The sequence below is a fragment of the Sulfobacillus thermotolerans genome, assembly GCF_039623705.1.
GTDB lineage: Bacteria > Bacillota > Sulfobacillia > Sulfobacillales > Sulfobacillaceae > Sulfobacillus > Sulfobacillus thermotolerans.
The window spans coordinates 57,672-115,342 of record NZ_CP133983.1 but is presented as its reverse complement, the minus strand read 5'-3'; the positions used below and the strand labels follow the sequence as shown (position 1 = coordinate 115,342).

The 57,671-nt window shown below is 52.6% G+C and carries 42 protein-coding genes and 1 pseudogene (2 of these 43 cut by a window edge); 25 read left to right on the top strand and 18 right to left on the bottom strand.

Features of this window, described 5'->3' with window-relative positions:
- Positions 1–93: the beginning of an IS607 family transposase gene (locus ORD20_RS00460; protein ID WP_430626395.1), read on the bottom strand. 558 nt of this gene lie to the left of the window's left edge; the window shows 93 of its 651 coding nt (coding positions 1–93); it begins with the start codon at positions 91–93; its stop codon lies beyond the left edge, outside the window.
- 343 nt (positions 94–436) lie between these two features.
- Positions 437–2,659 carry a bifunctional diguanylate cyclase/phosphodiesterase gene (locus ORD20_RS00455; RefSeq protein ID WP_103374232.1) on the bottom strand — a complete coding sequence of 741 codons (2,223 nt, stop codon included), beginning with the start codon at positions 2,657–2,659 and terminating at the stop codon, positions 437–439.
- Positions 2,660–3,119: 460 nt separating this feature from the next.
- Here ORD20_RS00455 and ORD20_RS00450 point away from each other — a divergent pair, with 460 nt between their 5' ends.
- On the top strand, positions 3,120–5,600 hold the full coding sequence (locus ORD20_RS00450) for a sensor domain-containing protein (RefSeq protein WP_158246134.1): 2,481 nt from the start codon (positions 3,120–3,122) through the stop codon (positions 5,598–5,600).
- Between the two features lie 222 nt (positions 5,601–5,822).
- Here the strand turns inward: ORD20_RS00450 and ORD20_RS00445 are convergent, their stop codons facing one another.
- On the bottom strand, positions 5,823–6,731 hold the full coding sequence (locus ORD20_RS00445; RefSeq protein WP_158246135.1) for a LysR family transcriptional regulator: 909 nt from the start codon (positions 6,729–6,731) through the stop codon (positions 5,823–5,825).
- A 131-nt stretch (positions 6,732–6,862) separates the two neighbouring features.
- Between ORD20_RS00445 and ORD20_RS00440 the strand changes: the two genes are divergently transcribed.
- The 6 genes from ORD20_RS00440 (at position 6,863) to ORD20_RS00415 (ending at position 12,108) form a co-directional block, all read left to right on the top strand.
- Positions 6,863–8,137 (top strand): APC family permease, encoded by a 1,275-nt coding sequence (locus ORD20_RS00440; protein ID WP_103374235.1) that lies wholly within the window; start codon positions 6,863–6,865, stop codon positions 8,135–8,137.
- A gap of 210 nt (positions 8,138–8,347) precedes the next feature.
- Positions 8,348–8,698, top strand: a complete 351-nt coding sequence (locus ORD20_RS00435) for an ArsR/SmtB family transcription factor (RefSeq protein ID WP_158246136.1) — start codon at positions 8,348–8,350, stop codon at positions 8,696–8,698.
- Between the two features lie 46 nt (positions 8,699–8,744).
- The gene (locus tag ORD20_RS00430) at positions 8,745–9,062 is read left to right on the top strand and encodes a hypothetical protein (protein WP_146038956.1); all 318 of its coding nucleotides are present in this window, start codon (positions 8,745–8,747) and stop codon (positions 9,060–9,062) included.
- A 110-nt stretch (positions 9,063–9,172) separates the two neighbouring features.
- A complete protein-coding gene (locus tag ORD20_RS00425) occupies positions 9,173–10,441 on the top strand; it encodes an MFS transporter (protein ID WP_103374238.1) in 1,269 nt (422 codons plus the stop codon).
- 50 nt (positions 10,442–10,491) lie between these two features.
- Positions 10,492–11,277 carry a pseudouridine synthase gene (locus ORD20_RS00420; protein ID WP_146038957.1) on the top strand — a complete coding sequence of 262 codons (786 nt, stop codon included), beginning with the start codon at positions 10,492–10,494 and terminating at the stop codon, positions 11,275–11,277.
- Between the two features lie 201 nt (positions 11,278–11,478).
- The gene (locus tag ORD20_RS00415; protein ID WP_103374239.1) at positions 11,479–12,108 is read left to right on the top strand and encodes a class I SAM-dependent methyltransferase; all 630 of its coding nucleotides are present in this window, start codon (positions 11,479–11,481) and stop codon (positions 12,106–12,108) included.
- A gap of 348 nt (positions 12,109–12,456) precedes the next feature.
- Here ORD20_RS00415 and ORD20_RS00410 read toward each other — a convergent pair whose 3' ends face one another.
- The 8 genes and pseudogenes from ORD20_RS00410 to ORD20_RS00375 all read right to left on the bottom strand — a co-directional run bounded on the left by ORD20_RS00410 (position 12,457) and on the right by ORD20_RS00375 (position 22,860).
- Positions 12,457–12,831, bottom strand: a complete 375-nt coding sequence (locus ORD20_RS00410) for an enoyl-CoA hydratase-related protein (protein WP_430626394.1) — start codon at positions 12,829–12,831, stop codon at positions 12,457–12,459.
- Positions 12,832–13,407: 576 nt separating this feature from the next.
- Entirely contained in the window at positions 13,408–14,544 is a 1,137-nt protein-coding gene (locus tag ORD20_RS00405) for an RNA-guided endonuclease InsQ/TnpB family protein (RefSeq protein WP_242968248.1), read from the bottom strand.
- Positions 14,495–14,899 (bottom strand): IS200/IS605 family transposase, encoded by a 405-nt coding sequence (gene tnpA / locus ORD20_RS00400; RefSeq protein ID WP_103374242.1) that lies wholly within the window; start codon positions 14,897–14,899, stop codon positions 14,495–14,497. The genes ORD20_RS00405 and tnpA overlap by 50 nt, the downstream gene beginning before the upstream one ends.
- Positions 14,900–14,974: 75 nt before the next feature.
- Positions 14,975–15,457: pseudogene (locus ORD20_RS00395) on the bottom strand (LysE/ArgO family amino acid transporter); the annotation flags it as partial.
- Between the two features lie 590 nt (positions 15,458–16,047).
- Positions 16,048–18,123 (bottom strand): FUSC family protein, encoded by a 2,076-nt coding sequence (locus tag ORD20_RS00390; protein WP_158246137.1) that lies wholly within the window; start codon positions 18,121–18,123, stop codon positions 16,048–16,050.
- 584 nt (positions 18,124–18,707) lie between these two features.
- The gene (locus ORD20_RS00385; protein WP_103374244.1) at positions 18,708–19,925 is read right to left on the bottom strand and encodes an ABC transporter permease; all 1,218 of its coding nucleotides are present in this window, start codon (positions 19,923–19,925) and stop codon (positions 18,708–18,710) included.
- Positions 19,925–20,683: an ABC transporter ATP-binding protein gene (locus tag ORD20_RS00380; protein WP_103374245.1), complete on the bottom strand. Its 759-nt coding sequence runs from the start codon at positions 20,681–20,683 to the stop codon at positions 19,925–19,927. Before ORD20_RS00380 ends, ORD20_RS00385 begins: the two co-directional genes overlap by 1 nt.
- On the bottom strand, positions 20,680–22,860 hold the full coding sequence (locus ORD20_RS00375) for an HlyD family efflux transporter periplasmic adaptor subunit (RefSeq protein WP_103374246.1): 2,181 nt from the start codon (positions 22,858–22,860) through the stop codon (positions 20,680–20,682). The genes ORD20_RS00380 and ORD20_RS00375 overlap by 4 nt, the downstream gene beginning before the upstream one ends.
- Positions 22,861–23,275: 415 nt before the next feature.
- Here ORD20_RS00375 and ORD20_RS00370 point away from each other — a divergent pair, with 415 nt between their 5' ends.
- The 8 genes from ORD20_RS00370 (at position 23,276) to ORD20_RS00335 (ending at position 31,900) form a co-directional block, all read left to right on the top strand.
- Positions 23,276–24,208: an ABC transporter ATP-binding protein gene (locus ORD20_RS00370; RefSeq protein ID WP_103374247.1), complete on the top strand. Its 933-nt coding sequence runs from the start codon at positions 23,276–23,278 to the stop codon at positions 24,206–24,208.
- On the top strand, positions 24,189–24,899 hold the full coding sequence (locus tag ORD20_RS00365) for a hypothetical protein (RefSeq protein WP_103374248.1): 711 nt from the start codon (positions 24,189–24,191) through the stop codon (positions 24,897–24,899). The genes ORD20_RS00370 and ORD20_RS00365 overlap by 20 nt, the downstream gene beginning before the upstream one ends.
- Positions 24,896–26,869: a hypothetical protein gene (locus tag ORD20_RS00360; RefSeq protein ID WP_146038958.1), complete on the top strand. Its 1,974-nt coding sequence runs from the start codon at positions 24,896–24,898 to the stop codon at positions 26,867–26,869. Before ORD20_RS00365 ends, ORD20_RS00360 begins: the two co-directional genes overlap by 4 nt.
- A 20-nt stretch (positions 26,870–26,889) precedes the next feature.
- Positions 26,890–27,438 carry an RNA polymerase sigma factor gene (locus tag ORD20_RS00355; RefSeq protein ID WP_103374250.1) on the top strand — a complete coding sequence of 183 codons (549 nt, stop codon included), beginning with the start codon at positions 26,890–26,892 and terminating at the stop codon, positions 27,436–27,438.
- Positions 27,428–28,246: a hypothetical protein gene (locus ORD20_RS00350; RefSeq protein ID WP_103374251.1), complete on the top strand. Its 819-nt coding sequence runs from the start codon at positions 27,428–27,430 to the stop codon at positions 28,244–28,246. The genes ORD20_RS00355 and ORD20_RS00350 overlap by 11 nt, the downstream gene beginning before the upstream one ends.
- A complete protein-coding gene (locus ORD20_RS00345) occupies positions 28,227–28,865 on the top strand; it encodes an ATP-binding cassette domain-containing protein (protein WP_103374252.1) in 639 nt (212 codons plus the stop codon). The genes ORD20_RS00350 and ORD20_RS00345 overlap by 20 nt, the downstream gene beginning before the upstream one ends.
- Before the next feature lie 368 nt (positions 28,866–29,233).
- Positions 29,234–29,926 (top strand): hypothetical protein, encoded by a 693-nt coding sequence (locus ORD20_RS00340; protein ID WP_146038959.1) that lies wholly within the window; start codon positions 29,234–29,236, stop codon positions 29,924–29,926.
- 6 nt (positions 29,927–29,932) lie between these two features.
- Entirely contained in the window at positions 29,933–31,900 is a 1,968-nt protein-coding gene (locus tag ORD20_RS00335; RefSeq protein WP_103374254.1) for a glycosyltransferase, read from the top strand.
- Here the strand turns inward: ORD20_RS00335 and ORD20_RS00330 are convergent.
- Positions 31,863–33,971, bottom strand: coding sequence for a glycosyltransferase (locus tag ORD20_RS00330; RefSeq protein WP_103374255.1), 2,109 nt, complete (start codon positions 33,969–33,971; stop codon positions 31,863–31,865). The genes ORD20_RS00335 and ORD20_RS00330 overlap by 38 nt on opposite strands.
- A 186-nt stretch (positions 33,972–34,157) precedes the next feature.
- Between ORD20_RS00330 and ORD20_RS00325 the strand changes: the two genes are divergently transcribed.
- The 5 genes from ORD20_RS00325 to ORD20_RS00305 all read left to right on the top strand — a co-directional run bounded on the left by ORD20_RS00325 (position 34,158) and on the right by ORD20_RS00305 (position 41,905).
- On the top strand, positions 34,158–35,207 hold the full coding sequence (locus ORD20_RS00325; RefSeq protein WP_103374256.1) for a hypothetical protein: 1,050 nt from the start codon (positions 34,158–34,160) through the stop codon (positions 35,205–35,207).
- A gap of 254 nt (positions 35,208–35,461) precedes the next feature.
- Entirely contained in the window at positions 35,462–35,914 is a 453-nt protein-coding gene (locus ORD20_RS00320; RefSeq protein ID WP_103374258.1) for a hypothetical protein, read from the top strand.
- 483 nt (positions 35,915–36,397) lie between these two features.
- Positions 36,398–37,852 (top strand): YncE family protein, encoded by a 1,455-nt coding sequence (locus ORD20_RS00315; RefSeq protein WP_158246138.1) that lies wholly within the window; start codon positions 36,398–36,400, stop codon positions 37,850–37,852.
- A 7-nt stretch (positions 37,853–37,859) separates the two neighbouring features.
- Positions 37,860–40,430, top strand: coding sequence for an efflux RND transporter permease subunit (locus ORD20_RS00310; protein WP_430626739.1), 2,571 nt, complete (start codon positions 37,860–37,862; stop codon positions 40,428–40,430).
- A gap of 536 nt (positions 40,431–40,966) precedes the next feature.
- Positions 40,967–41,905: a nuclease-related domain-containing protein gene (locus ORD20_RS00305; protein ID WP_103374261.1), complete on the top strand. Its 939-nt coding sequence runs from the start codon at positions 40,967–40,969 to the stop codon at positions 41,903–41,905.
- A gap of 540 nt (positions 41,906–42,445) precedes the next feature.
- On the opposite strand, the gene ORD20_RS00300 is transcribed toward ORD20_RS00305, so the two are convergent.
- The 6 genes from ORD20_RS00300 to ORD20_RS00275 form a co-directional block, all read right to left on the bottom strand.
- Complete coding sequence (locus tag ORD20_RS00300) at positions 42,446–43,765, bottom strand: hypothetical protein (RefSeq protein WP_158246140.1); 1,320 nt, start codon at positions 43,763–43,765, stop codon at positions 42,446–42,448.
- Positions 43,766–44,503: 738 nt separating this feature from the next.
- Positions 44,504–45,985: a glycosyltransferase gene (locus ORD20_RS00295; RefSeq protein WP_103374263.1), complete on the bottom strand. Its 1,482-nt coding sequence runs from the start codon at positions 45,983–45,985 to the stop codon at positions 44,504–44,506.
- A 106-nt stretch (positions 45,986–46,091) separates the two neighbouring features.
- A complete protein-coding gene (locus ORD20_RS00290) occupies positions 46,092–49,142 on the bottom strand; it encodes a triple tyrosine motif-containing protein (RefSeq protein WP_103374264.1) in 3,051 nt (1,016 codons plus the stop codon).
- Positions 49,143–49,218: 76 nt separating this feature from the next.
- Entirely contained in the window at positions 49,219–49,428 is a 210-nt protein-coding gene (locus ORD20_RS00285) for a hypothetical protein (RefSeq protein ID WP_103374265.1), read from the bottom strand.
- 384 nt (positions 49,429–49,812) lie between these two features.
- Positions 49,813–51,750: a glycogen debranching N-terminal domain-containing protein gene (locus ORD20_RS00280; protein WP_430626738.1), complete on the bottom strand. Its 1,938-nt coding sequence runs from the start codon at positions 51,748–51,750 to the stop codon at positions 49,813–49,815.
- Positions 51,660–52,850 (bottom strand): LacI family DNA-binding transcriptional regulator, encoded by a 1,191-nt coding sequence (locus tag ORD20_RS00275; RefSeq protein WP_430626393.1) that lies wholly within the window; start codon positions 52,848–52,850, stop codon positions 51,660–51,662. Before ORD20_RS00275 ends, ORD20_RS00280 begins: the two co-directional genes overlap by 91 nt.
- Before the next feature lie 230 nt (positions 52,851–53,080).
- Here ORD20_RS00275 and ORD20_RS00270 point away from each other — a divergent pair, with 230 nt between their 5' ends.
- The 5 genes from ORD20_RS00270 to ORD20_RS00250 form a co-directional block, all read left to right on the top strand.
- Positions 53,081–54,352: an ABC transporter substrate-binding protein gene (locus ORD20_RS00270; protein ID WP_242968260.1), complete on the top strand. Its 1,272-nt coding sequence runs from the start codon at positions 53,081–53,083 to the stop codon at positions 54,350–54,352.
- Positions 54,342–55,001 carry a carbohydrate ABC transporter permease gene (locus ORD20_RS00265; protein ID WP_430626392.1) on the top strand — a complete coding sequence of 220 codons (660 nt, stop codon included), beginning with the start codon at positions 54,342–54,344 and terminating at the stop codon, positions 54,999–55,001. Before ORD20_RS00270 ends, ORD20_RS00265 begins: the two co-directional genes overlap by 11 nt.
- Before the next feature lie 10 nt (positions 55,002–55,011).
- Positions 55,012–55,326: an ABC transporter permease subunit gene (locus ORD20_RS00260; protein ID WP_430626391.1), complete on the top strand. Its 315-nt coding sequence runs from the start codon at positions 55,012–55,014 to the stop codon at positions 55,324–55,326.
- 71 nt (positions 55,327–55,397) lie between these two features.
- The gene (locus ORD20_RS00255) at positions 55,398–56,690 is read left to right on the top strand and encodes a glycoside hydrolase family 15 protein (RefSeq protein WP_430626390.1); all 1,293 of its coding nucleotides are present in this window, start codon (positions 55,398–55,400) and stop codon (positions 56,688–56,690) included.
- Between the two features lie 389 nt (positions 56,691–57,079).
- Positions 57,080–57,671, top strand: partial view of a hypothetical protein gene (locus ORD20_RS00250; RefSeq protein ID WP_146038960.1) — the 5' portion only. Its footprint extends 1,361 nt past the window's final position; only the first 592 of its 1,953 coding nucleotides appear in the window; the start codon lies at positions 57,080–57,082; the stop codon falls past the right edge of the window.

The following is a 57,671-nucleotide window of genomic DNA, read 5'->3' as shown; positions in this document are numbered from 1 at the left end:
CAGGCGCCCTTCGCGTTCCCACTTCCGGAGTCCGTCGATGCTCATGCCGAGCATCTTGGCCGCCTTGCCGATACTGACAAACTGCTCATCCATAATACAATCACCTAATAACATATTATCAGAGATCATCATAGATTGACAGCAAGCAGCTTAAACCTCCTTATATACCCACAGATGCCCACGGGATAATCACCGGTGCATTCTGGTCGTCAAAATTTGAAAGAAGCTTCACCATACACCGGCCTTTTACCGTCCGGGACGAAGTCATCTTGCGCAGCCCCTTATATTACAAAACGATAGGTCCCAAAAGTCTTGTTCATGACGACCAAAAAACCGTGCCTATGGCGAGGTTTTTCGCGTGCTATCCAAGGTAAAAATCATAAAAATTCTGCTGTTCCCACGGTTATACCGGCGTTGGACAACGGCTTAGCGTCTGCTATCCGGCTACATCTTTGGGACTCTCACCAGCTGTCATGAGGCGGGATACGGTCTGGGGCACATCCCAGCTAGGCCGGCCCCATAAATATCCTTGCGCCGCATCGACGCCGCAGTGCTGAAGTATAAGAGCTTGCTCACGAGTTTCGACCCCTTCGCCAATTGCATAACTATCCCTTTGATGCAGCCACGAGACCATCATCGCAATCAAATCCTGGAGCGCTGCATCAACAGGCAAGCGAGAGACCAAGGCACGATCAAACTTGAGCCATGCCGGGCGGCGCTGATGCATGCGCACAATATCCGCCTCTCCCACGCCAAAATCGTCCTGGGCAAACGCGATCCCTGCATATGATTTCGCCACACTAGCCCAATCGCGATCAGAGGATGTCGCATGCTCATAAACTTCTAACACAATTTGGCTTCGTGGCAGCACCGTCATGATTTGCTTAAGCACGAGTTCTACACGCTCAGATTGTTCAAGCGTCGCCTCTTGGATGTTAATAAATAATTGAGATCCTGCTGGCCAAAAGCCCATTTCTTGAATGCGCCGTGCAATAGCGGAAAGACAGGCCAAATCTGCCTCGAGACTTAAAGCGTTTTGCGCGCATTCCGAAAAAAACTGCAAAGGGCTCACCATCTCCCCTTGAAAGGACGGCCGAATCAACGCCTCATACCCAATAATGTGTTCATCTGCTAGGTGCACAATCGGCTGAAACGCCACCCGGTAACTAAACTGTTCGAGCCACGAAGACGCTACCGTAGGCGATTGAGCCCTTTGCTGGTCTTCGGAACATTCCTCGACCAAGGACCAATAACCGACTAAGCGTCCTCCCAAATGAATGGGCATAATCTCTTCGCAAGCCCACCAAAAGGTGCCGTTCGGTCGCTGATTTTTAAGACGCCCTTGCCATGGCTTTCCTTGCGTCAACTGCTGCCACATTTGTTGATAGACCGCTTTAGGCGTCGTTTTTGCACTGTTAATCGCAGGACTTTGTCCTACGAGTTCATCGGCACTCCGCCCCGTCATGCGTTCAAACGCCGGATTGACCGCCACGATACGGCCATCGACACTGGTCATAACCGTTCCCACCTGGCAATATTGCCACAAATTCAGCGCCGCATCGGCTAGCCATCCTAACTCATTACGGTAAATCGGCTCTGCATCGGCGTCCGTGATGGGGGTATCTGCACCTACCACGTAATTCTTGCCGTGGCGCTTGGCATAAAGCAGATGCACATCGGCATCTTCCAACAAACGATCGGTCAGCGGGCCCACGACGTAACCCATGGACACTCCTAATTGCACAAGCCCAGCCGCTGTCTCGTAAGAGCCGCCCGTCACCTCCGCATGCAATGTGGCCGTTACCTTTTTGGCTAATTCCGGGTCTGTGAGCTTTGACACCCAAGCAAATTCATCGCCGCCAAACCGCACCACGGCATCCTCGGGATGACATTGGCGTAACAAGCGAGCCGCGAATTGGGAGAGAATCTCATCGCCGACCATGTGGCCCCAAGTATCATTAATGGATTTAAAGTCATCAATATCAAACGCCACAAAGAGCCAATCCGTATCCGCTTGGCTTTGGGCCCGTTCTCGCCACCTTTGCCAACCATGACGCGTCAAGGCGCCCGTCAACGCATCATGTTCCGCCCGCTCTTTATCATCCGCCCACACTTTTTCCCGCCGCGCGCGTCCGGTAATGTATCCGGCCAACAACAAACCGGTCGTGACGGTGACAATAAAATCATGCATCCCATTGGGATTCATGATGACACTTGTTAAAGACACCGCCAACAATGCTAAGTAAATTAACACAGGATGGCGCCACGGCATAACGGTCAGAGCTGCCACAGCGCCGGTCATGACCACAATGTCCATCACCGTATGAGGTGACCACCCATGATATCCGACGGCACTCAACAGCATCGCGCCGAATACCACGCCTGAGGCCACGAGAGACCACGTCTTCTCGGCCAGCAGATACCACATGGCCATCATGACCACAAAATAGACCCCATAGGGCATGTCCATGCCGCCCCATAGCGCAATCGTCAGCAAAGACAAAGGGGCGCCCACAATCATCAGAATGCGCGCTAGGAGTGGCGTGGTCTTAACCGCCGCTAGATCGGCCAATTCCCACAACGCAACCAACAACCCAGCGAAGAGCACCCCATGAATGACATCTGCGGGCCAGGACGTAGCCCCACTCTCCCAATGCATCGCCCCTCACACCCTCCATTCACACAAATACCCTCGCCTCTTCGTCCACGGTAGCGGTTAACTTCGCCAAGGTGCACAAAACACCCGTCATAAGAGCCCTAAGTCCATGGCTCTTTCGGGCGTGGGACGTTATCTATCCGAGAGTATAAAGGACTGTCGCGTGCACAATGCCACATTAATGGCCATTTTCCCCTAAAAAATTCCACAACCAGGTTTTTTTTGCCTTTTTAAGGAACATTTCCCGTAAATCCTTCCTATCATTTGGAGCCCTTCTTGTTCATTCAGTACAATAAACCCATATCACTGTCGAATTTCGCGGTCAATGAGTCCCATTCATCCGCGCATAACAACAACAGGTTCACGTGATAAAGCATGGTGTCTCCCCCAGCAAGGACGCGGGGCGCAAGAGACAGCCCAAAAAACATTTTGGAGCGCCGTATATAAAAAGGAGTCCAATGCGATGGTTGTTCGCCGTGGAAAGTCTAGAAGCCGGGGCCGTTTCCAAACGGATTTGGCAAACGCCCGCCTGCACATGCTGTTGAAAGCATGTCCTGATCCTGTATTAATTAAAGATGCAGAAGGTTTTTGGTACCGCATGAATCAAGCCGCTCAACGGCTGTTCGCAATCCATAGTCCCCAGTCCTCAAAACTGTCGCCAGAAGAAGCCCGGCATCGCTATCCCCATTTAGCGGAAAGCTTCGTGTGTAACCGCCAAGAGGATGAGCACGCTTGGCAAGCCCATCAGACGCTATCCGAACAGGTCGTTTTTTGGGGGCCCGAGCAAACTCCGCAACGGTTGCAAGTGCAACGGACCCCCTACTACTATCCCGATGGCTCGCGGTGGTGTTTGGTCATCACGGCCGCGCCTGCCGCCAGTCCTCCCTCTCAAGGTTCCTTACACCAATCCCTTTTTGAACTGGAAATGATTATGGAGGCAACCGATACCGCGGTGTGGCAATTTGATGCCGGTCAGCACCTCTTGCGCGCCAACCACATTGCCTGGCATTGGATGGGTTACCCCGCGTCTACCCCTCCAGAGGTGCCCAACACCTGTCTTTTATTTCAAAGTAACCCCTGGCAAATCGGCTTCCAAGAGGTCTTGCGGTCCCAACAAACCACCCGAACTTCGATTGAAACATGGCCTTTAGCATCGGGTGCCCTTTTAGAAGTGGAAGTCGATCGCATTCCCTATCGACACGGTTCGACTTTAGCGGGCATCGTGGTGCTGGCACGTGACATTACCGCCTACCGCGAAACTGCTCGCGCGCTCGCCGATAGCGAAGAGCGATACCGGACAATCTTAAATGAAATTCAAGACGGCTATTTTGAGGTGGATTTAGCGGGAAACCTACGCTTTTTCAATCCCGCCTTGAGCACGATTCTCGGCTTCACGGCACAAGAACTGGCGGGTCTGAACTACCGCGCTTATACGAATGAAGACCAGGCCCAATTGTTATATCAATCTTTTCACAGCGTATACCGTAGCCGGCACTCGGCAATGACCGAGTGGCAAATTATACGCAAGGACGGAACGCCGCGGTATGTCAATGCCACCGTCTCTCTTATTCTCAATGCGGACGACCAGCCTGCAGGATTTCGGGGCTTGGTCCGCGACATTACGGACCATAAACAAGCTGAGCTGGAACTGCGCTACCTGGCCCACCACGACCCGCTTACCGCTTTGCCCAACCGCAGCCAATTTATTGCGGAAATTCAATCCGCTATTGCCGAATCTCAAGACCATCAGCAATCCTTTGCTCTGCTATTCGTGGATTTGGACCGGTTTAAAAATGTGAACGATACCTTAGGCCACCCTGCGGGTGACCAATTGCTTCAGCAAGTGGCCGATACGCTTAAGAAAATCATCCGCCAAAAGGACATGGTAGCCCGCACCGGTGGCGATGAATTTGCCGTCCTTTTGCGCCCGATGACGCGTGCCGAAGATTTAAGTGCCATTGCTGCACGGATCTTAGAACAGTTGCAAAAGCCGTGGCACATTGCGGGTCAGGAATTCCGCTGCCCCGGCAGTATTGGGATTGCGCTTTATCCTCACGACGGCAGCGACCCGGATACCTTGCTCAAACATGCTGATGTGGCCATGTACCGCGCCAAAAATTTAGGTGGGAACCGATTCGTACTCTATAACGCCACCATGAACCGTCAAAGCAGCGACTATGTCTTGCTGGAAAGCGACCTCAACCAGGCGCTGAAACAGCGTCAATTCATTCTCCACTACCAACCGCAAATGAATAGCCAAACCGGACAAATTTATGGGGTCGAAGCCTTGGTGCGGTGGCAACGCCCCAACGGCTCCTTAGTGCCCCCGAATGACTTTATTCCATTTGCTGAGCATTCCGGTCTGATTATCCCCATTGGCCAGCAAGTCTTCGCGGAAGCTTGCCGTCAAACCGCTCAGTGGCAAGCCAAAGGACGCCCTTTGCACAAAGTGGCAATCAACCTCTCTGCTCGACAGTTCCAGCAACCCGATCTTCAAGCGATGATTATGCAAATCCTTGAAACCACTGGATGCCCTCCACAAGCCGTGGAGATTGAAATTACGGAAAGCGCGGCCATGGAAAATGTGGCTTATACTTTGCGCATCCTTAAAGCCTTTCGGGACATGGGTATGTCCATTGCGCTAGACGATTTTGGCACGGGATTTTCGTCCCTACGCTATCTTAAAGAGTTTCCGATTACGTCCTTGAAAATCGATCAATCCTTTGTGCACGATGTCCTCTACGAAACAAAAAGTCGGGCGATTGTCAAAACCGTGATTGAACTCGCCAACAATTTAGGGGTTGCGGTGATAGCGGAAGGCGCTGAAACCCAAGAACAGGTCAACGCCTTGCAGGATCTAGGCTGTAGCGTCATTCAAGGCTATTATTTTTCCCGCCCTTTGCCGGCGGACGCCCTTGAACACTTCATGAACCGCTACCGCTAAGCATCATGAAAAGCCATCAACGGCCTTGAGCCCACCCCATGGCTCCATAACTCCATGGGGTGGGCTCAAGGACACCGTCATATGCGAAGCGCCAACGCACCGTGGAAACAGCCCTTGGGCATTCTTGCAACAAGAGAAGACCCGTTCAGTTATGACAAGGGGCCACGTTCAAAAGATCACAGAGCGTATAATCCGACTTCTTGGTGCTAACACCACTTGCCGCTACAAGCCGTCAACGTCTTGCAGCGCGGTAGAAAAGTAGCGGCGCGTCATCTCAATAAAGCCCCGAGCCGCTGGGGAAAGCCATTTGTCATGGCGCCATACTAATTGGCTTACGACGGGAAATTCCGGCCCATTCCAAGGGAGTTCCACCAACTCGTGCGCTTCCAACTCCTCTTGCACGGCCATCGAAGGCAAGAGCGATACCCCTAATCCCGCTTGCACACACTGCTTAATCGCTTCCACACTGAAGAACTCCACACGGGGATGATGAATGCCCGTGCTCTCTAGCGCACTCTCAAACATAACGCGATAACTACATCCCGGTTCGGTCACTAATAAGGTCTCGTGCTCCAAATCTCCAGGCCCCACTTCTAACGCCCGTGCTAAAGGATGATGCACCGGTGCCACCACACGCATTGGCTCATCTCTTAGTATTTCGCAGTGCAAGCCCGGGTCCTGACAGGGCGATTCCAATGTGACCGCCAAATCCAAACTTCCATGCCATACGGCTTGGCGCAAATCGCGACAAATCCCCGTACGAAAAATTAATTCGACCTGGGGAAAGTGGGCGCGATACGCCTTCAACACCGGTGCCAAACGATATGTACAAAGACTTTCGACAGACCCAACGGTCAACGTTCCAACCACCTCAGAGGAATTTCCCACCACCTCATGCGCTTCATCGGCCAGATTCAATAAGCGGTGGGCGTAACTAAGAAACTGCGTGCCAGCATCGGTAAGCCGAATGCGTTTCCCGCTTCGCTCCACTAATAATACCCCGAGTTCTTCCTCCAAGCTTTGGATCTGAGCACTGACACTCGACTGCGCATAATTTAGCCGTTCCGCGGTGCGTGTGAAGCTCAACTCTTCGGCTAGCACCCGAAACGTTTGCACATTCTTGAGCTCCATAAACGCACCTCGTTTCATCGGTTTGGCCGATACATTCTATCGCGTCTATCGTATGACACCCTGATAGCGAAATGCTAGCATCAAGAAGTAGAACCTCGTAAATTCCCTAATATATTTAAGGAGAAATTACCATGGAGCATCCCCGCGAATTGGCACGCCGTTTGACCTGGGTGCACGGATCTGCCCTCGCGATTGGCGCGGTATTGGGCTCCGGCATTCTCGTCCTCCCGGCCACTACCGCCCAGCAAGCCGGACCTGCCGCAATCGTCGCATGGATTATCATGTCGGTTTTGGCCTTTCCGCTCTCATTGACCCTTGGCCAACTTGCCGCCCAACATCCCCACGCTGGAGGCATCGTCGAATACGTCAGACTGGCATGGGGGAATTCCGCCAGCCGGTTGACGGCGTGGCTCTTTCTTGGGACCATCCCGATAGGAGTCCCGATCATTGCCATTTTGGGTGCTGACTATACGGCCACGACATTGGCCCTGCCCACATGGACAATCCCTCTCATCGCTGCACTAATGTTAGCCGGTTCTTTGGGATTACACGCTGCCGGAGTAGAGGTTGCCAGTTGGATGCAAATCGCTGTTCTGGCAATTATCGGTGCATTGATCGTCATAGCGATCCTTTTTGCCGCCCCTCACATCCATCCCAGGGCTTTTCATCCATTCGTGCCCCATGGTTGGTTACCCGTTGGCCAAGCAACCGTCTCGGTTTTCTGGTGTTTTGTCGGGTGGGAAATGGTTGGGCATCTTGCGGAGGAATTCCTTAATCCCCGTAAAGATTTGCAACGGACATTTCTCGTGGCCCCCAGTGTGGTAGGACTGCTTTATGTCGCCCTAGCGTTTGTTACAATAGGGATTCATGCCTACGGCCGCACCGAGCTCCCCATTCCTTTTAGTCAATTACTAGCCACCGGCTTTGGCCAAAGTGGCCCTGTCCTAGCTGGATGGACCGCGCTCGTCATCACAATCGTCTCCATTCATGGGAATATCGGGGGATTTTCACGGATGGTGTTCAGCCAAGCCCGGGCTGGCGTGTTTCCGCGCTTTCTTAGCCACGTGCACCGGATACGACGCATTCCTACGGCGGCTTTATGGGCATTGGCGCTGGACTTTGCGGTCGTACTGACCATTGACACTATGGTCCATATCAACCTTCCCCACCTTATCCTCTTGCCCAGCACTGTCTTCCTTGTTCTCTATACCGTAGCCATGATTTCTGCTGTCAAACTCTTTGCCCACGTTTCCAAAAAAAAGTTCGTGTTAATGGCGGGCCTAGCGGCGATAGTCTGCGTTGCCTTATTACCGTTCAGCGGTTGGGCCCTACTATATCCCCTAAGCCTGATCACCGCGGGATGGTTTGTCTCGGTGAAACGTCGCCCCGCTAGGAATGTTGAATGATCGTCTAATTTTGTGGACACCTCGAATTGACACGCGATAGTACAATCATAAATCCGGTGACCAATTACTATGGTTGAGCGTTTAAAGAGAGCCTAATCTGCCTACAAGCGTATCGCTGACGCAATGCCATTGCTTCCCTAGGGCGCTTGACACTCAAATCAGGGCCGAAGTAATATATCGATTAACATCGATGAATTGGAGACAAAAACCGTGGATCTTGTCGCGATTTTTAAGGCCTTGGGTCAACCGCAACGCTATGCGCTATTTCTCGACCTACTTAAAGGAGACGGCTCCTCTTGCTGTGCAGATGTCGCACCAGATGAATCCGCATGCTGTGTCATCGATTTCACTCAACGGCACCGTCTAGCCCAGTCGACCATTTCGCATCATTTGCAAGTGTTGGTGGATGCCGGGTTGATAACAGTCGAACGACGCGGCACATACCGAGTCTACCAAGTCAATCAGCCGATGTGGGAGTCTTTTCAGCGTCATGTCGCGTCGTTAACGGCTTGTGTCGATACGGAACACCGCGGAGCCATGGGGCAGATCCCCCATGCCTAAATTTTTTTGGCTTAATTCATCGATGATAATCGATATAGGAGTGATAATGATGTCAAAGATGTCTGCGGTTGGATACCCCCAAGAAGAACCGAATGGTGTACGCATTCAGTTTTCAGCCAATATCCCTTTCGAGCCCCTACAAATGATGGTTGAGAATTGTACGACGGGGGCCTGCGGTTGCGCCTGTGCGGCGGACGTCGAATCGATAACGGTGGAAAAAACTGCCCAAGGACCTCAAATCCATGTGAAGGGATCCCGCGTCTCGGTAACATCCATTACCCATGCGATGGAGGAGTGTGAGGCTCCCGATGCCATAGTCAGGCCGAACAATCCCTTAGATGGATCAACGGACGACACACGGTAGGCACTGCCGCCTAGAATTCCTTAAAAGATTGACACTTTCCGTCAAATACTATATTTATTATAGTATTGAGTTTCGAGTGCGCTACGCGTTAAGAAGAGAGGGGGGTAGGCATGACACTGCCAGGACACGCAGGTCAGCTCAACAAAGGACCCAAACAAAGGCCTCCCGCCTCGCGTTGGCGTGCGCTCGCATGGATTACTATCGCCGAGCTTTTAGCCATGAGTGTGTGGTTTAGTGCCTCAGCCGTCGTTAGTGCCTTAACTCGGCAATGGCAGCTGACAGGCTCAGCCGTGATATGGCTTACGTCCACCGTGCAGCTCGGATTTGTAGGCGGCGCACTGTTAAGCGCCACATTAGGCTTCGCAGACCGCTTTCGTCCGCGCATGTTGATGGGCTGGGGCGCGATGGGAGCCGCTCTCACAACAGCGGCTCTACTGGCTTTGCCACACGGAGGATGGATGGCCTTTGTCCTACGCACCCTCACCGGAGCTTTTTTGTCCATCGTCTATCCCGTCGCGGTCCAGTGGGTCGCTAGCTGGTTTCCTACACAGCGTGGCTTGGCAGTAGGCATTTTAATTGGGGGATTAACCGTCGGATCCGCCTTGCCCCATTTACTCGTAGGGGTGCCACTATTACAACACTGGCAAGCTGTTCTGGCCGGCAGCGCAGTGCTTGCCGTTATCTCGTGGGCGATTGTCTTGTGGATCGTGCCTGAGCATCCGGGGCCATTTTCGCCCCCCGTCTTTCGTTGGAACCGAGTTGGCGCCGTACTGCATGATGGCCCTGTGATGTGGGCTAATCTCGGCTACTGGGGCCACATGTGGGAGCTATACGCCATGTGGGCATGGCTTCCGGCCTTTCTGCTCTCCAGTTGGCACGTCTACTGGCGCGGCCCAACCCTTATCACCCTCGCTGGCAGCGCTAGCTTCGCCGTCATTGGACTGGCCGGTTTTGCCGGGGCCCTGGCCGGAGGCTGGGCGGCTGACCGTTACGGACGCACGTGGGCAACGATTATGGCGATGAGTGTGAGCGGTTCGATGGCCCTGATTATTGGCTTCACCTATCACGCTAGACCGTTGTTAACGTTGGTTATCGCGCTCATTTGGGGCTTTAGCGTGATTGCCGATTCTGCTCAGTTTTCTGCCTCTGTGACCGAATTAGCTCCAAAAGACCTGCAAGGCAGCGCCTTAACATTGCAAATGGCCGTGGGCTTTCTGATTACCATTGGCTCGATTAACCTCATCGGCTTCCTAGCGGCTGTGATAAGCTGGCATTACGTGCTGATGTTTTTAGCCATTGGCCCGGCCGTCGGTATTTGGGCCATGGCCCGCCTGCGTCGTCTACCCGATGCGTTGAAACTAGCCCACGGTCGGCGTTAAACCTTTGGGCATAATACCTGTTCTATCCATCTCTGAAAGAAGGGTTCTCTATGGAAAAAACTCCGCTGCTTGCTGTAAGCGCCACACCCGTTGACATCTGGTATGAAGGCCCGCACTTTGTTGTCGCAGATAAGCCGCAAGGACTTGCAGTTCATCCCGACACGGTAGACACTACCAACACTTTAGTGAACAGCCTGCTTCAATCGAATCGTTGGCTTGCCGAAATGGAAACGAGTCATGCCCCTGGCGTCATTCACCGTCTCATGGCTGGCGATCGCGGCTTGGTTGTCGTCGCCAAATCCGACGACAGCGTCAAAGAGCTCCGTCAACTGTATAACGATCATCGCTTTCTCTTTTCCTACCGCGTCCGCCTGCCTAAAGACATAAACCCCCAAACCATAGACAGTGTCCAAGTTCTTGACCATCAAATTTATGACAACGTCGCTATTTGGGACATTGATACGCCCCTAGGTGATACCGCCCTTTTGCGTCAAGACTGGCTTTTAGACCCACAGGCGGATGCTTATTTCGTCTGCTACCGCGTCTCCATCCCGTTTGGTGACAAGGTCACTCACGTAGCCTTGGGAGAACGCATGAAATTGCCCGCCATTGATCTCTATACGGTACCCCCCTGCAGCATCTGTAACGGCACGAAAGCGCTGCTATCCTATAACGGATTTGGCTATGTCGATCATACCCTCGACAATGACGCGACGATTCAAACCATGCGCCAACTGCGGGGTGACGAGCGCGGGATTCCGGTCATCGTCATAAACAATACCGTATCAGTCGGATTTGACCGTCACCGTTTGAAACAGGCCTTGGGCCTATATTGATCATCCATCCTGCGCCTAGCTTCCACCCCCGGCCATTTACCGAGGCTTTCGAAGGGTGGAAGCCCCTCAAAGTACCGCTATCTGACCTGTCCATCAAAACGGACGAAAATATAGGTGCTATTGTTTCAAGACCTTCTGGCTGATGTGATAGCATGGGTCGTGACAACAGTGGGCGTCAAGGTCCACGAAAGAGGGCCCAGTATGAATTTTAATGAGCTGCCTGTTGAGACCCAACAACGTCTTTTATCCTGGCAAGATCAGATTGAGCCGATTCAAGGCTGGTGCTCTCCTGTGGCTGGAGTCACTTTATATCACTTGGTTCAGAACAAAATCCCGGTTCCCGTAGTGGTAGAACTAGGGTCGTGGAAAGGCCGCTCCAGTGCATGGATGGCCGCAGCTTTAGCGGATCAACAGTCGCCCGGGAAAATTGTTTGCGTAGATACCTGGCAAGGCACCCCGAGCGAAAAAGAACACGCAGACCTTCTTGCCCAGTATCATCCCGACCAACTCTACCAAGAATTTCTAGACAACATGGAGAAATTAGGCGTGCGGGATTGGGTTGTCCCGGTACGAATGACAACGGTCGAAGCCGCCAAAGCGTGGCCCCTCGATCAACCCATTGGTTTGTTATTTATTGACGCCGACCATGATTATTATGCTGTCCGGCGGGACTTCGAACTCTGGAGTGGTTACGTCAAAGACGGCGGCGTGATTGTCTTTGATGATGTCCCCAATTGGCCAGGCCCTACCCGGTTAATTTCGGAACTCCCTTCATGGTACAAACACATGGCCTATTCGCATAATCAGTGGATCGTTTTGAAAACGAACTGACCCATGCTACGCCTCAACGTCGTTCCAATGCGGCAGCCCCGACACTGAGACGCTTTGCCAGCATCCTGGTATCGGGACCGACTGATAGCGCGAACAACTCCCCCCTGCGCCTTGACCCTTATCATTGTCTTTGTCACCGTCACCTTGGACTAGCAGGTCAGGCTACGTGAACATGCGACTTTTGTGGGCATAGCACGCTTCTTCTCGGCGTATATGACTTCCCTTTTTTCTAAATTAGGCACTTCATAGGGCCCGTGAGGAGGCCAATACCAGAGTCAATCCTGAGGACTACGGTCCTTCCATACCGGTTCACGCTTGGACAAAAAGGCCGCAATGCCCTCTTTCGCATCAGCATCGGCGGCTTGGCGGGCGATGACTTCGGTATTGGCACCCTGCCGCTGTGGCAATACCCTGAACTTGCGCAATATAGACCTGAGGTGCTTGACTTACCGCTCGCATCGTCTGACCACAGGCGAGAAAAAGGCTATGCACATCTTCTGGCGATTGGTCCAGCACTTCCGTCAGGTCATGGCCTGAGCTAAACGCAGGGCCACTAGACTGAATGATGACCACATTTACTGATCGCTTAGCAGCCAATTCCTTCACCGCGTGTTCTAGTTCCGCAAGCAAGGCATGAGACAAAGCATGGCGCCGTCTGGGATTATTCAGCGCAAGCGTCGCAATGCGTTCTTCGGCGAAAACGTTCATCTCAATCAACGACATAGATCCATCCTTCTTTCTAAGGAACTCAAACGAATAGGTCCGTCATAGTTTTTTGAGCCAGCGGTTCCTTTCCGCCAAAAACTTGAGACCTCTTAACGCCGGTTATAGCCTTGTAGACGATCCTTCTAGCGTCTATTATATTACCAGCTAAAACGCTATTTTCTGATATATTGAAAATCTGGTCGATAGATTAATTAAGGATGGCTTTTGATTGATACCAAAACAAGGATTGAAACGAAACGACCCTATGGACCAGCGTGAGGGACTTATCCAAAATTAATCATCATTAGGCCCATGAGCAACCTTATTGCTACCTTCCTTGGTTCAACGCATCCTCAAGAATCCTTGTACCGAATATATGTTAGCCATTCCATAACATACGGCTTAATTGGATCAGATATCTCCCAGCGATGAGCCACATAATGCCCGCAGAAAGCCGAGTGAACTGCTCCCGCCTTCGCTTCGCTTAGAGGCGAGAGCTTCTTGCTTCATCGACCACCGCCTGCTGTCGCAGGTCTTACATGATCTCCGCAAGCGTGGATTCGGCCTGTTCCATGCCTACATGACGCATATCCGTTAGCTCACTGGCTGTAGGATTTCTAATCCTCGATGCAGAATGTTGATCGCGGCGTTGACGTCACGATCAATTGCTAATCCACACGTCGGGCAGTGATGAATACGCACCGACAGGTCTTTCTTTACCATCGTTCCGCAACCGCTACTACACAGTTGGGAGGTGTGATGGGGTGGAACTTTAATAACCCTTTTCCCCGCGAATTTTGCCTTGTATTCGATGTAGGCCGTCAACCTCCCCCACCCGGCATTCGCAATGGATTTTGCCAGTCGATGATTTTTCATCATCTCTTTCACGGGCAAATCCTCCATGCAAATCAGGGCGTACCGGTCTACCAAGGATCGGCTGACCTTGTGCAGATGGTCCTTGCGCTGGTTCGCCACATGGTCGTGGACGCCCTGAAGTTCATGCTTGGCTTTTTCGCGGTTCTTACTGCCTTTCTTTTTGCGGGAAAGCTGTCGTTGCTTGCGCTTCAGCCGCTTTTCACTCTTTTGGAGCCACTTCGGATTTTCGAAGAATTCCCCATCGGAAGTGGCAATCAGCGCCAGCAATCCCAGATCCATGCCCACCGCGTTTTGAATCTCTGTGAGTGACGCCGCGGCTTCTGTCACATAGGTCAGGTTTACATACCACTGGCCATCATGGAATTTGACATTGATCATTTTGACAGACGCTGCATCGAAGGGCTGATGGGCCATCATTCTGACCCCCCCGATTTTCGGAAGATACACCGTGTTTTCATGAAAATAAGTGTCTCTTGCTTGCGGGTAGGTGATGGAACGAAACATGAATTTGTTTTTGAACTTCGGGAACCTTGCCCGTTTCTCGAAAAAGTTCACAAACGCCTGATCCAGTCTTTGCAAGACGTTTTGCAATACTTGCGAATGGACTTCCTTGTACTCAGGATGTTCTCGCTTCCACGCAGGTAAGTGGTTTTGTTGGTCTGTGTAGCGAATGGAGATTCCCTTTTCGCGATAGGACCTTATACGCTCTTCGAGCGCCTGGTTGTAAAGTTTTCGACACAAATAGAAGGTGCGAAAGAGCGTTTGTTCCTGCTCTTTCGTCGGTTCCAAACGAAAACGCAACACGCTAAGGGTTTCGTTCTCCTTGGTTTTCGATGTACCTTTTGATGGTCTCAATGGGGGCACCTCCTGTCGTGAGCAAGCAGAAACTGCGTGACCAGAAATACTCTTTCCAAAGCGATTGTCGTATGAGCGGAAATTCTTTTTTAATGAGCCTTGACGATGCGCTTTTGTATGCGTTGATAAACCGAGAGAGTTCGGAATTGGGATGTGCCTTGAACAAAACATGGACATGATCACGATCATGGTTCCATTCTTGAAGTGTGATGTGGTAATTCGGCTGTATGTACTCAAAAATCTCACGCAAACGGTTCGAAATGGCATCATCAATCACTTTACGCCGATACTTAATCACCAAAATCAGGTGATAGTACATCAAGAACACTGAATGATTATTGCCATCAAGTTCCATGACAAATAACCTTCTTTGCTATTACTACTGATAGGATAACACAGGAAGAAAAAACACGCCATTCATCTCGCCGCCTCAGAGGCGGGGGACTTCTGGCGCAAGATCGTTAAATCCCTTTAGGAGTCTAAACGAATGCGGCAACTCAACCAATAGACGCCCGGCCAGCGAAAGGGCAACGAACCACATCCACGATACGAGCATGGCCGCTATGGCATAAGCGAGTTTGTCATCTGGTCTGCTATACATGACCGAGCCTCCGCCAATAACGATGACCGTATCCATAATCGCATGGGGATTTAATAAGGATGCCCGGAGCGTATGGCCAACCCGGCGCGGTAGCGTCCAATACCTTCTAGTTTCGTTCTCAGATGTCTGCGAAAGGACCGGAGCTCGCCACGAGTGCCACCCCATCTTTATTAGGAAGAGAATTCCTAGTATCGTGATGATGACCTTTAACATGGGAACTGTCAGCAAAACGACGCTGACACCAAGCACCGCTCCGCTAATGAGGATTGTATCCGAGAGTGCAGCCGTCACCACAACAGGCAACGTCTGTCGGTATTGGCGATGGGTTGCGCCTTAGCTTATCACAAACGTATTTTGCGGACCCAGTGGAAGGATGAGCGCTAGCGCTAATAAAAAGCCGTGAGCAAAAGCGGCAGTCATAAACCTTCTCCTCTTTGGACTTCTGTGCCCCTCACATTCCTGTGACGGAGATGCTCAGGTGCGAAATACGTGTCGGTGACATTACCGTTTTGTGGGAGTCGCGTTTATCCATAAACGCCGGCCATCACTAAGGCCTTGTCTGTTCGGTAAAAGACTTCACACCACCCATCCCCAGGTCTAATTCTATCTAGGATTACAACTCGTATTCTTATTAGAATATCATACCTATAAAGGATATTAGAGAATTTCTGTAAAGAGCTTTTTGCGCTGTGGCGGACTTTGCGGCGCTCGGGTGTCATGATGATCGATTCGGCCCGGCCAGACGACGACCGCATTGTGATAGGCAAAATTCAGCAATGAACCCTAAAGGATCCAAGGCGTACCCCTCTTTTCCTCCTACACTGCGTCTTCAGGCAAAACGCTCACTCCTTGCACCTCGAGGTTAACACCCGTTTAGGATGCTACGCACTGCCTGTTTGGACTTAGTCTGGTTTATGGTGCTCGGGCAACATGCGCATCATCGTGCCAATCGGCTCATACAACGCTTGAACGACTAAGCATTCATGAGAATCGGCCAGACAGCCCGGGCGTGGTTGCAAATTCACAAATTGAGCCAGTAGCGATGGGGAGAGAGGGTTGAGATCTGTGCGCAGAGCATGCTCAATGGCTTCCAGCATCTCCGCCATGGACCGGCTGAATTTCGCCAAATCCATGGCATTGGAGGTACGAGTGACAGTTGTACGCAGGGGTTTTTGCACACAGTAGGTTCGGACAACCTGTAAAGCGTCGTCGAAGCGACGCAGGGCTGTCAGTAGTCCCGCAGCAGATTCCGCGTCTACCGGTCTTTTATCGCGGCGACTCAACACATGATTGAGAGAGGACAACGCATTCGTGCGAGCCAATTGGATTTGCTGTTGATAGAAGGCGGTTTGGTCCTGCGTTAACGCAGGGCTTTCACAAAACGCAATCAAAAACTGAAAGTACAGACGCTCGCTTTGCACCAGATCGGCAATCGTACTGGTAAGGGAGGTACGCTGCCAGCGAGGCCATAGGAAATACGCGAAAAAGGCGAGAGCTGCGCCAATCAGCGTGTCGACGGTGCGTGCCTCAATGGTCTTAACCGGTGACAACCGGTCAAAGAACGAGAGCATGATGACAATCTCTGCGGTCATAAACATGCTAAAGAGTGTATAGTTGTAAGAAAATACGGTGTATAGCCCGATGGCGAAGAGGACTAAAGCGATTAATGTGAGCAATATCGAGTGAATGGGGAGCGCGAAAAGGGCCGTGGCGATCACCACCCCGCCAATCGTGCCCAACACCCGAGCAATACCCCGGATAATCGTAGAAAAAAAGTCGGGCTTTAATATGACTAACGTCGTAAGGGGCACCCAATATCCGCGCGGCAACGATAAAAGGCCATACAGCCATACCGCAATCCCCAAAATTACTGTCATACGCAGGGCATGACGAAACGCTGCCGAATGCCCTGTCAGGTTGGCCCGTAACGTGAAAAGAATCGGATGATGGGATTTGAGTAGATGGGGTTGGTTCCCTATGACATGGCGGGATCCAACGGTAACGGGCGATTTCGCCAATGTAACCAAGTCCTGTAGGGCTTGGTCCATATATAGAGCAGGACGGCTGGACTCCACACTTTCCGCCCCCACCATTTTGGCGGCGTGCCATGCGGGCCAAATGGCGGGTCTGTTCAACAGGCGATCTTGAGATTTCTGGCGTAATGCTTCGGTAGCCGTGTCCAACGCGGCCCTTAGCTTCGTTATCTGTATCTTTTCACTAACGGGCGGTATGCTGCGTGTTTTTTCCTCCAAGATATCATCTGCAAACATCCATCGCAGCTCTTGCGTGTTCCGTAAAATATTCCACAGATATTGCCGGTAGTCCGCAGACAACAACGAATCACGCACTTGAGATTCAGCCATAGCCATGGCATAGGATAACGCCAAATCATTTTGCCGAGTCGGCTGTTCGATGTATGCGCTAAGCGCTCTGAGTGCCGCCAATACACTCTTGACTTCTGTTGCTGGCGGTATGGCTATAAAGAACACGATCATGAACAGGAGCTGGAGAAGCCCTCCCGATACGACAAAGATGGTTTGAATCATCGCGAAATACGGTGTGGTAGGAAAAGCAGAAAAAATCACCAAGCCCATCGTGGCTAATGTGCCGACTTGCGTCGCTTGGGGCGAAATGGCGACCATCAATCCCGCTAAGAAGCCACTTACCATAGTGAGAATAATAATGTTCACCAACGAATGTCCTACAATACTGCCAAGAAATGACGCAAGGCCCATCCACAAGACGGCTAAAATCATGGTACGAATGCGTTGCACCATAGGACCGGAAAGTCCTGCCAGCCCCGCGACTAAGGCGCCCACTGCCATCACCACGGCCGTCTGGACGTGACCTATTGCCGTACCGACAATCAAAGGTAACACGATGCCTACCGCATTGCGCACTCCCGAAACCACTTGAAGCTGGGCAGGATCATGGGTGGCTAAATTTGTGACGATATGCCTAGCGTCTATCGCCTTCATCCGCATTCTCCCACACCTCACAGAACCCCTCTTTGTGGACAAATCTACATTTAGCCATTGATCTCTATGCTAGCACACTAGCTGGCTGACCTCTTAGTGTCGGAATTTTACCAACGACGTGGGTTTAGGAGGGCTGGGAAGAAGTCTTTGTCCACCCCAGTCATGGTCGGAACGGGCACCTGGTAAATGGGAATCGGTCCTGCCATGAGGCTGGTTCATACGCTAGCACCCCGTGCCCATAACACGTACCCCAGATCATAATGTCACACACTCCCTTCGCCCATCGTCGTTGACGACGAAGACACCTATGGCACACCATCCATTGCCCCTCCCGGCGCCTTTCAAGACGTCTGACTACGGAAACTTCCGGGCAGGACAGCTATCGGTAACGTGCGCGCCAATTCGCGCGCACAATCATCAGGACCATAATCTGACGCCGTAACGCTTCGGCGTATAGACCAAAGGGTTACGGCGTCTCATTTCTTTGCATTCCTTGCGTCTTAGCGGTTTTCACAAACCGCTATCCCATCAATCGCCAGCATCTTGCCTCTCTCAATCTGCGGGCAAACAACTTGCCAGGGGCATCATTCAAACCGCAAGGCATCGATAGGGTTCAAGTTGGCCGCTTTCCGTGCGGGATAGACACCAAAAACAATGCCCACCAACGCGGCAAATCCAAAGGCGAGCCCCACAGCATTCATCCCCACTAATCCTGATAAATGGAAGACAGAGCCTCCAATGACCGCGCCCAAGACCCCAATGGCGACTCCAATCAGACCGCCAATGATGCTCACAAGCACGGCTTCCACGACAAACTGGGCTAAGATAACGCCTTTGGAGGCCCCAATGGCTTTGCGAATCCCAATCTCCCGAGTGCGCTCTGTCACCGACACAAGCATGATATTCATGATACCAATACCGCCAACGACCAACGAAATTCCGGCCACTCCAGCTAATAAATCGGTAAGAATTCCGGTAATCGAAGTCAATGTGCTAAGAAACGTCGCAGACGTTAACAGCGTAAAGTTGTTTGCTTGCCCGGGCAGAATCTGATTGGCTACCCGTAACGTCGAGGTAATTTCGGCTTCGGCCATAGCCATGTCCGCAGGGGATTTGGCTGCGGCATAAATCCCTGTCAGATAAGTAGTCCCATCGAGTAAGTTCATATCCGTAGTAATCGGAATGACAATCCGGTCATCTTGATTAATAAAGCCATTGGTCCCTTCGGACTTCAACACGCCGATTACGCGGAAGGGAATGCCATTGACGTCAATGGTTTGTCCTATGGGATTCATTCCCGAAGGGAAGAGATCGCTTTCAACCGTCGTGCCAATAATGGCAACGGTCGCATTGTCTTGGACTTCTTGATTGGTGAAATTACGCCCACTGCCTAAGGGCATGTTCTCAATTTGAGGATAGTTCGCTGTTGTCCCTTGAATCGAGGTCGAGTAGTTGTTGGCGCGCCAAACCACTTGCCCCTGGGTGCTCAGTAACGGGGCTACGGCTTTGACTGCCGTATCTTGTTGCGCAATTGCTTGCACATCCGCCATGGTTAAAGTCGGCGCACTGCCCTGGCCCTTGTTAATCCCCCCTACACTCGTTGACGAGGACATGATTTGAATCAAATTGGTGCCCAACGATTCCACTTTATTGGTCACCATATCAGTAGCTCCTCGTCCAACCGCAGTCAATAAGATCACAGCGGAGACGCCAATGATAATGCCCAGCATCGTCAGCAGCGACCGCATTTTGTTGGCCCGAATGCTGCGCAATGCGATTCGTAAGATCTCCAGTGCGGGCATTAGTGTCCCTCCCCTTCATCCGGTAACGGGGTCTGGTGACGCAGGGGATGCGGATTCGGCTCATCCGACTGCACCAATCCATCACGAAAGCTAATAATGCGGTGGGCATGTTGAGCCACGTCTGTTTCATGGGTCACCATGACTATCGCATGACCTTGATCATGCAGCGCTTGAAACAACCCCAAAATTTCATCGGTCGAGTGACTGTCCAATGCCCCTGTGGGTTCATCCGCAAGAATCAAGGCGGGATTCGTCACCAAAGCCCGCGCAATCGCGACGCGTTGTTGCTGGCCCCCGGAGAGCTCATTGGGTTTATGGTGCATGCGGTTGGCTAAGCCTACCTGGGCCAAGGCCTCCTGAGCTCTTTCATGACGCACTTTCTTCGGCACGCCCGCGTACAACATCGGTAGTTCCACGTTTTCAATCGCCGAGGTGCGGCTTAACAAATTGAAGCTCTGAAACACAAAGCCAATTTTTTGATTGCGCAATAAGGCCAAGTCGTCATCGGATAACGTCGAAACATCATAACCATCTAGCTGATAGACGCCCGCACTGGGAGTATCCAGACAGCCCATAATATGCATCGTCGTTGACTTGCCCGAACCTGATGGTCCTATAATCGCTACATATTCTCCCGATGCGACCGACAAGGACACATCCCGCAAGGCGGGAAACGCCTGTTGTCCCATCCAATAAGTTTTTTGAATATGCTCCATCATTACAATCGGCCGAGCCGGCGAGATCGCTTGGGCACTCATGACGCCGCGCCTCCGCCGCCGGCACCGGCTCCTCCACCATGTCCACCAAAGCCTCCGTGACCACCAAATGCGCCCGGACGCCCACCAAAGTGGAATCCTTTACTGACCGTCAAATTTAACGACGCGGGATCGACCAGCAAGATTTTTTCTCCGGCATAAACCCCATGCAGCACTTCAACATTCGTTGATCCAAACAGTCCCACCGTCACCGGCACAAAGATGACCCCGGACCGGACTTTTGCTGCAGCTTGGGCAAACTTTCCGGAAAACTTCTTGTGCGCAGCCGCAAACTTCTTGGGAATTTTAAACTTTGCCCCGCTGAAACTCGGATGTATATACACCCCTTCTTGGGTCCCGACCGTTTGCAGCGCCACAGCAGGAATTGTGAGCACATGGTGTGCGCTGGCAGTTTGAATAGACACGCTGGTGGTCATGCCGGGTAACAAATCGCCCGAACTGTTGTTAACCGACGTGAGCACCGTATATTCGGTCACGTTGTTAACAACCGTTGGTGTCGGCTCTACTTCCAAAACCGTTCCAGAAAATGTCTTGTTGGGATAAGATGCCGCACTCACCGTGACCTTCTCACCGGGCTTGACCTGAGCAATATCTGCTTCACTCACTTGCACATTATCTTGCAGATCAGATTTCAGGCTGTCATCGAGCACGAACACCGGCGTTGCGGCGCTTAATGTATCGCCGGGTAAATAGTTGGATTCCACGATGACGCCACTGACGGGAGCAGTTAAGATGGTGTCGTTCTCCGCAACTTTAGCCGATGCCAGCTGGGCTTCCGCTGACATCAAAGACGCTTTCGCCGACGCAATTTGAGCAGGGGTTGCAGGGGCTTCCGTTTGCGCCAATGATGCCTCAGCCGACGTCACCCCATTTTTAGCCGCCGCAATGTTGTTGAGATCGGCATCTAAGACTTGTTTTTGTGTCGTGGTGTTATTCTCAACATTCTCGGTCGCTTGCAAAGCCGCTTCTGAGGCTTGATAGGAGGTTTGAGCATTGGCCAGCGCCGTTTGCGCCTGTTGCAAAGCCACTTGGGCCGCACTCACTGTCAAAGGATTGTTCGCTTGATCACTCGTTTGCTCCTGTTCGTCGCTCGTCAACTGCGCCTGGGCATTGGCTACCGCGGCATTCGTGCTTTGTACCGAGGCTTCGTCATTTTGCACTTCTTTAGTAGCAGACTGCACTGCGGCTTCCGCGCTTTGAATCGTGTTATACGCTGATTGCGCGGCACTGGCTAATTGCGCGGCAGACGCCAGATCTGCGGCGGTCACGGTACTGGATGTGCTTGCAGAGGCGAGAAGATCAGATTGATACGTCTCCTCATCGGCTGGATATTGCGATGCCAACGTACCATATAACGACTGGTCTTGGCTTAATGTACTTTGATCGGTCGCGAGGGTGCTTTGGTCAATGGACAACGCATTGGCCGCGGCTGAAGCTTGCGCTTGCGCTGACGCAAGAGCTGCTTGGGCGGCCGTAATGGTGGCCGGTAAGTTGGACCCATTCGCACTCGCTTGCGCTTGAGCCTGCTCGAGCTTAATCTGGGCCGCATTGACCGCAGCTTGATCAGCCGCCACCACCCCTTGCGCTTGCTGAACCGCGGTCCCCGCGTTTAAAATCGCCTGTTGCTGAGAGGCGCGGTTGTTATCAATGGCCTCTTGATCCTGATATGTTTTTTCTGCACCGGCCAATGCCACTTGCGCTTTCTGCACGGCCGCTTGAGCAACCGCTACGGCTTGGGGCGTAGGCCCCGCCTCATCTTGCTGCAAAGTCGCTTGAGCAGCTGCAACCGCGGCTTGTGCTGATTCCACGGCCGGTATGTCGGTGGCATCGTTGAGTGTGGCGAGCACTTGGCCTGCACTGACATGTTCGCCCACTGACGCCTTGACCGTCGCGAGAATGCCGCTGGCGCCCGTAAAATTCAAACTAATGGACTGCAGCGGCTGAATGGTTCCGGCTGCAGAAATCGTTTGCACCACGTTGCCATAGCGCACCGTGGCATAATCACTAGCAGGAATAATGGCAGCCGGGTGATGAAAAGCCTTGACATACACGCCTGCGCCGACGGCCAGTACGGCGGCACCTCCTACAAGATACCACCAGCTCCGTTTGCGCGGCCTGATGAGCCCTAACGGTTGTGAGGGCGGGACTCCAACAGACATGGTCCTTTATTCTCCTTTATCTTGCCGTCTTTACACGATAGGCCCGCCAAGGACGCATAGGGTCCTTTTTTTCTCTTTCTAAGCGTTGGCATGTGAAACCGAAGCCAAGACACAAAGTGCTCAAGAACGAAGTGCCTATGGTGGTAGCTTATTATGCATCGGAGATTGTTACCAAATTGTTACCGAATCGAATTATTTGAGGATTATTATGAAACGACCGCCCTCCCGGTGATTGAACCGGCTTGCAACGGTACTCTAAATGCTAAAAGACCTAAGACCTCTTTCATCATTACCCACAACGCGTGCCCCCAACCGCTGCACTTCGAATTCCTGATCTCTAGGTTTATGTGGGCGTGATCCAAGCCTGCCCTAAAATACGTCTGTATTTATAGATGGAAAAGGGGGGATCGTTTTTATGGCGCCACCGGAATTGTTAATAACTCATTTATCTTACCATGCTCGACAAAAGCGCATCCTCGAACAGATCAATCTTTGTCTTGGTGGGGGCATCTTTGGATTGTTAGGCGCCAACGGGGCAGGAAAGTCAACCTTACTGAAATTAATGGCCACCGTGGTACGCCCCACTAGCGGAGAAATATGCGTGGATCAGTGGCAACGACCTGGTGATGACCGCCAAATCCGCCGCATGTTGGGCTATGTACCGCAACAGTACGGTTTGTTGGAGCATCTCACGCTCCAAGAATTCCTCGACTATTCCGCTGTGATGAAAGGCGTCACTCAAACACAACAAGCTATTCAGCAGGTGAGTGCCTGGATGGGATTAGATGCATGGCTTCATACTCGGATTGCCAACGTCTCAGGCGGAATCAAACAACGCGTGATGATCGCCCAGGCGCTATTGAATACCCCATCGCTACTAATTTTAGATGAGCCCACTGCCGGCTTAGACCCTAATGAACGCGTGCAACTCAAAAACCTGTTGCAACAATGGGCGTCTACCACGACCATTATCTTATCGACCCATATTGTATCGGATATCGAAGGACTTGCTGACACCGTAGGGATTTTGGATCATGGACAATTGTTGGCACAAGGTTCCATTCCAGCCATTATCCATAAAGCTGATGGTTTGGTGTATCAACGAGACTTCGCCTTATTCGATTGGCATCAAGTAGCTGATGATTGGATGGCGCGTTCTCGCCCCGCACAACCTATGGAGCGTGTGGTCGTGCGCATTACCTCCACCTCGCAGACGGTTACAATCCGGTATTTAACCCAAACTCCGGATGAAGAAGGTACCTTGGTTTCTCCTCACCTCGAAGACGGTTATCTGGCGTTAGTCCACTTTCCCGAACGGAGGAACAGGCATGCGGCAATTGCAGAGTGAATGGGCACGCCTGCCCAAGGCTGCTTTAACGATCGTCACTGGGATCGTGTTCCTTTTGTCCTTGGGACCATTAGCGTTGCATGGTACGTTGGCAGTGCCCTATCCGAGCGCGTTAGATTCCCAAGGAGATTGGATGATGACATCAGGATGGTATTTCGCTCACTTACTAGGCATCGCCATTCCCCTATTGGCTGCTCTGCCCGTGCTGGTTATGGAATCAGATATCCTAGGAACACGCCGGGTTCTTTACATAACGTATCCGATAACAAGCCTGAGACTGTTTCTATTGCGCTCGGGAACCTGTTTATTTTTTTCGGTGAGTTGGCTGTTACTTGTAGAGATCAGCGCAAAGCTCATTGGGCTTTCATTGTCGGTAGCCCGAGATACCTTGTTAGTAATGCCAGACGTCTTGCTGATCACCTTTTCCATGTTGGCATCGGTGGAATGGACGACCGATTTGTGGGTGGGATTAGGTGTTTTGGTGGTCCTCACAATTCTCGGCTTGGGTATCCGTCATCTCCCCTTTGCCCATCCCCGCGGCGACGAAGTCGTGTTGTTTGCCGCTCACAATCAACCGTGGTCGAGGCCGCTGATTGCCAATCGGCTGGGCGTTGCGATAGTAGCGGTAGGTAGCGCGGCGCTTGCTGTCGTGGGCTTTGAGTGGCACCGCCGAAGGGGGACCTATCAATGATATCTAGACAAATGAGGGCCGAAATGTTGGTCCTTTGGCGCTATCACTGGCGTAGCAGGTCCTGGTGGCTATGGCTAGCCGCTGCCGGAATCTGGCCTCTTACCTATGTCGTATTTCTAGGAGGACACGGCATGGCCCCGTTGACCATATGTCTCAACCTGGCTGTGATTCCCGTTGCTCCGCTACTTTATGTGGTGTTGGGTACCAGACTCTCAGAAAGCGAACATGGCAATCACCCCCTTCGGATTAGTCGGTCCTGGCCTGTTTATCCCGGCATCCGAACCACAGGCCAAGCGTTAACCGTGCTGGCCATAAGCCTCATGAGTGCACTGGTTACATTTTTATGTAGCTTGTGGCAGGTCCCCACCGGATTTTGGTCAAACAGCGCATGGCTCCTTTATACCGCACGCGATGGTATAGGCATTTTGTTCGTCAATACGCTGTTCATGCTCTCTTTTGGGTACCTTTGGGGGCAATGGCTCTTTAGTATCTGGAAAAGCGTGATTGCCTTGCTCATTTTGCTTATTGTAGGCCTCGCTACAGTCGTAGCGGTGCAGGCCGGCTTTCTTACAGGATGGTTCAGCGGATGGGTTGCTCTATACCAATGGACCCCATTCAGCTGGCTGACAGACACCTTATCTCCGGTATGGGGATTTGGTCCGTTTGCAAGAGATCTATCGCTCCTTGTGGGATGGGTCGTTCTCTTAACCCTCGCTTGGTGGATCGTGGCATGGGCTGGAATAAGTCGCACCCGTTGGAGCGAAACCTTGGCGGGACTCGGGGTTTTCACGATGCTCGCACTGTCTTTTCCGCTGGCTAAAAGCTTGTGGCATCAAACGCAAGGCATTACACAAAATCAGGTTATTTCATGGGCACATCAGGGCCCTAAAGGGCCTGTGGCGATTACGGCATCGCATCTTTCGCTAGACATAGGACACGGCACGTGGCTCAAAGGCCACGGGGTGTTCCATGTCACAAGCCAACGTCCGGTGCCCCGGCTTCCTCTATTTTTAAACCCGGAATTGCATATCACACGAATAACCGTCAATCAACATCCCGTGATATGGCACATGGCCCATCAGCGGGGTTGGATTTGGATCGATCATCCCCTGCATCAAGGTCAGACCCTTAGGCTGACCGTCGTTTGGGCCGGACGCTTCCTATTATTAGGCGAGTATCCTAATACCATTACCGCCTTTTCATCTACCCAAGGAGCCATATTACCCGCCGCGACTTGGTACCCCTTAACCGCCAACCCCAAGCGTCAGGCGTGGCAGGTGGACATTCACGCCCCACGCGATCTCGTCGTAGTCAGTGGCTATGGTTTTGTAAACAAATCGGATTCAGTGAAAGGAAACGGACCAAGCATGGAGCTGGTTCTGGGTCATTTAACCCGTATCCCTTATAAAGGACCTGTCATCTATGCCAGCAGCGATCAAACTGCCCTAATCCACCATGTATTGCATAGGAGTACCGCGCTTAACCGATTGATGCGGAATCTGGGTCCCCCGTATTTTGGGTCACTGGTATGGAACGGAGCAATGGAATGGGAACCACCCTTTGTCTCCCTATCGCGGGCCCCATGGCCCTCTGTCAACAGTGATTTAAGCTACCCCGCTTACCCCGGCATCGGCACGGCACTGAGCGATAACACCATAAATCAACCCATACTTCAAACGGCCAGTGGATTGCCTCGTCACCTGCTCAATCTGTGGCTCACAGAAGGCCGTGGTGGGATACAAGATAACTCTGTAACTCATCATTTAGTGTCCGCCATGCTAGCACGCTATGTACTCGCGGGCAACTACCGGCTTGGCCCCTTAATTGAGCAAGTCGGGAAACTCTCTCCGGCTGGATTTCACTGGAGTGCTGTGCAGTTCCGCCATTTACTGAAGCGGGCACCCTTGACCCGAATACAGATAAATCACGTCCTGGAACAGGCGCAAGTGCGATATCCTGAAAAAGGATAAATAAGGTAGGAGGACGAATCGTGTCGCTCACGGATGAAGAACTCTGCCGACAAGTGACCCAAGGACATCGGCAATCCATGGGCCCCCTCTTTGATCGGTATGCTGCACCCCTCGCCCACCTAATCCGGATGGCAGGAAGTCCTGCCGAGATGGTGGAAGACCTCGTGCAAGAGACGTTTGTAAAAGCCTGGAAGGCGCTCGAGCATGGACATCAGCCACGGCGATTTAGCACGTGGATACGGCAAATCGCTTTAAATAATGTCACAGATTATTGGCGTAGCTCTCAAAGACACTCAGACGAACAGCTTGAGCACACATTATTTGTCCATGAAACCGTTGATACGCATATTGATGATCGTATTTTGCTTGAGCAGCTATTAGCCCGACTTCCTCTTAGTCTACGGAAGATTGTTATTCTACATTTCTATCAGGATCTGGCGCTGGCCGATATTAGTGAGGTGTTGCATATCCCTTTAGGCACTGTTAAGTCACGACTTGCCCGGGCCTATCGTTTTATGCACAGCACGCTGGTCTCATGGGAAGAAGGAGTGGATCGTCATGTCCGATAAACAAAAAGACTATAAACAATGGCATAACGAATGGGCTGATGATGATCAGGACGTCTTTGCCAGGCTCTGGCAGGTCTTAAATACCGGGCGGGATGATCCGCCTGATCTCAGTTCTCAGACCTTAATGCGAATACGTCGCGAACTTACCGGCCCATCATGGTGGGTGCAATACTGGAATATTCTAAGGGCGTCCTATGCCTTGTATCCATGGAAAGTCCTCATGGCTATTGGTTGTACCGTGATCGTCGCTTTTTCCTTGAACAGCTGGGTGAGCACCAACACGTTGTCCCACGCCCACCTCGTGCTAGTAGGTCTTATCGCTCCGTGGATCGGCATGGCGTCTAGTGTTGTGATCACAAGATGGAGTACTGCGACTTGGCGGCGCATTGAAATGGCCGCGCCCATGGATGTCCGTCGCCGTATATTGTTGCAGTGGGCTGTATTATCCAGTGCAGTATTAATAATCGCCTTTACCCTCATGTGGCTTGTGCCTTCTCATGGAGTCGGCAAGATGGCCCTAATGGCAATATGGATTGGGCCTTATCTCCTGGCGTCCGCGTTAATGCTACGTATAGCCCTGCGCTGGGGAATTGGATGGGGTTTGGCGATTAACGGGGTAATATGGGGACTGCCGCTGATCTTTGGCCTTTATAGATTACCCATCATCCCCCATGGTTGGGAGGATGCTCTGTGGTATGCCACAGCAACGGGTCCCGAAATGATGCGCCAAGCCCAGTGGGCCGCGGCAGTCTTAGCGATTATCATCATGGGCGTTTCGGGAAGAACTAATGGAAATCACACTAATTAACGCCCAAGGGGAAGGCATCACGCGCTGTATATCTTGCGACCTCAGAGCAGGCACCACTTGGCTTTCCGGATCGCATCCTCAAGGGTTAGCCACACTGCTCGCGTGGTGGTCTCTTTCTCGCATTCCTGTTCATGGCACCTTACAAGTCAATGGTCAGACGTGGCAGACGCTTACACCGTATGCCCAAACACATTACAAACGGCGTATTGGATTTAAGCCACGGTTGGATACATTGCCTGCAAAGCTGCGCGTAGATCGTACCCTGACTTATTGGGCTGCACTGTGGGAACTCGATAACCCCTGGACAGCCGCTCATAACGCGATAGCTGCATGGGAGCTCGAGAGTGTGGCTACACAGCATCTCGGCACGCTGTCCTTTGGGGAGCAACAGCGATTGCTGCTCGCCGGGAGCACTCTAATGTCCCCTGACATATGGATCTTAGAGGAGCCGTGGACTGGTCTGGACGCACGAAGCCGCGTTCTATTAATTGACCGTATCATGCGCATGCCCCCCACAAGATCAGTGGTCGTGTCTGATGACTCTTGGCCCGACGACTTGCCCCCATGGCATTGCCATGGCATTATCACCCCTCATGAGATTTGCTGGGTCTATCGATGAACCACGTGTTGATAGCCATGGGCGTGGCAAGAATGAAGTTTTTGTGCCTCTCATGGCTTAATCATCGACCAGATCATTTGGGGTGAAAGCGGAAACGAACGGCACAGGCGCCTTGTGGCACCCGGACATTCTTGTCTTGCTATCATCATTACTGGGAATCTGAAAGAGGTTCTGTCCACTGAACGCACGCAAGACCGCAAGCGCCCCTTGACCCCCGCAACTGGCTATATGATAATTGGAGCACCATGGAAAGACAGGATGATTTCGGAATATTTCCCCACAGCATGCCTTCCTTAGGGGAATGGCTATATCTAACTCTTCACAACGCGTTTTCCGAACGACATATTGGCCTTCTTGCAGACGAGGAGATGCTTCAACAACATCCTGAAGCCGTAGTTTCCACCCACTTATCACAGGTTTGGGACGCCATTATTAGCGTGCATCCAGAGCCTTTAGCGTCTATTCCGGCACACAGATCCGTGGTGCATTTTGCCATCTCGTCCACGGCGGTACCCTGTGATATCCTCATCCGTGTCGTCTGGCATCCCATGTTGGAGTTGACTGTCTTAACCGACCCGTCAGACCTTGGACACTGCGCGTCGGCAAAGGAGATACCGATTGGGTATATTTGTGGGTGGGGTTCCTTAACGCACCTGACTGAATACGCGGCCATCTTAGGCCCTATTCCGACGCATGCAGCAGCACTTCGTGAAATGGATATTCTCTTTAAAGAACGCACGACCTTAAAGACCCAACACCGCGCTCTGCTGAATGAAAAGGAGCATTTGCTTTCCGCCTGGCATGAAGAACAAAGCAGCATGGCGGCTAAAATAGCCCATCTGACCGACCAATACCAAACCCTAACCGCCGATTATGCCGCACTCAAGACAAAAGCAACCCAACACGAAGAGGAAATTCAGCAATTACGCCAAACGTTATCCGCCCGAAACGCCATCATTGCGGCTTTAGAGCAGGATCTCGAGTCTATTCACCAATCACCTTTTTGGAAATGGCTGCATCGTTATTGGCGTCTTATGGCTACACTGCGCAGAGAGGGGTAGACGGCCATGGAAATTTGGATGATTACGCCCCGTTACTCCCTACACCTGTGGGATGAAGTCGGGCGCTTTAGTTACGATTGGGCGCACTATCAAGCTCGCCAAGGCCATGTCGTGCGTGTTCTTACGCTGTATGCAGACGTATTGCCGGAAACGTTGCCGATTGAAGTCATTCCCTTAGTAGATAATCCCCTCACTTTTTTGGCAAGTTCGTCACGCAGAGCTTGGCACGTCGCGACCTATGTGCTCAACGCGGCAGAGCGCGGTGAAATTCCCGACGAAATTCATACCATTACAGATTGGGGTCTGGGTGCAATCGTTCTCCAGCATTATTGGACCTTGCATCGTCTGACCAAATCCCTAAGGTTTGTTACGATCCCGGTAGAGCCTCTCATTTTAACAGCGTATGATAACACCTGGCCACGCTACCGTCTGGATTATTTTTGGGCTCAACAAATGGAGCAATGGGTCATAAAGGCCTCGCAGTCAATCCAAACGAACTCCCTAGCTATGATAAACGCTTTAGGCTCTCCTGCCCATGTTACGCCGCTTCCCGCCATGAATGGCGAGAACGTTCCGACGTTTTTCCCTCCTGAGCGGCTCGTGATGCTGGGGCCTGTTGCACCACTCACCCACATAGCCCTGTGGCTTGAAGCGCTGTCCCTCTTATGGGCTCAAGGGTTTTCCTTACCCCTGGAAATTTATGGACCTGACCGCCTTTACACCATGACGCAAAGGCCGTACCAGGAATACCTCACCGAGCGATTTTCGAAGGACGTGGAACGCGGCCACGTGCGCTTTTTATCCACCGCGACCCCGGTTCAGGTCCATCAGATGCACAATGCGCTTGTCCTTCACGGGGTCACGGCCCCCACGTTATCTTGGGGCTTGGCGACACTTGTTCGTCACAACATTCCCGTGTTGGCGTTGACATCAGAACGCACACAAGAGCTTTTACCTCCCGAACAGCTCACGATGCCCATTGCGGCGGTTATGGCTGATGCCATTGCCGCACAATGCGCCAAGAATTCAGACCGATATTCGCCCACCACACCGCATCCTATTGTTCTTGAGCCCGCGCGCGATTCAGATGATTCGACCGATATCTTCCCTTTTGTTCATCCCGTGGCCACCGTACCCACGGACGCTATCACTCGCTTAACGGGAACTTTATCCGTTGTCATTCCCTATTACAACGCGGGCCCGTTCATCTTCGATGCCATTGACAGTGTGTTTCAGTCCCGACGCATCCCCGACCAAGTGATCATCATGGATGACGGTAGCACCGACCCAGGCAGTATTGCGGCGCTCTATGAGCTGGCTCATCGGTATCCCGCGGTGCAGGTCATTCACGCCCCCCATGGCGGCATTGTCACCACCCGAAACCGGGGAGCGAAACAGGCCAGCGGCGATATCCTGGCTTTTCTCGATGCGGATGACATGGTCACCCCTGACTACTTCGCCCGGTGCGTGGAGATCCTAGCCACCTACGCTAATGTTGACTTTGTCGGATCGTGGGTGGAATATTTCGGTGATACCACCGGCATCTGGGCGGGATGGAATCCTGAGCCCCCTTATGTGCTCTATCATAATCTCATTAACAGCAGCGGTATTGTTGTGCGCCGTCCAGCTTTTCTTGCTGCGGGTCTCAATCACGAAGAAATGGATCAGGGACTCGAAGACTATGAGTCCGTAATCCATTTGATTGCCTCAGGCTATCAGGGCGTGGTCATTCCCGAACCACTCTTTCGTTACCGCGTGCGCAGCACGTCGCGGTCGAAGACCAACCGCCATGACGAAAAGCTGATGGTGTTATATGACCGGATCCGTCGTCACTTTCCCGCTGTTTATGCACGCTTTAGCGACGACTTGCTAGGCTTATTCAATGCCAATGGTCCACAATACCGCATTGATTCTCCGCTCAATCCGCCTCACGACTTTATTGCAGATCAAGGCGACGAAGAAGCACACGCTTAGCCCATCGCCGAACAGGACGCCGAATGAACCCCGGCACGCCCCGAGACAAAAACACGATCAAACGCACAGGCTTGGAATTGAGCGTAATGCGTCTAATCCATTCGCGGTGACTTTCTTGCGCCCCATTGCCCCCGCCCATGTCCCGGTATTGCAACACCTCTTTCTCCAACACGAAGTAGGCTGCAGGCCCGAGCACGTCTTGATGTTTAGTCCACATTTGGCGCTGGATTTTGCGCCGGTGGATTTGTGACGTGGTCCGCACCATCGAGTCGGCACGCACTCGGTAATGGTAATGGGGATACGGCACCACTTCGCCCCGGTCCCCAGCTTTGGCCAATCGCAAGAGAAACTCCCAGTCTTCCCACCCATATTTAAACGCCTCATCATAGCCGCCGAGCGCAAAAAACCGGTTCCGGCGAATGACGATGCCCGCGTGGGCTTGATTCTGAGCTAAAAGCGTGGGGGCGTGAAGGTCTTGGGGTGCCCAATAGCCGGCAGCGCCTTCAAAATATTCAATGATAGGGTACACCACGGTGAGCTCAGGATTTTTCTGCAACGCCTGCACACTGTGGTGCAAGGTGGCTGGATCCAACAAATCATCGGCGTCACAAAACGCCAAAAGCTGTCCCTGTGCCTTTTTGGCCCCATAATTGCGCGCCCCAGGCAGTCCGCTATTTTCTTTATGAAATACCCGGACCTGGTCGTGAGCTTGACCTAGTTGATCCAACATCTGGGCAAATTCTTCATCGGTTGACCCGTCATCGACCAAGATAATCTCAAAGTGAGGATATTGTTGCGCTAATAAACTGTCCACCGTCTCTGTAATCGTCGCGGCTGCATTGTAGCACGGCACCACGATGCTAACCAGCGGACCTGGTTGGTTAGACGATGAACCATCATCCTTGGGACCCATGGTGCGGATAAAGTCTTCCACGTTACCCACCGTGCGTGCATCAGCCCACCTAGCATACGCGTCGCGGGCTCTTTGACCTAATGCTAGACGCTGGGCGGGGTCATCGAGAAGTGACATTAAGGCCTCACTAAAGGCGTTCATATCGAGCGGATCTATTACCAGACCGGCCCCTTGAGCCAACATCTCCCGCATTCCCCCATATTGGCTGGCAATAATGGGTTTGGCCAAAGACATCGCTTCGAGACAGACATTGGGCCAATTTTCAAATCGGCTGGGAAAGACGACGACGTCGGCGGTTTGGTACTCCGTGACAAGGTGTGCGCGGGACACCGGACCAACAAATTCGAAATGGTCCTGCCACTTTTGCGGGATCATTCCCATCAAATAAGCCCGGTAAGATTGATCATGCCATGTGGTATCTCCGCCAATTAGACGCACAGTCATTTGGCGGCCCGACTCCAACACCGCCAGTGCGCTTTGAATAAGCAAATCGACGCCTTTTCGGTGCTCCAAGCGCCCCACGTACAACACCCTTGGGGTCGAAGAAGAAATGGGTTCGAGTCGGGGCGTGTCAAATACGGGGACGGGATGGCGCTTCAGCTCATAGTCCCTTGGGACAAATTGTTGATATTGCTGCCCCAAGTCTTCACAGGGAACTGTCACAACATCCGCATAGCGCAAGCAATATTGTTCGATATTATAAATAGCTTGACGCTGCAGAGACAAATTTTCTTCATTGAGTATATCGCAGAATTCCAACGTCATATGGCCATGCACTAACAACGTGGTCTCGGCAAATTCACCCAGCAAGCGTTTGGCCTTAATGGTGTAATAACCCTCACCATGGTAATCAGGAAACTCGACAATATCGATCGGCTCTTTGTCTACCATCGCTTTAAGCTGCCTATAAACCGCATAGGCATGTCCATGGGCGGCGGTACGAAATCCCTCTACCGGCCGAATCGGAATAATCTGGTAGGGACGTTCGGGCGGTAGAGCAATTTCCGGACTGTCTGGCAGAAATTTTGCGGCCGTGATGACTTGGACTTTGTGTCCATGACGCACGAGATGTCGAGCCACTGCATCTGTATAGACCCCAATGCCTCCCGACACGTTGTAGCCAGTCAGTTCGCGACTGGAAATAATAATATTCTTCATCCGAGCGAGGCATCCTTTTTTGTCGAAAATGGCTTCATTACCGAGTATACTCGATGCCGTCTTGGCAGAACAACCACATATGCCGCCAATATTCTCGCTATCCTGCTAGTGGATGCAGGAAGTCGTAAGATATTTGGTGAATTTAGGAAGAGCAAATCTGAAATTAAAGCGAGGGATCAAGACCTTATGCAAACCCCATGGCGTGCAAGCGCCGCCATTTTGGGCGTGCTAGCATTGTCCACGGCCATTCAGGCCCCCTTGGCCGATGCTACCACACCCGTTGCCGCCACGACTGTGCCGGTGGCTTTATATGCGACCACCCCACAAGTCCGCACTGGCCAAAGTGTCACCTTAATGGCAGCAACCCCGTCGCCGCTGACCACTGGTGAATCCCTATCGATTGTTAACCTCACGACAGGGCAAACGATTAATACCGTGACATCGGGATCGTCGGTCAGCACAACGATTTTGCACCATCAGCCGCAAACGGACCAATATGCTGCTATCCTCACCCGACAGACGCACCCCATCTCGGTGACGTGGGTTGTGCGGGCGATTGGCAACAATGCCGGCTACGAAAATGCCGCAGGCCAGTCCGTGACCTTAACCGCCCCTGCGCAAGGCACCCCACAGCAAGCCTTTACGGTCATAGCCAACCCCACCGGATTTCATCACCCGGTCTATCAATTTTGGTGGGCCATGCAGGGCGGACAATGGCATTCCAGTGGAGCCTTCAGCAACCAGAATACCGAAACCATTACCCCACCACGCGCAGGGTTCCTGTCAGTTCTGGTCTATGCTCGGTCCCAAAGCGCCCCCACGGGCGAATCCGCTGATCAGGAAGCCATCTATGAAGCCAAATCCGATACCGCAGTCGTCGACGTCGGGAATGCTTCCGCGACTCAGACGACAACGCCCACGTCTTCGAATAACTGGGTAGGCATGGAAATGCCTAACCAAGTCGCGGTAGGCGACAACATCACCTTGACAGCTACCGCAAGTTCAGGCATCATCGATCCCCTTTACCAATTCTGGTTTCAAGCACCCGGACAAGCCTGGCAGAGCAGTGGCGTGTACACTGCCAGCAACACCTTTACCATTCCAGCCACAAGCCCAGGGATTTGGCACGTCGTCGTCTATTCGAAACCCCTGACGGCGCCAGATAACGCCACAGCAGCCGAGCGGCAAGCCTTGGAAGTGGAAAGCCCGGTATCCTCCATTACGGTTCACCCGTAACATGTGAACATGGGGGTCTCCAAGAATTTTCGCTGACATCCATCAGTGGAATTCACCACATCGGGGCGGCGGGCTATACGCATGTAGACACCAAAGCGCCGCCCCGATACATAACGTAACAAGAATCCACACGGATGGGGTCCATGATTAATGGACGACTGCATTAAACGGATATGACGCCATTCCGGCAATGAGGTCAGCCACTCCGGGCCTGGTTTGTCAGCGGCATTGGATTCGGCGTTGGATTTGTCGTAGTGGGTCTCATTGATGCTCATGTGGCTGGCACTCCCGTAGCCTTTCTGAAAATCCAGGCGGCCTGGGGGCGTGAATCAGCCTTTCCCTTTTACGAAACACTGCACTGGATGAGACATCCTGTCAACGCCCTCACCGCCTCCGGCGGATGGTCGCTACCCATCTGGGCCATTTTCCTGAGCGTCATAACAGGGCTCTTGGCCTTGTGGATGCTACGGGAACGTATTTGGTGGCCGGCTGCTTGGTACATGGGTCTGACCGTCATTTTGGCCAACAGCTATAACATGTTTGAAGGCATTCCGCGATTTATTGCCGAATTACCTCCCTGGTATTTGGGTTTAACCTTGTGGCAACATCAGGCGCATAAACGAGAGCTCGTGCTAATGGTAACCATTGCATCGATGGTTTTGTATTGTGTACTCTGGGTTCTTGGAGTGCACGCCGTGCAAAATTGAGGGGCCCACGGGCCCCGTTTAATTCACCCGCTCAAGTGAGACTCTTCCGACTCAACCGAGTCCACAATCACTCGTATACCAACAAGAATCCCAATAGCCAGTATAAGATTGGCCATTCATACGTATAGCCGCTCCGCAACGTCATACGCAGCGACTTGCCACCACCTCACTGGCAATGTACATGGGACGCACGCACCTTCCTTTCAAGGAACATGAAGAACACTCTATTTGAACACAAATCCCACTTTATGGAATACTGGCTGTTTTTTGATTCCATATTTGTAAAAAGAGTATCAGAATGCACGCTGGGATTGTTCGGTCATTGGTAGCTCCTTTATACTAGGTGTTGCGAGGGAATTATTTCCAAGCACAGCATCGACCTCTTAATAACACGAAGAAGCCTTCCGCATCGCGACCTCAAATTCTATGCTCCACGATGCCGACCTTCTACTCCGTGAAAGAAAAAAGGAGGCTAATCTCGGGATGTTTTTGACCCATTCAAAATCCCCCAAAGCACCGCCCCGGCGGTTGCTGATCCGCACGTTTGTACTGACCGCTACACTCGCCGGTGGTCTCATCGCGGGTCCCGCCATGTCGGTCGAGGCCGCCACACTGCCGAGCATTGCCGTCGGATCGGATCCGTATGATGTGGCGGTGAATACTGCCAATGGCGATGTGTACGTGACCAACCAAGACTCCAACACTGTGTCGGTGATTAACGCCGCGACGAATCAAGTCGTCAGCACCCTCCCGGTCGGCACCGATCCCACATACCTCGGCACCAATCCGACCAATGGCAACGTTTATGTGGCCAATAACAACTCGGGGACGGTCTCTGTGATTAATGAGGCGAATCAAGTGGCCGATACCATTGCGGTCGGGAATACGCCCAGCGGGATAGCCGTCGACGTGAATACCGGCAACATCTATGTCTCCCAGTGGTCCCCGGGCACAGTCTCCGTCATTGATGGCGCCACCAACACGGTGTCTCAGACCATCACGGTCGGGGGACAGCCCTTTACGCCCGTCTTCGATCCCGCCAACGGGGACATCTATGTGCCCTGTTGGTCGACGAGTGCGGTGGACGTCATTAATACCCGCACCAATCAAGTCGTCCAAAGTATCCCCGTGGGCTCGAGGCCTAATTATGCGACGGTCGATCCCGCCAACGGCGATGTGTACATCGCCAACTGGGAATCGAACACGGTCTCCGTCATTAATAGCGCGACGAATAGCGTCGTCGCCACGATTGCAGTTGGCACCCATCCCCGCGCGATTGCGGTCAATCCTCTCAATGGCAACCTCTATGTGACCAACAATGGAAGCGATACGGTCTCGGTGATTAACGGCACCACCAACACGGTAATCCAGACGATCGGTGCCGGCGCGAGTCCGGCAGGGATCGCGGCGGACTCAGCGAACGGGACAGTCTATATTGTGGATTCCGGCTCGAACACCGTGTCGATGATTCTGCCGCCGCCCGCGCACTGGGTTCCTCCCGTCTTGACGCCAGAACCGGTGACGATAGGCCCCGTGAGTAGCCAAGCCATCGGCAATCTAGGGTTCAACCCGGTAGGCGCCATTCAAAACGGGAGCTACATGGGCTACGTGGAAGAACGCGCGGCGTTAATGGCGGGGGCCTCATTCACGGGCGAAGGCACGGATTCGAGTTATCTCTCGGCGATTTTGGATGGATCGGGCGTGGGGCAACAACACCAGGTTTCTGCCGTGCAACAAGGGCAGTTTGCGGCCCTCTATCAAAAACTGGGAATCATCCCCACATGGACCAATAATACGGTTTCGATTGCCCAAGGAGTTACCGCCCTGCGAAAAGCGCACGCGCCGACATTGGCCGTCGAGAACTATCTGGTGCAAATTGGCGGGTATTCCTGGCCTGTTGCGCAGCAACAGGCGGCTCTGAACTTCCCCGAAAGTTAGCCGCGATATCCAAATATCCTTAAATCCGGCCGCCATGGCGGATCATCATATCAATGCGTCAGAAGTCAGCTCAGCCATTCAAGATGCCCTCAAATCCTTCCCCTTGGGGCAAACCACGGTGGCTGGCAAAGGTGTCGCCGTCGTCGCCCAAAGTATGGCCAATAGCGCTGACACATTAAAGACTTTGCCACTGACGTCCTCTACAGCAAGCCCGTCCTCGTCCCAAGCATTTCCAGGAGGCCACCCATCGGTTGCTGGCCTCAAAGCCTCCCCCGTCACATTAGGTCAAGTCGCGACGGTCACAGAAGCTCTATCCCCAGCCGATACGATTAGCCGCCTTAACGGACGACCAAGCGTCACGCTCAATGTCATTGAAACCGCTAATGCCAACACCGTGACGGTTGCCAACGGCGTGATGAAACAAATTGCGGCCTTGAACAATCAATTGCCTCATGGCGTGCACTTCCAGGTGCTTGAGAATCAAGCTACTAGTGTGACCCAATCAGTCGATGGGATGGCACGCGAAGCGCTTTTAGGAGCTGTGCTTGCGGTCATTGTCATTGCCTTCTTTCTCGGCAACGGACGCTCGACCTTGGTCGCGGTAGTGGCCATTCCCTTGTCCATCCTCATTAGCATGATTGTTCTCAATGCCATGGGCATTACCTTGAACATGATGACCCTTGGAGGTATGGCGGTAGCGGTTGGACGTGTGGTGGATGATAGTATTGTGATGCTTGAAAGTGTATATCGCCGGATCCAAACCACTGGCAAACGCGGGACCGACACGATTGTTCACGGTGCGAAAGAAGTGGCCTCAGCTATTACCGCTTCAACGCTCACCACGATTGGTGTGTTTTTCCCGATTGCATTGGTCAGTGGCATCGTTGGGGAATTCTTTCGGCCGTTCGCCTATACGGTGGTCTTTTCGCTCATTGCCTCGTGGTTTGTGGCGCTAATGGTCAACCCCATCTTGATTCATCTTTTCTTGCGCAAAGGGCATATTGAGACCCGCTCCGAATGGCGTCCGGCCGCCACGTATCGCCGAATATTACAGTGGAGTCTCTCTCATCAAGGGCTGGTGTTAGGGACAGCCGGGGTGTTGCTGTTAGGCAGTCTAGCATTAGTGCCGAGCATCGGCACATCGTTCTTGCCCATCACCGCAGCTCCCTCTTTGGATGCCACAATGCAGCTGCCGGCCGGCACGACCTTAGCTGCGACCAATCAAGACAGTCTCGCTGTGGAACACGTGATTCGCCAACTCCCGGGCGTCACACAGTATCAGACGACGGTCGGCGGAGGCGGGAGTGCTTTTAACCCCGTGGTTAAGACCAATACCGCTAGCTTCTATGTTAGTTTGTCCTCCTCCGCCAATCCCCAAGCGCTTGCGACCACTTTAGCCAACCGCTTAAATGCCTTGCATATCGCGCAGGCCACGTTTTCCGTTACCCCAGGCAGTTCATTTCAAGGTGGGTCGTCGACCAACCAAGCCCAAGTGTTGGTTCAGTCTAACAATCCCGTCCACCTCGCCCAAGCCAGCCGAACTGTAGCTCATTTGATGCAAGAACAAGGCGTCACGCAAGTCACGAATCAGTTAAGCACAAGCCAACCGGAAGTCGAAATCGCGGTGAATGCCCAAAATGCGAGCCACTACGGATTAAATGCGACGGATATTATCGGCCAGCTCGAGCCCTATCTCAACAATCAAGACGTCGGCAATATTCCGGCGAACTCCGCCTCATCTGCGCCCACGCCCGTCTATTTGCAACTCAAATCTTCTAGTGCCACCTCGCTTGCCGGTCTGCAGCAGCTACCTATTGAGACCCTAACGGGGACCACCATCCCGTTAGATAAAGTGGCGGCTGTCACGATGCAGAACGTGCAAACCACCATTACGGAGACGAACAACATTCCTACCGCAACCGTCTCAGGAGTCATTACCTCATCCAATGTGGGGAAAGTAACTCGCGATATTCGTCAAGCCATTCAAGCGGCGCATCTGCCGTCCGATGTGAGCATTGTCATGGGTGGTGTATCGCAAATGCAGTCCCAAGCGTTCTCCCAGTTAGGTGAAGCGATTGTCACGGCCATTGTGCTGGTCTACCTCATAATGGTGCTGGCTTTTGGTGAGGGGCGTGCGCCATTGGCGATTTTGTTCTCCTTGCCCTTAGCCGTCATTGGCGCCCTTCTGGGACTATTTATCACTCACCAGTCCTTGGGAATTCCCGCCCTCATCGGCTTTCTCATGCTCATTGGCATTGTCGTCACCAATGCCATTGTTTTGGTCGATCTTATTCAACAACACCGGCGCAACGGCATGGCCTTAAACGACGCCATTGTTCAAGCGGGTTCGACGCGGCTCAGACCCATTTTAATGACCGCGCTGGCCACCATTGGAGCCTTATTGCCCCTTGCTCTTGGCGCTAACGACAGCAGCATTATCTCCGCTTCATTGGCCGTCGTCGTGATTGGAGGACTTTTGACCTCAACCCTTTTGACGTTGGTTGTCGTGCCCATTATGTACCGCATTTTGCACCGCAAAAAGGACCAACAACACCACGCTGTAGAACGATTGGCGTAGTCCCTCACCCCCGGGAACAGTCTTCTTCCCGGGGGTCATTCTTTCACCCTGACCCGCTTCTTCACACGCTTGGAGCATTAGAACCGGACTACGACGAGGCCTTTTCGGGTCGGCAGCGGCTTGAATTACCTTGTAATGACCCCCCTTGTGAATCAACAAAGCGTATCCCTTGGTGGAATTTTGACCCTTTAAAATGATTCCGGCAAAGCGCAATCTATCTGATGAAAGGCCACGACATGGACGTATCAGTCCACTCATCCCCAAGCACGCTTTGACATCGCCCATTGGGCTTTCGCCGTGGGACAGCACCTCCCGCGCTTAAACTTCGAGAGCTCCCCCTCGTCTGCCATAAGCAACACCCGCATGGGGTTCCTAGATTATGACGTCTCGAATTAGGGAATCCCCTCTTGCCAACCCCGCGAGGTATCCCTCTGATGAGGAAATGGATGAATCGGGATAAACCCTTCGCTATTTTCATCCTGATTTTGGTAATATGATAGCGTTTCGAGATCAACTCTGTCCGAGGAGTGGACACCATGGCCAAAATCTATACACAGTCTCCTGACTTAAAAAGAGAATTCTTAAAACGAATCCAAGAGAAAATGGATAGGCACGAACAAGATGTCAAGAACCGCATGACGGCGCAAACACCACATTTTCTTCATTGGGCACTCAAACCCTTAGTCACCAAAATGGTACGAAGCAAACAACATCGCGATGCGCACCATGGAGCGCATGGTGAATTTTCGGTGGGACTCTGGCTACGAGCTCGCCTGCCTAACACTTGGGCCATCATTAACGATGTTGTTCTCGAATATCAAATGGATGAGTATGCGCAAATTGATCACATCGTCATCGGACCGGCCGGGGTATTTTTGTTGGAGACAAAAGCTTGGGATGGAGCTATTTTACTGAAGAAGGACCAGAGTTTTCGTAAGGAGGGCGGAAAGTGGATTAAAGCGTCCAGTCCCGTTATACAAAACAAGACACATCAGCGGCGTTTTCAACAGTGGTATACCCTTCACCATTTACCCAAACCGATTCCACCCATTGAGCCCATAGTCGTGTTCTCTCACGCCACGTGGCTTGCTGTCGATGAATGTTCCATGAAAGTTTTGACGCCGCGGCAAACTGCCTCCTATCTCTCTAAACAATCAAGCACCTTATTAGACGATGTCACCATAGACCGTATCGTAGGCGCCATTGTTGCGCCTCCTATGTCCCCTTTAAAGGAGTTCTCGAAAGAACTGCCACCTATATCGTCACCCAATTCAAACAGAAGGGAACCTGCACGTCAACAACCTGAAAACACCGTGAGCATCCGCGAAGGAACCACCCGGCGTGGAAGAAAATATGTTCGCATTCGTGGTTCTTATGAAGAGGCGGAAACGATATGGAGACAATATGGACAACCCGGACGATTAAATAAGGATCAATTCGAGTCGGACACGTTTTTCTTTTATCGCGATGAATAGGGGCATGGTGTATTGGTCTATCCACCCTGCGCTCTGAGGCGAAAAAGGGCAGTATGCTAGGTGATTTAGAGTGCCTAGGGAACACCCACCACGCAACATTCAAGGAAGAACGCATGCCCCTAGTTAAGTCATAATGGAAAAATTTCATCGCAACAAGGTAACGTCACCAAAGCCAAACGCGGTTAAATTTCTTGGGGAGTAAAGGAATCCCCATTCACAAAGTCCCTATCCATCCACATAATGGGGCTGATGTCATTCTCCAACAACTACGCTAGCATAGCATTCTTTAAAGCCGTACGGGTGGCTGGGGTGTACAGCATATCTAGCCCTTATACCTAAAGGGATGGCATAACCCTTAATGCCGAGTTAATTTATGAGGGACTAAGAATCCCGACAGAGGAATGTGGTTGTAAGGCGACAATCTTTGTTTGAAGCGCAAGCAGTTCTTGGACCAATCGCCTGCGGAGTCTTTCTAAGGAAATGGCGCAGCCAAAGTTCACAAAGCCCGCACGACCTGTAGGTCTGCGGGCTCTTATGCGTTTACTGGACTTGATTAGAAAATCCGAGTTGAGCTAGACTCTCAGCCACGGGCCAAGAGTATCCCCCCATCTGAACCAGATAATTGGCGATTGCTAGACTTGGGGCATGCGCTTTGATTAAGGAGCTCACGCCTTGGCCGATATTCACCGTATTATTGGTCCATGTTGGAATTATGCCCAACTTTTGATAGAGTGCAGCAAATTGACCTTGCTCTTTTGCAGTCACAGGGGAATCATAAAGAGCCACGCCCGAACCATCTAAGATGGAGGAGAGATACGCCGAATTTGTTCCTTCACCCGCAAATGTGGCCCCTGCTTCAATGGCCGCTCGTTCCTCAACATATCCGGCATAAGAGCCGTTCTCGACGGCTACAGCGGGGTTGAAGCCAAGATCGCCAATGACCTGACCACTGACATGGCCTACTGTAACCGGTTCTGGGGTCAATACCGGCGGCGTCCAGTGTGGCACAGCGGGCGGATATTCTGAGATCGTGTTATTCCCGAAATTCGATACATAAATAGCCCCCGTACTACTGACGGCAATGCCTTCGGGATAATTGACAAGCTGCCCGTCAGCGAGGTCCGTCCATGTATTGCTCCCATACGGCAATTCCTCGACCGCCGTCGTGTTGTGATTAAAGTAGGTCACAAAAATGTCACCGGACCCATTCACGGCCACATCATTGGGATAAATAGGCGCCGACGTCGGAGCAATGTCTTTCCACGTACTGCTGCCGTTGACCAATTCAACGATACCATCTGATCCGGTGTCACTGTTATTCACCACAAACAGATCGCCCTGCGCGTCAACCGCAATCCCTTGGGGCATATTGAAAGGTCCGGAAATAGTGTGCCACTCGTTGCTTCCGCTGGGGAGTTCCACGACCGTATTGTTCCCATTATTTGCTACGAAAATGTCGCCGTGACTATCGACAGCAATACCCCATGGGTTATCAAACGGTCCCGATATCGTTTTCCATGTGGTGGTTCCTTGGGGTAATTCTGCGACCGTATTGTTCCCCTCGTTCGTTACAAAGAGGTCTCCATTTCCATCAACTGTGACGTCAGCAGGAGAATCAAACGGTCCTGAAATCGTTTTCCATGTGGTGCTGCCGCTGGGAAGCTCTTCTACGCTTTGGCTGCCGCTGTTGACAACAAAGAGATCTCCATGGCTGTCAACCGCCATCCCTAGAGGCCCGTTAAATGCCCCGTTATTGGTTACATTGACCCAATTAGTGGTTGCGGCATAGACATTCTTCCCGTGTTGAATCCCCATCACCGTGAGCACTGTAGCTGAAACTACGATTCCAGCTACTCGCATTGATTTCCGCATCCTCATTCATGGCCACCCCTCATCTGAAATCGCGTAAGTCTCATGGGTTGACTCCTCAAACTGTTTTCAATAAGCCACCGGTTTCATTGACATGATGAATCAAGGCCTTTTCCACGGTAGCATAGAAGGAAAAAGGCTTCAGTATCACATCAGGTCTCACAAAACATCTCAGTGAGTAACCAGTGTCAGTTTAGTGGTCGTGGTGTCTTAGGCGACCATTCTCGCATAAGGGGTAAGGGCGGTAAGTGATCAGATCATGGTTTGGCGGCAGCCCAATGCTAGCAATACGATCAACGATAGTGGTAGCGCCAAACCAGTATCCGGCAATGAACTCGGGACGGAGTGACTCGAGGGCGATCAAAGTTCTTTAGCCCTAACATTGTTTATAAAGAAATACCCCAATGGGCAGTGACCATATATGCAGACTTATCGGCATTATCTGTCTCGATTCGGACCTTTAATTTAGTAGTTATGGCTGTAACGATTGGTAGGGATACATGCAATGTTTGCGCAAGTATGGGGCTATTACTGACGTACTCGGCTCAGGGTAACAGAAGGAAACTTGAGACCATTGCTTCAGCGAGCGATGTCGCCTCTTAGCCACCTATGATTGCGGTCAAAGTTCATAACTTAGGATTTTGGAAATTTTCGACTTTTTAGTCCGGAGCATAGAAAGAATTGAATTCAATAGGAAGCCGCGACACGTAGAAGTCGCGGCTATCTCACTTATTTTACCGGTTTAATGCCTTGAGGAGGTAACTTAAATGGCTCTTGGAGGATCCGCTCTGCCTCTATTCGCAGGCGATTTAACTGCTGTTGTACACCAGCATGATCTGGTTTAACTCGTGCTGCTCCGGAATACTTTTGCCATGCTTCGTGCAACCGACCTTGCATTTTTAGCGCATCGGCCTCAACTACGGGCGCAAGGAACATAGGTATTTCTGGACTAAAGGAGACAAGTCCCCGATACGTCGGCGCTACTGCCTGCGCTTGCCTTGCGCTCTCAACGGCTCTATTTATCCTCTCGTCGGCCTGCAAGAGAGCAACCTGTGCCTGCCAATACCACCCAGAGGGATGTTGGGGGTCAGAGGCAACCGCTCTTTCAGCAACGACCCGTGCCTCATCGAGGCGCTTGAGTCGCACGAGGGCTTCACATAGTACCGCGCGCACCTCAACGATACGACCGTACGTTTTGTCATTCATTGCATTGGCTTCTGCGCGGTATAATGCATCAACGGCCTCTTCGACCTTTCCGGAAATAAATAAATCACGTCCCAGAAATCCCCACGCTGCAGCGTTGTTCGGTTCGTCTTTTGTCCACTCCCGCAACAACCGAATGTTTCGCGCGTACTTATCGCGTTCCACCATAACATCTCGTTCGTAACCCCAATGATCCACCCGAATCCGCGCAACACCCCGTTGCATAGGTTGGGGCCCATTTAGAAAACCAATTTGTTCGTGAATCCGTCCCAACCAACTAAGTCCACGACCCAGGGGATACATTCGTGTCGTATCGTAATTGGGCTCAATTCGCTCTCCCAAATGATTGACCTGGACAAAGCGCAGTAGCATGGGCGGATCCCATTTATCGTATAGCCCCGCGACAATACGTGGGACATGGACATCTTCTACATTGAGAAATTCATCCGCATCAACCCATAATACCCAACCTGTATCTCCAAGAACTTGATCAGCGGCTCTGCGAGCTGCACCAAAATCATTTTGCCATTCGACTTCGATGACGGTCGCACCCGCCCCTCGAGCAATCGCCACCGTATCGTCGGTCGAACCTGTATCTACGACCACAACTTCATCGACCGCAGGTTTCAGCGCATCAATACATCGTTGAATTTGGCTGGCCTCATTTTTAACCAAAATTGCACCCATAACGCGAACATGTGGCACCTCTAACAACTGGCTTACCCAGGGAGTAATCGGGTCATCCTCATGTCCTCTCAGCCGTTCAAAAACACGAGGTGCCCACGCCGCCGGTGGGTCCAGTATCCACCCACGATCGTAACAGGCCCATGCACTCCCATAGTCATCTATGTGTTCAAGTGCCTCACCAAGGAATACCCATGCCTGTGCGTCAGTAGGTACTTTCTCCAGTTGGGGCCTTATGACGTCAATGGCATCTTGCCAATGTTTAGCACGTAACGCGGTTTCTGCTAGAACACGCCATGGGCTATCGGATGTTGCTACGGACATTACATTTCCTCCTAGAAGAGCGGGATTAAATCGACGGGGCTTCCTAGGTGGGAAGCCCCGTGATTAAATCTATATCTTTATTGTAAGCCTGACAATATGGTACTGCTTATGGTTGTTGCATCAGAACTGGGTACACCACGGTCGGCCCGTTAGCCGTTAGCGATACCTTTGTGTTGACAACAAAGGACTGGGATGGAGCGACTGTCCATGTCCCACTACTATTTTCGGTAGCAATCGCCACATATGCGGAATCCGTTGTACCGCTGTTACCGTCATACGCACCGCTGTTTACAGCCATTTCGACGTTGCTACCGCTATAGGGGCTCGTAATCGTGACACCCACGTAATCGGTGCTCGCTGCGGCACCTGTACCTGGAGTTTCGTCAAGAGCCACGTAATATGCGCTACCAGCAACTTCCCACACAGCTACAGTTGCTGTAGTGACAACGCCTGACGAATTGGAAATTGTCACACTAGGCTCAATAACTGGGGTGAGCACAGTAAATTCACCCGTAGCTTGATTATAGGTTGCAAAGTCTGTAACACTCGCAGCGTAGTCTGCGGTTACAGGGTTACCGTTTACCGTTACTGCTGCAGTGTCACCACTCGCGTTTCCAGTACCCGTCTCAGTCGCTGCCGACATAGTCGAGCTTGCCAATGGCTGGACGTCAACCGTAAAGCTGACTGGCGCCACACTCGGGTCGCTCGTGTCTGTTACGGTCACTGTTGCTGTGCCGGCTGTGCCACCCACTACTTCAAACGTCGCAACACCACTGGCTGCTGAGATGGTCGATCCACTAATTGATAAGGTGGTACCCGTTTCGATTGTACCGCCATAATCTAACACAACATCGCCGTTGGACGTGGACACTTGCAAACTGTCTGTTCCAGAGATTTGTGTTTGAATTGCATTTTCTTCAGTAATGGTCGCAGTAGCGGCGGACAATCCCGGTAACGTCAGTGTCGTGCCCGAGTAACTGCTCCCCGTAGGAGCTACAACTGAAAGCCCCAGTTCCGCTACAGTGGCCGCAGGAGAGGTAACAGTAGCTGTCACGGTTCCAGTAGGGTCAGCCACAGTCTGAGAAATGGTCGCTGACACGGTGTAGGTAGAAGTGGTGGTTCCAACACTCGTAGCCGCATCAACGGTGACAGACGCAGCGCCACTGGCATTGGTCAATTCCGTCAAAGTCGTAGCTCCGTTGGCAAACGTTCCACTACCGGTTATGGTAAAGGTAACAACCGCGTTAGCATCAGCCACAGGGTTGCCTACGCTGTCCTCGACTTGAGCCGTGTAGGTCGCGCTCTTGCCTTCCGCAATGCTCTCCGTACCAGTAACGCCCAACTGATATGCAGGGCCTGTTACAAACATGTAGCTCGTTGACGCCGTGGTCGACAATGGCGCATCTGTCGCCGTATTTGCCACATCTCCACTCGCTGCGGTAAGAGTCAACGTTGCCGGAGAGGCCTGGGTTGTCGTATTGACAACAGTAAATGTCGCCGTTGTATCACCGGTACCTACCGTAACCGCAACGGTATCTCCTGTTTGAGGAATAAGCGTTGCAGAACCAGAAGACCCACTGCTGGTTACGACATATGCCATTCCGGTCGTCGCATTGTCAGTGAGATAGAAGGTTTCTGTTGACGGTGCGGTTACGGCCTGACCAGCCGCATCCTCGAGCGTTACCGTGTACGTCGTTTCCGTCGTGCCTGAAGCCAGCGTAAAAGAGCTTAATGAGCTTACAGTGTAAGTCGTCGCGGTGCTTAGCGTTCCTGTGGTGGAAGAAACACCCAATTGAGCGGCTTGGCCTACGCCAACAGCTTCAATGGTGGTCGTACCCGTCGCGAGATTCTGGGCGGACGCCATTATGCCAATGCTACCCGCCACATCTGGTTCACTGTATACAGTAAACGAAGCTGGAGCCCCGTCGCCAACAAATTCAGTCGTTGAGGATGCCCCTCCCGAGAGAGTCCCGGCCCCTACAACATCAGCTGTTACCGCATAAAATGTAGATGTGACACCAGTTGGCAAGGGGTTGCCCGCTTGGTCGCCAAGGGTAATCGTAACGGTGTCTGATGTCGAAGTGTTGTTAGGTACGGTGGAGGTTGCTGCGCTAACCAACAACTCCGTAGCAACCGGGGACACGGTTGTCACCGTAACAGAACCGTAGCTCACAACACTTGCAGTCGATTCACCGGAATTCGCCACTAATCCACTTGTTGTGATGCTTTCGGAACCAATCAATGAAGTGGATGCTGTCACCGTAACGGCTGCTGTTCCATTCGTGATGGTTAACGTCGTCGTGTCTAACCCATTCGCGAAGGTCATTCCCGACGGCGCTGTCAAGGTAACGGTTCCATTGAAATTCCCCACTGTGTTGCCGTTGTTGTCGACAACCATAGCAGTAATGGTATCGCTAGCCGCACCGTCAGCTACCAAGCTGGAGGACGTTGCTGAGAGTTTAACCGCTGCTGCCTGACCAAAAGCATCAAACGTAGCCTTGGAGTACTCGGAAAAGGCCGCGGTCTGGGGAGCATTTAAGTCCTTGGCATACAACACCGCGTGGTAATCACCAGCTAGCGCGGCGGTAACTTGGAAGGTCGGAGAGCTTTGGTAGTCTCCGCTAGCAAACCAGTTGCCATCCGGGCTTTGAATCCACAACTGGTATACCGGATCCGTCAAATTCTTCGAGCTGGCGGTAAACGTAAGGGTTGTGCCGGGCGCCACATTGGTCAATGTCGGAGCCGTCAAGGTTGCACTCGAATCTACGTTGACGAATTGATTGCTGTTGGTGCCTTCAGAGTTGGCCGGAATCGCTTGGCCCTTGTCTTTAGCATACACAACCACTTCGTAACTTCCTTGTTTTAGTGGGGGCAAGGAGAAGGAATTGCTGGTTGACCAGCTGGTTGAATGCCAGTTTCCATTGACGCCCTCATACCAGAACTGGTATAGAGGTGTACCCGTTCCACTCTGAACCGCAGTGGCCGTGAAGCTGACGGTGTTTCCAACAGCTACGGTGCCTTGTTCAGAGCTCAGAGTTACACTAACAACAGCCGGAGCAGTTGCTGCAAAGGCGCTGGCAGCAGGAATCATAGACATTAACAACATGGCTGATCCCAGCGTTAAGCTACCGGCTTTTCTCGAAATATTCTTTGCCAAAGTTCAAAACCCTCCTCAAAATCACTCATGCATAGATCGGGTATGAAAAATCCTTAATGAGATCTCCGGAGTGTCTCTAAGCTTCCGGCTTTCCCGACGGTTCTTTGCTCATTCCCGGCAAACTACCGCCTACGTTGTCGAGATAATACTCCAAAGCCGCATTAACGATGGCCACCTGGCTTTGCCCGGTCTCATACGAGTGGCGCAAGAGCCGTTCTTTTAGCTCAGGAGTAAGGCGGACTTGGAATGATACGTAGGCTCGGGAACGTCCATAGAAATTTGCCACAACGTACCACCTCTCACCTCCTGCAACTCTCAGGCTCTGACCCGAATGCGTTGCCTTTTTAGACGCGAGGCTCGTCTTATATCGTCGGGGTGACAGGCTCTTCCAGATTTCTGTCAGCTATGTGGCAAGGAAGTGGCCTCTATCCCCAACTCTTTTCAGTTAGGCGTCAACAACTTATTTGTAAATCAGTGGATTCGACACCAAATTACGGTATCTTTTCCAGCTAATACTTAGCGTAACGATCTCGATGCCATACGTCAATATATCAATCAACCAATCAATAACTTTTTTATTGAGGCACGCAAATATTTCATTCCCCTTGTCGATTGTGGTAAAATACGCAACTTTACACCCTATGCCCAAACTGGCCAGTTAAGAACCCCATTAAGCCCCAGGGCGCGTGCGAGCATGAAAGACCCATGGCTTTGGTACGTCTTGCGCTTTCAGCCGTGTCCCATCTGAAATCAACGTAAATGTCACACCCAGCGACAGAGGAATTTCTTCGATCGTAAAGGGCCCTAAGGCTTGTGGAGGATTGGCCCATGCATGAATTTTATGCTGCAAGGCATCAATCTCAAGGCCTAAGAGTGTTTGCATAAGATGAAAAGGCGCGGCGGACGCCCATGCTTGCGGTGCACACGCCTCAGGGTAAGGTACAGGGGCCACACCCTGTTCCCCGGCAAACAGTTCGGGTAGTCGGTACCAGGGAAAATGCTCAGTGGCTTGCATGAGCGCCAGAGCCAGGGTTTCAGATTCCTTAGCTGCTCCGGCCTTTAGCAGTCCCGCAGCAATAAGACTTGTGTCATGCGGCCAGACGCTTCCGCGGTGATAGCTGTAGGGATCATAGGCACTCTGCCCGGCCGCCAAGGTCCGAATTCCCCATCCCGAGAATAGGTCGGGAGCGAGTAAGCGCTGTGCCACCGCACGCCTCTTGGTGCGTGGTACTATGCCGGCCCATAGGCATTGTCCGGGATCAGAGGTCACCGCATCCAGCAACCGCCCATTCCCGTCCACCGCCAACCCATAAAACAGCTGATCTGGCAGCCAAAAGAGCGCATCAAATTGCCTTTGCAGTTTTTTCGCTCTTTTCTCTAAGTCGCGTGCCCAGTCATCTTGTCCCTGGACGTGGTAATAATCGGCCATGGCCCGAAAGGCGCGGTATACATAGCCTTGGACCTCCGCCACTGCGAGTGGCGGGGACGCGTGCTCACCATCCGCAAAAACCATCGAATCCGCGGAGTCTTTCCATGACTGCACCGCAAGACCTTGTGCGGAGCGCGGGGTAAAACTTAGAAGTCCTAAACGGTTGCGGTCTTGAGCCCGCAGCAAATAATCCAGCGCCGCTTGGGCCGCAGGCTTCATCGTATTCATCAGCGCATCGTCACCCGTACGCCGCCAGGTTTCTACAAGGAGAATCAAAAAAAGCGGAGTGACGTCCACAGAGCCGTAATAACGCGCAAACGGCACGTCATGAGTCCGGGCCATCTCCCCGAACCGCACTTCATGCACCATTTTCCCAAGCTCTTCTTCCCGTTCGGGGTCATCTTGGCGTCCTTGCCATGCCGCGAGCGTATGAAGAGTGTGATACGCGTAAGAGGGATTCCACGCCAACATTTGATAGGACGCAATCACCGCATCACGGCCAAAGAATGTGCCAAACCAGGGAATGCCCGCCATGGGCACCAGGCCCTGGCCATAATCGGTCGCCAGCATCTGCATATCACTGCCAGCCCGGCTCATAACGTGTTGCCAGAGTTCGCGCTCAAAAGAAAACTGAGGAAAAGGGTCCGCACCCTGCTTTCGGCCCGTGTCAATTTCCGGAACGGGATTGTGCCACGTGGTTTTCAGCACAATCTCTCCAGAAACCTCTTGCCCATCAATCATCCATTCCCACTGGCCTGCAGCATTGTTCTGGGCGGCGCGTGTTGATGCCATAGTCACCTGCCGGGTGATGCCGTCGCGTCCTTCATAGCGGTACTGCGCTTGATAAGCATCTTGGTCCACCGTTTTATGCCCCACATGCCGTGGATCAGATCCGCGCAGTTCGAAGATATCGGTAAAATCTGCCGCAAAAGCCAAGGAGAGCCGCCACGGCTCGGGCGTGCCATAATGCTGCCATGCCCAGCGGTCTTCCATGCCCTCCGGGTAAAGCTGCCATGTTCGTTCGATTACCCGCGTCATGCCCGCGTGTTGAAATACATACCGGGCGCGGAGTACATCCGTTGTCACGGTCATAGCCAAAGGCGCGGGCACTTCTCCATTGATGCGCCACTGGTAGGTTGAAACCATGCGGGTATCATAGAGATAGACCCCTTGGCGCAAGGAGGATGCTTCAATGCGCCCGGCCGTAGACAGCACCGCAAAGGCCGCCCGGCCTTTAAAACCGGCTCCCCGGGATTAGTCCGCGGCGTCTGATAAAGAGCCGGCACGCCCGTCGATTCTCTGACCTTGAGAATGGGCCGTACGCGTTCGCAGAGCACCTCTTCCCCATGAATCCGGCGAATCAGCATCTCGGCCAAGCGCTCCCCCGCTTGCATCCCGTCATGCTCCACCGTGGTCAAAAAGCCCGCGTCAAAAGCCCCTGCTTCGCGCCCAAAACCCACAATCGACAATTGGCGAGGCACATGAATGCCAATGTCCCCCGCACATTGCCACGCCCCTAAAGAGACGGCCGTATTGACGGCAAAAATTGCGGAGGGCCGACTGGGCGATGTCAACAGCTCATACGTCCTTTCATATCCGCTGCTTTGAGTCATCGGTCCTTCGGTAATCCAAGGAGCCAATCCGCGCGCCAGCATCGCTTCGGTATAGCCCCGGCGTCTTTGCTGAGCCGTTTGACAGCTTCCTGGTCCTGCTAAGTGCACAATCCGCCGGTGCCCGAGATCTAACAAATGCTCTGTCGCCAACCAAGCCCCCTGGCGATTGTCTACGTTGTACCAAACGTAGGGCGGTTCTCCGCCATAGACGACACAAGGCACCTGCTCGTCTTCCAAAAACCGCACCGCTGCCTCCATATCGGCGTCATAGATTAACACCATCCCATCCACCCGGCGGGATCGTGCAACCCCCTCCAAATACGACACAAGATCGTGCTGCGAGGGTTCGGGAGCCAATACGATTAAGTGATACCCCGCGCGTTGACACGCGCGGATGAGGCCCGACATCACGAACGTCGGCAGGGTCCCCGTGCTGGCCACCGACGGCGGAACCACCACGCCAATCGTCTCGGATTGGCCCCGCACTAAAAATCGTCCCTGCGCATTGGCCCGGTAATGCAACGCTTCCGCAGCACGGCGGACACGCTCGGCGGTTTCTGGCGAAATACTGCCCCGGTTATTCAAAACATAGGAAACGGTTGCGGTTGACACCCCAGCTAATTTCGCCACATCGCTAATGCGGGCGGGGCGATTTCTGTGATCCAAATATTTTCACCTCAGCACTTAATCGTTTCACTTAAACGATTGAATTATATGGAATATCGTGCCATAATACTAGAAGTTTTCTGTATTGCATACATAATCACGCAGAAAACAATCGCATTGGCAGGATTCTTTCGCCATCATACTGCCTTTCGGGTCATAGAATGACCAGGCGCCGCCGTTGCTTCTGACAACGCGCTGCCTACCAAAGGATAGGAGGATGCCCCGTGAACATGCCAAGACAGGTTCGCCGCCGCACTGTGGCCGTCATGAGCAGCACAGCCTTGCTACTCACCCTCGCCGGTTGCGGATCTAGTACCACAGGCGCCAGCGGTCCCCATAACGTCACCATCGTCTTTGCCACCCAAGGGCTCGGAACCGAAGCCCAAGCTACACAAGCCGCTGTCAACGCGTTTGAAAAACTTCATCCCCATATTCATGTGCAAATTGAAACCTTGTCGGCCTCCTCGAACGACGCCTATCAAACCCTTATTACCGATTTAACGTCAGGATCGGGTACGCCCGACGTTATCACCGCCGATGTTATTTGGCCCGCCACGTTTGCGGCCGCCAAATGGATTATGCCTCTAAACCAATTTCATCCCAATACCAGCAAATTTTATCAAGGAATGGTCAAGTCAGGAGAGTATCACGGCAAACTCTATGCCATGCCTTGGTTTATTAATGTGGAAGGCTTGTATTACCGCACCGATCTCGTCAAAACTCCCCCTAAAACTTTTGCTCAGCTCACCGCTGATGCCCGGGCCGCTATGAAGAAAAATCCCAAATTGATTGGGCTGGCCTTTGAGGGGAATAAATATGAAGGAGCCGTCACCGTCTTTCAAGACATTTCAGGAGGTTTCGGCGGGTCATTTCTTAACGCTCAAGGCAAGCCGGTCTTGAATTCGCCCCAAAATATCAAGGCCTTGACGTGGCTTGACAACGCCATAAAGACAGGATTGTCGCCCACCGCAGTGACCGGGTGGGAAGAGGGAAATGTTCAGCAAGCTTTTCTCTCGGGTGATGCCGTCTTTGCCACCAACTGGCCCTATCTCTATCCCTTAGCGGAAGCATCAGGATCTGCTGTGAAAAACGAAGTGGCTTTTGTCCCCACGCCTGTAGATGGAGGGCAACCTACAGCCTCATTAGGCGGCGATGACCTCGTCATCAACAAAAATACCAAGTATCCCAAACAGGCCTGGGAACTGGTGAAATATCTCACCTCCGCTAAAACGATGACAGCGCGTGCGCTCATTTCAGGCGATCCTCCTGCCCGGACCGATGCTTACACCCCGAGCTTATTGGCCAAAGCCCCGTGGTTCAAACAAGAAGAGGTGGTCTATGCCGACGCGACCCCACGTCCCGTCACCCCTTTGTATCCCCAAATCTCGGCCCAGATTCAAGAAGCCCTATCGGCCACCTATTCCGGCCAAGAAACTCCCACCCAGGCGCTCAATCAAGCCCAAAAGGCTGTGGAAGCGATTGTGAGCGGCCATGGCAGCTAAGACGCAACTAGCCCCGGCACTAGGCACAGGCTCTCCCCAGCCAAAGCGGCGCCGTTCCTATATGGCTGCCCGTTCGCGGGTTGGGTATCTTTTGGTCTTACCGGCAGTGGCGGCCTTAGCCGCCATTGCCATCTATCCTCTTGTATACAATTTGGTGTTGTCGACCCGGTTTGATGTGCTGACGGAGCCGGGCACGGGCCACTTTACCGGGTTAGCCAACTATAAACAGATGGTCACTGACCCTAATTTCTGGGGGGACTTAGGTCGGACGGGGATTTTTATGGTAGTTTCGGTGACGCTGGAATTTGTCGCGGGCCTCATTTTGGCTCTCATTGTCCACCGGCAGTTTAAGGCGCGTGGCTTGGTCCGCGCATCGATTCTTATCCCCTGGGCCATCCCAACCGCGGTATCTGCCCTGCTTTGGAAAATGTTCTTTGATATCCGCTCAGGCTTTGTCGACTTCGCCCTCAAAGCTTTGCACCTGCCCGGTTCTCAACTCGTGTGGTTCAACTCGCCAACATTAGCTTGGGTCCCCATTATTCTGAGCGATATGTGGAAGAACACACCTTTCATTGCGCTATTGCTGCTGGCCGGCTTGCAAACCATTCCGCAAGAGAGAATTTTTCAGCCAAATCCCGGCAGACATTGAAGAAGCGGCCATGGTGGACGGCGCTACTATCACCCAAACCATCACCCGCGTATTTGCACCGATTGCCATGCCTGGCATCTTTACGGCTGCCATTTTAGGCTTTCTTCTCTCGTGGAATGACTTTCTCTTTGCGCTCTCGTTCATTCAGACGCCTAATATGGATACCGTTCCGCTAGCCCTCGTCAATTTCCGCAACGCCTATTACGTGCATTATGGGCAAATTTATGCAGGCGTCGTGATTGCATCTCTGCCCATTGCCTTGATTGTTTTGTTCTTGCAAAAGCGGATTGAATCGGGGCTCACCGCGGGCAGTGTGAAGGGTTAGACGCCGCGCCCATTACCCCCTCATCGAATCCATCGTCATGCCCACACAGAAAGGCAGGTTTTCGTCTTACCATGAAACCCTTTTACGCCCTGTTGGCCAATGGTCTTACTACGGCCCTCGCCGGTCCCACGGGGGCCGTAGACTGGTGGCCGGTTCCAAGATTTGATGGACCCACCATCTTTAGCCGCCTGCTCGATCATCACGCTGGGGGCTATCTGAGTCTGGAGCCCGAAGGGTATACCACCGTCACGCAGCGCTACCGTCCCGAAGGGCTGTTTCTGGAAACGCATTTCGAGTGTCCCGGTGGCTTCGCCACCATAACTACGGGTCTAGAAGTGGGACGCAATGCGCTGTGGCTGACCGCGAATAGTACCGTTCCGCTGGTCTTGACGTGCCGACCCAGCTTTGATTATGGCGTCGTCAGGCCCTCTTTTGTGCCACTGCCCCACGGCATGCGCTTCATTAATCCTGTAGGGCCTGGCCAAGCCGCCCTCATTATCCAAGGTCCGGCCGAGCTGATGAGCCGCATGGACCAATGGCGATGTGGCCCCGGACGCCTTACGGTGGTCTTCCGGGTATTGATGGAAGCCAAACCCGACTGGCGTTGGCTCTCGGCCCCAGTTCCAACCGATGCAGACCGCATTTGGGCCAAATCTTCTGCCTTTTGGGCGCTGCCCACGGCGGCGCAAGATACCGAAGAGCCTATTAGACGCAGCTTGCTAATCATTAAAGGCTTGACGTTTCGTCCCACCGGCGCCCCGGTAGCGGCAGCCACGACCTCTTTACCGGAAGCTCCCGGCGAGTCCCGACAGTGGGACTACCGCTACGTATGGGTTCGCGACAGCGCCTATAGCGGCGAATCCTTGCTGTTAACCGGAAACGTCGTAGAGGCCAAGCGTACCTCGTTCTTACCGCGTTCCACAGGCGGCATTCCCGACGCGGCGCTTCTCACCTTGCCCCTTTATGGCTTCGTGTCCGTGCATAACCCGTACTTTATCAATACATTAAAAATCATTGAGAGCACACTCGTTGACAATGGGCTCGTCTACCGATACCGTGCCGATGACTTAGGCAAGGCGCGCTTTCCATTTTTGTTGGTTGGGTTTTGGTATGCCCGCGTGCTATTGCGGCAAGGACGGCACGAGGAGGCCCAGCACGTGATTGAGCGGCACTTGGCACAAGCCACGCCCTTAGGCTTGTACGGCGAGCATGCTGATGAACAAACGGGAACCGTACGGGGAAATTTTCCCCAGCTCTTCTCCCATAGTGCGTTGGTGACCACGCTGATGGAGCAAAAGTTTCTCGCCCAAGGGCGACCGTTACCCGAATATGCCTTATTGACCGCAACAAAACTTATGGGCTAGCTCTATCCTCGAAGATCGCTGCAGGCCTCCGCATAACATACGTCGGGGGCCTGTGGCATTTACCGCGCCACAGTGAGCCGCCCCGAAAACAATATCCATGCTATACTCTATACAAATTGCTATCATACCCTTACGAAGTGAAATTCAAATGATGATCAATCCCATAAACCCGTAGGCACCGCCATGGATCTAGCGGCGCTTGCATGGGCCGTACGGATACGCCAATTCATCTGGGATGCGTCGCGTGGGCGATTCTATATTGAGAGATCTCAGAGGCCTCGTGAGACATTATCACGGTGCCTCTATGAAGGGGGATGGGGAATGCTAGGAGATTCTCTTGCCATAGCGGTCTCTTGGGTTCCTACCGCGGTATGAATCTGGGGGATGAGGTGGTTCTGTGGCCATCCGAACGCCTGTTTATTGGGCGGGAAGAAGAATGCCAAGCGTTAAGAGATTGGTTAGCACAAAAACTCGCGCCGACGTTCGTCATTGGACTCCACGGGATTGGCGGCATCGGCAAATCAACGTTGTTGCTGCGGTTTTTTCAAATCGCTCGTGACGCGGGCGCATTGACCGCGTGGCTCGACGCGCGGACCGTGGACAATACGGCCCAATCCTTTTTATCGGCCTTACCTTCCGTTTTTCACAGTACCACCCTGGCTTCACAACTGACCGCACAACACGCTGTGCTCGCCATCGACAACTATGACGAAATTTACGGACTCGATGCGTGGTTGCGAGAAGTGCTCCTGCCCTCTTGGCCGTCGCACAATCTGCTTGTCGTCTTGGCCTCCCGCCAAAGCATTCTTTCCCGGTGGCGTCTAGACCCAGGCTGGCAACGACGTGCTATTGATCTGCCGCTCAAACCCTTTACGTTAGCCGAGATCCGTCAATGGCAAGCGAACGTGTCACGAACGCCAACACAGGAAATACCGGCCGAAACCTTATACGAACAGACGCGAGGACTACCTCTGGCGCTGG

What these genes read in the sequence shown, in the direction of transcription:
- ORD20_RS00455 (WP_103374232.1), bottom strand. Translation starts at nt 2,659, where the DNA reads ATGCATTGGGAGAGTGGGGCTACGTCCTGGCCCGCAGATGTCATTCAT.
- ORD20_RS00450 (WP_158246134.1), top strand. Translation starts at nt 3,120, where the DNA reads ATGGTTGTTCGCCGTGGAAAGTCTAGAAGCCGGGGCCGTTTCCAAACG.
- ORD20_RS00445 (WP_158246135.1), bottom strand. Translation starts at nt 6,731, where the DNA reads ATGGAGCTCAAGAATGTGCAAACGTTTCGGGTGCTAGCCGAAGAGTTG.
- ORD20_RS00440 (WP_103374235.1), top strand. Translation starts at nt 6,863, where the DNA reads ATGGAGCATCCCCGCGAATTGGCACGCCGTTTGACCTGGGTGCACGGA.
- ORD20_RS00430 (WP_146038956.1), top strand. Translation starts at nt 8,745, where the DNA reads ATGATGTCAAAGATGTCTGCGGTTGGATACCCCCAAGAAGAACCGAAT.
- ORD20_RS00425 (WP_103374238.1), top strand. Translation starts at nt 9,173, where the DNA reads ATGACACTGCCAGGACACGCAGGTCAGCTCAACAAAGGACCCAAACAA.
- ORD20_RS00420 (WP_146038957.1), top strand. Translation starts at nt 10,492, where the DNA reads ATGGAAAAAACTCCGCTGCTTGCTGTAAGCGCCACACCCGTTGACATC.
- ORD20_RS00415 (WP_103374239.1), top strand. Translation starts at nt 11,479, where the DNA reads ATGAATTTTAATGAGCTGCCTGTTGAGACCCAACAACGTCTTTTATCC.
- ORD20_RS00410 (WP_430626394.1), bottom strand. Translation starts at nt 12,831, where the DNA reads ATGTCGTTGATTGAGATGAACGTTTTCGCCGAAGAACGCATTGCGACG.
- tnpA (WP_103374242.1), bottom strand. Translation starts at nt 14,899, where the DNA reads ATGGAACTTGATGGCAATAATCATTCAGTGTTCTTGATGTACTATCAC.
- ORD20_RS00390 (WP_158246137.1), bottom strand. Translation starts at nt 18,123, where the DNA reads ATGAAGGCGATAGACGCTAGGCATATCGTCACAAATTTAGCCACCCAT.
- ORD20_RS00385 (WP_103374244.1), bottom strand. Translation starts at nt 19,925, where the DNA reads ATGCCCGCACTGGAGATCTTACGAATCGCATTGCGCAGCATTCGGGCC.
- ORD20_RS00380 (WP_103374245.1), bottom strand. Translation starts at nt 20,683, where the DNA reads ATGAGTGCCCAAGCGATCTCGCCGGCTCGGCCGATTGTAATGATGGAG.
- ORD20_RS00375 (WP_103374246.1), bottom strand. Translation starts at nt 22,860, where the DNA reads ATGTCTGTTGGAGTCCCGCCCTCACAACCGTTAGGGCTCATCAGGCCG.
- ORD20_RS00370 (WP_103374247.1), top strand. Translation starts at nt 23,276, where the DNA reads ATGGCGCCACCGGAATTGTTAATAACTCATTTATCTTACCATGCTCGA.
- ORD20_RS00365 (WP_103374248.1), top strand. Translation starts at nt 24,189, where the DNA reads ATGCGGCAATTGCAGAGTGAATGGGCACGCCTGCCCAAGGCTGCTTTA.
- ORD20_RS00360 (WP_146038958.1), top strand. Translation starts at nt 24,896, where the DNA reads ATGATATCTAGACAAATGAGGGCCGAAATGTTGGTCCTTTGGCGCTAT.
- ORD20_RS00350 (WP_103374251.1), top strand. Translation starts at nt 27,428, where the DNA reads ATGTCCGATAAACAAAAAGACTATAAACAATGGCATAACGAATGGGCT.
- ORD20_RS00345 (WP_103374252.1), top strand. Translation starts at nt 28,227, where the DNA reads ATGGAAATCACACTAATTAACGCCCAAGGGGAAGGCATCACGCGCTGT.
- ORD20_RS00340 (WP_146038959.1), top strand. Translation starts at nt 29,234, where the DNA reads ATGCTTCAACAACATCCTGAAGCCGTAGTTTCCACCCACTTATCACAG.
- ORD20_RS00335 (WP_103374254.1), top strand. Translation starts at nt 29,933, where the DNA reads ATGGAAATTTGGATGATTACGCCCCGTTACTCCCTACACCTGTGGGAT.
- ORD20_RS00330 (WP_103374255.1), bottom strand. Translation starts at nt 33,971, where the DNA reads ATGAAGAATATTATTATTTCCAGTCGCGAACTGACTGGCTACAACGTG.
- ORD20_RS00325 (WP_103374256.1), top strand. Translation starts at nt 34,158, where the DNA reads ATGCAAACCCCATGGCGTGCAAGCGCCGCCATTTTGGGCGTGCTAGCA.
- ORD20_RS00315 (WP_158246138.1), top strand. Translation starts at nt 36,398, where the DNA reads ATGTTTTTGACCCATTCAAAATCCCCCAAAGCACCGCCCCGGCGGTTG.
- ORD20_RS00305 (WP_103374261.1), top strand. Translation starts at nt 40,967, where the DNA reads ATGGCCAAAATCTATACACAGTCTCCTGACTTAAAAAGAGAATTCTTA.
- ORD20_RS00300 (WP_158246140.1), bottom strand. Translation starts at nt 43,765, where the DNA reads ATGCGAGTAGCTGGAATCGTAGTTTCAGCTACAGTGCTCACGGTGATG.
- ORD20_RS00295 (WP_103374263.1), bottom strand. Translation starts at nt 45,985, where the DNA reads ATGTCCGTAGCAACATCCGATAGCCCATGGCGTGTTCTAGCAGAAACC.
- ORD20_RS00270 (WP_242968260.1), top strand. Translation starts at nt 53,081, where the DNA reads ATGCCAAGACAGGTTCGCCGCCGCACTGTGGCCGTCATGAGCAGCACA.
- ORD20_RS00265 (WP_430626392.1), top strand. Translation starts at nt 54,342, where the DNA reads ATGGCAGCTAAGACGCAACTAGCCCCGGCACTAGGCACAGGCTCTCCC.
- ORD20_RS00260 (WP_430626391.1), top strand. Translation starts at nt 55,012, where the DNA reads ATGGTGGACGGCGCTACTATCACCCAAACCATCACCCGCGTATTTGCA.
- ORD20_RS00255 (WP_430626390.1), top strand. Translation starts at nt 55,398, where the DNA reads ATGAAACCCTTTTACGCCCTGTTGGCCAATGGTCTTACTACGGCCCTC.